We start from the raw sequence: 57,671 nt of genomic DNA, 5'->3' as shown, positions 1-57,671 counted from the left end.
GAGACCTGGTTGATCACGACCAGCGGCGTGCCTGCGTCGTTGGCCTTGACCGTGTTGCCGACGGTTGCCGTGATCGATCCGACGCGCCCGTCGATCGCCGCCGTGATCTTGGTGTAGCCGAGCAGCACGTGCAGACGCTCGATCTCGGCACGGGTTGCGCCGGCGCGCGCTTCGTTCGACTCGAAATCTGCGCGCGCCTTGTCGAGCTCGGCGGTCGATTCGAAGCCGCCGGCCGCAAGCTTGCGCGCGCGGTCGTACTGGCGGCGGGCGTTCTCGAGCTCGGCCTGCGCGGTAGCGAGCGTGGCTTCCTGGCGGCGAAGATCGGCCATCATCGTACGGTCGTCGAGCGTGAACAGGAGCTGGCCGGCGTGCACCATGTCGCCTTCGCGAAAGTGCACTGCCATGACCTGCGAATCGACGCGCGCGTGAACCTCGACGGTCTCGCTCGCGACCACGAGCCCCGGGGCGCGAACGATGAACGGCACGTCGCGCCGCTCGGCGGGAGCGACCTTGACGAGCACCGGCGGCCGCACCGGAGCTTCCGGCGCCGACGAGCGCGAGCATCCCGCTTCGGCAAGAAGCGGAATGAGCAGCCCGGCGGCTAGGAGTCTTCGCAAGCTCGACATGTGGGGTTCTGCTTCAGGTCGAAGGATCGCGCTCGGGCCAACGATCGCGCTCAACTGTTCACCACGCGCAGCCCTTCGGGCTCGGAGTCGACGAGATAGCCGAACTGCTGCCGGAACTCGGCCGGGCTCAGGCTGGCGACTGCGGCCAGCGACGCGACGCTGGCTTCGTCGCTGAAATCGTCTGCGCGCAGCCGGATCATGTATCGCCGCGCGATCGCGTATCGCGTGGAAGAAATGTTCACAAGGCGCACCCTCGCGCGCCCTGTCTTCGCATCGAGCATCGACTCGAACGGCACCGCAACGAAGTTGCCTCCCTGCATCGAGACCATCGCCGCGTTGCCGCCGTCGAGCAGAAATTTGGCGCCGCAGTAGCCGAGGTCGCGCGTGTATTCCATGTCGTACGGCACCGGATCCGCGCAGCGCAGCTCGTAGCCGATGTCCTTCGAGACGATCGTCGTCTTGACGCCGAGCTTCGTCAGCCGCTCGCGCACCGCGACCTTCAGCAGATCGCCGATGTCGACTTCCGCGATGCGCACGTGCCCGTGCTCGTCGCGCTCGACATCGTCGAGATCGGCCAGATCCTGAGGCCGTACGCTGAGCACGACGCCTTCGGCGATCACCGCAACGCCGTGCTGGCGCCCGGCCGCGCTTCGCTTGATGATCGCACCGGCGAGCGTGTCGACGAGCATCGACAGCGGGAACGTACCGGCGCCGAATTCTTCGGGGACCAGCGTCAGCGTCGCGCCGGCGGCCTTGCCGATGCCGAGCGCGAGGTGGCCGGCCTTGCGCCCCATGGCGATCACGAAGTACCAGCGATGCGTCGTGTACGCGTCGACCATCAGGTTCTTGACGAGCTCGGCGCCGACGGCGCGCGCGGTCTGGAATCCGAACGTGTCGATGTCGGGCGGAAGGTCGAGATCGTTGTCGATGGTCTTCGGCACGTGCGCGACGCGCAGGCGGCCGGCCGCGGCCGCTTCGATGCGCAGCGCCGAGAACGCGGTGTCGTCGCCGCCGATCGTCAGCAGCTTGTCGACGCCGAGGCTGAGAAGAGAACGGACCGTGGTCTCGAGCAGCGCCGGGTCCTTGGTGGGATTGGCCCTGGCGATGCCGAGGATCGAGCCGCCGCGAAAATGAATGCGGCTGACTTCCTCGATCTCGAGCGGCACCACCATCGACGTATCGCCCGCCATGATGTGCTCGAAACCATCGCGGATGCCGAGAACCTCGACCCCGGAGAGGCGTGCGCGGATCGTCGCCGCGCCGATCACGCAGTTGATGCCCGGTGCGGGCCCGCCGCCGACCAGTATTGCCAGTTTGCCGCTCATTGCTTCGAGATTCCGCGCATTATTGCCGAATCGGTCACAGGTACAATTTTGCCCCGCGAATCACGCCGAAATCGGGGACAGACACTGATTTCGTGTAATCGGGGACAGACACCGATTTCGGGCGGTCGCGCCGCCGGTCCCGCCATTCGTTGCGCCGGCGGCTAGCGGCCGTGGAAGACGGGCTTTCGCTTCTCGCGAAGCGCGGCGAGCGCTTCGGCGTGATCCTCGCTCTGGAACGTGACGATCTCGAGTGCGGTCGACGTGTCAAATGAGATGTTTAGCGCGTCCTTGATGAGCTTGTTCACTGCGATCTTGGTGTAACGGACGGCGAGCGGCGCGCCGGCTGCAAGCCTTCGGGCAAACGCCATCGCTCCGTCGAGCAGCTCCGCCGCAGGAAGCACGCGGTTGACGAGGCCCATGCGCTGCGCGTCCTCGGCGCTGACCGGATCACCCGTGAGCAGATACTGCTTGGCGAGCGCCGGTCCGACCGCGAGCGGCCAGATCGCCGTGCCGCCGTCGCCGGCCACGATGCCGACGCGCACGTGCGGATCGCCGATGGTCGCCGTGTCGGCCATGAAGATCACGTCGCAAAGCAGTGCGATCGACGCGCCGAGCCCCATCGCGTGGCCGTTGACCGCCGCAACGATCGGGATCTCCACGTCGAGCAGGTCCCAGATGAGCTGCTTTGCATCGCGCCGCAGCGCATCCATGCGCCCGGGCTCCTGCAACTGCGGAAACCATGCGAAGTCGCCGCCGGCGCTGAATGCCTTTCCGCGTCCGGTCAGCAGCACGGCGCGCGCGATCGTTTCCTGCCGGAGCTCGCGGAAGAGCCTGGTCAGGTCTTCGTGAAGAACGTCATTGACGGCATTGAGGTCGCTGTCCTTGCGGTCGATGGTCGCGACCAGCACGTCGCCGTTGCGCTCGAAGCGAATCGTCTCGAAGTGGGACCTGGTGATGTCGTGCAACGGAGCGCCTCCGGCAAAAGAATCGGGGTATGACCCCGATTTTCACAGCTGCCACGCGTCGGTTTCGAGGCCGGCGAAAACGCGGCCGGCAAGCTCGAGGGTCGACGACGAGATGATCATGTGCTGCGATGCGGTGTGCACGTCGCGGAAGCAGCGCTGCAGCGGCGACGAGCGGTAGATCGACGAGCCGCCGCCGGCGTCGTACATCGCGTCGACCGCGCGCTTGGAGAGCGTCACGGTATGCGTCGCCGCCAGCCGCAGGAGCGCGCGCTGCCGGAGCTCGATGTCGTTGCCGCGCGAGGCGTGCTCGTAAATCTCACCGATCGTATCCAGCAGGAACGCGCGTGCGCTTCGCTGCGCAGCCTCGGCCTCGGCGATCTGCATCTGCACGTAGCCGCGCTCGGCGAGGGTCCTTCGGCTCGCGGCAGGAGTCTTGCCGCCGGCAAGCTCGACGAGCTCGTCGATCGCGCGGCGCGCGAGCCCGAGCGAAACCGCCGCAATGCCGATCGCCAGGCAGCCGAATACCGGGAACTTGTACAGTGCCGATTCGATCCGCGGACGGTCGGACATCAGCGAAACCGAGCGCGTCCGCGGCACGAGCACGTCGCTCACTTCCATGTCGTGACTTCCGGTCCCGCAGAGACCGGAGACCGACCAGGTGTCGTGCACGACGGCTTCGGCCGCCGGATAGACGACGAGGCGCGAATCGGGAAGACCGCCGGGCAGCGTCAGCGGCTTGCCGTCTTCGAACACGACGCAGCCGCCCATCAGCCACGAACAGTGCTGGATCCCGCTCGCAAACGCCCAGCGGCCGCGCACGCGGTACGATTCGCCTTCCGCGACGGCTTTTCCTTTCGGCGCGAACACGCCGCCGGCGACGCTGTCGGGATCGCTCGCATAGACTTCTTTCGCATCGGCATCGGGAAGGTAGCCGCCGAGCAGCCCGCTGGTCGCGCCGATGGCAACGCACCATCCGGCCGATCCGTCGGCGCGCGCGAGCTCGGCAACGCACTCGACCAGCGTGGCCGGCGATGCTTCGAGCCCGGCGTAACGCTCGGGCACGCACAGCCGGAACAGCCGCGACGCCTTGAGCGCAGCGACGATGTCGGGCGGAAGTCGCCGCTCGGCTTCGATGCGCGGAGATGCGTCCGACAAAGTCGTGTAGAGCGAGCGCGCCGCATCGAGCGGCGACGAAGGGACCGGGGCGCTTGTCATCTCGGAGTGGTGTCGCGCGGCGCGCGAGCGGCGGAGCATAGAGGAAAGCGAGGCAGCGAGCGAAGCGTTACTGGCCGGCGGGCCACGAGCGAAGCGAAGAATCAGCGGCGGTCGGTCGCCTCGACGGCAACGTCGCGGTTGCTGCTCCAGATGCCGACCTGGTAGTGCCAGCTTCCGTCCGGAAGCCCTTTCCAGATCGCGAAGTAGCGACCTGCATCGGCTGCGGCACTCGACCCGAAGCGGAAGCCGTAGGTTCCGACTTCGTAGGCGACGTCGCCCACGCAGACGACGTCGAGTGTTTTCAGGGTCGCATCGCCCATGCCCGCCTTCCGCTGCGCCTGGAAGTACTCGACGATGCTGTCGCGGCCTTCGAGGCCGACGTTGGAAGGCGGAAACAGCGTGGCGTCGTCGGCGTAGATCCGGGCAAGTGCGGTCGCGTCATTCTGCTGGAAGGCGGCCAGCCACTGGGCGTTGGCCTTCTCGATGGCGAACCGGACCTTGGCGGCGTCCGCGGCCGAGGCCGCCGGGCCGTTGACCAGTGCGGGCGCAGGCATCGACAGCGCGACCTTTTCGGGGTCGGACTCGGCGCTGACTGCTCCGACGACGAGCAGTGCCAACGCTGCCGCGCTGAGACACCAGGTTCTGAGCATTGCGTTCGGACTCCCACTTGTCGCCCGACGGCCTCCGCCCCCGAAGACCGTGCGTCGTGCGATTCGCTAACAGGATGGTAACCGGCACCGGCACTGCCAGAAAGGGGATCCGGGGACTCTGCGGGGCATCTGCGCCGCCATCCGGCAGGATTCGGCGCTTTGTGCAGCGGCTTGCTGCCACGCAGGCCCCGGCTCTGACCGCGCGGCCAAATTGAAGACTTCCACAGCGTAGATTCGATGTGCAGAACCGTCCGAAAAACGCTGGATTTTCCGCCGTAGTCGCGTCGTCGCGGCACGCGATCGAAGTGCCTGTCCCCCGTCTTCGCGGACCGGTTTTTTGCCCGCGCGCACAGGAAGGGCTAACCAAGCCGGCTCCGGAGAACATGTGGCCCTCAGTATTGGAATCGTCGGTCTGCCCAACGTCGGAAAATCCACGCTGTTCAACGCGCTGACCAAGGCGCAGAACGCGGAGGCGGCGAATTATCCGTTCTGTACCATCGAGCCGAACAAGGCCGTGGTACCCGTCCCCGACTCCCGGCTTGCCGAGCTCGCCCGGATCGTCGATCCGGAGCGCGTGCTGGCGGCGACCGTCGAGTTCGTCGACATCGCCGGGCTGGTGCGTGGCGCGAGCACCGGCGAAGGGCTCGGCAACCAGTTCCTCGCGCACATCCGCGAGACCTCGGCCATCGTTCACGTGGTGCGCTGCTTCGACGACCCCGACGTCGTGCACGTCGACGGCGTCATCGATCCGGTCCGCGACGTCGAGGTGATCGAGACCGAGCTCGCGCTTGCCGATATCCAGGCCGTCGAGAACCGCATCGAGCGCCTTACGCGCAAGGCCAAAGGCGACAAGGAAGCCGCCGCGCAGCTCGAGTGCGCGAAGCGCCTCCTCGAGCACATCAGCGGCGGCAAGCCGGCCGTCGCATTTGCCGAGCGCGAAACGCCGGTCGGCGCCGAGGTTTTCACCGAGGTCCACCTGATCACTGCCAAGCCGATCATCTACTGCGCCAACGTCGACGAGGATTCGCTCGCCGAGGACAACGCCCACGTGACGGCGCTTCGAGCCTGGGCCGCGCCGCGCAAGGCACACGTGATCAAGATTTCCGCCAAGGTCGAAGCCGAGCTCGTCGGCATGGACGACGCCGAGCGCGCCGAGTTCCTCGCGTCGTACGGCGTCAGCGAAAGCGGAATCGAGCAGGTGATCCGCGAAGGCTACTCGATCCTCGGGCTCGTCAGTTACTTCACGGCCGGGCCGAAGGAAGTCCGCGCGTGGACGATCGAGAAAGGATGGAAGGCGCCGAAAGCGGCGTCGGTCATTCACACCGACTTCGAGAAAGGGTTCATCCGCGCGGAAGTGATCGCGTTTCGCGACTATGTTGCGAACAAGGGCGAAGCGGGTTGCCGGTCAGCGGGGGTGTTTCGCGTCGAAGGCAAGGACTACGTGGTTGCGGATGGGGACGTGATGCATTTCCGGTTCAACGTCTGAGCCTGAGCCGCGTGCAAGGCGCCATGGTGTGTGACGCTTACAAGATATTTCATCGAACTTCGGTGGGAACGAATCTATTGCGTCAACTGTGGAACGGCGGTAGCCGTCTGTCATGGCATTTTTCGCTACCATTCGGCAGACGCGCTCATTCCGTTACCCGATTTTCATCTGCATAATCGCAGCGAACTCAATATGTACGGCCTTCGCAGAGGATCAACCGTTGGCGCCAACGGCATTCAATGAGCCGGATTCTCTACCGGAACGCGTCGGGGTGAACGGTCAGAGTCCATTAGTCGGAATGACCTTTGTCGACGACCTTGAATCCAACGTCCGGATTCATGAACTGACGTTGCGTCTTCCATCCGGCAACTGGGAGATGACTTGCGTGCACGTACGCTCAAGTGACGGTCGATACAACGCTCAACTCGAGTACGATCTGACGGGCGTTACTTCCCGCGAGGTCACCCTGAGCTTCCCGACGAAACACTCCGCATGGCTGGCAACGCTTCGCGCCTCGGAGTTGGCTTTGCTTGCGGAGCTAAACTGCCATTCCGGCAGTACCGGTGAGCCATCGCGACGCTTAGCAACTATAGGTTGGCAGAGGCCGAGAGAAGAACCGAAAACACTGCTTCTGTTGATCAATCCGGGGCAGGCTGATGATGTGAAAGTAACAAACCTCGCCGATGCGTCGCGCGATTACCGCTGCACGCGCCTTCAGAATGGTACTTTCGTCTCATACAACACTCTCTGCCAACTGCCGATGCTGCCCAAAACATCTTCGATCCGCGTCAAGGTTCAACCGTATTCATTCGGCAAGAAGCTTGTCCCTACGGTTGCGGAGGTGGTTATCCCCTAGATGGTGAAGCGACGTCAGAAATACTCGCGATGGTGGAATCTGACGTTCGTAGGATGCGTCTTGGCTGCCATGCTTGCGACTCTCTGGCCAATTCCATTGACGTTCAAAATCAAAGCGGAAACAGAGAGCCTGACGATTCAAACGGCTCAGACGCTCTTCCCGTTATGGAACTTTTCGAACGCCGTAATTTCCGACTATGAGGGAAATGAGGAAATTTTCACCGGCCCTATCCAGTTTCGTCCTGATGTAGAAATACTCGTAAACCGGATCGGTCACGGACCGCTGATGATTCGGGCGCGGTGTACCGGAACGGAAAGTAGCGTTGGAGAGAAGTTTGACGAAAACTCGACCGTCGATCGGCTGCCACCTGAAATCGTAGTGCGCGTCGATGAAGCGATCCTAACTCGATCGAATGAGAGCTTCGTTTTCCCAGTCGTCGGACAAATCAAATTGGGTTCTCAAACCTCCTACGGAGGCTCATCCCCTCTGCTAAAAGAAGGAAAGCTTTCACTTCTTTGCCCGACACTTGTCGGTCGCTCTCGGTTCGAGTCCACCAGCGTAGACTTGGATCCGGGCGAGGATGTCGAGATCGACGACGCGAGTGGACCAAGTTTCGGCCTCATATTCGTTGACGAGCGTCCAGGATTGAATGCGTCTTACAGTACGGCCGGTGGAGAAGCGCGAATCAAGCGCTTCGGCTCGCAGGGCTACGCGGTACAGGGGTCCCTACTCGACCGAATTGCCAACGATCCTGTCCTGAGAAGTTTCTGGGCCGCGACAGTTGCGCTCCTGGGATGGGCGACTTGGTGGAAAAAAGATAGCAACTCATGATCCGTAAGCATGTATTTTCCATACTGGGGCTACTGCTGCTGTCTCGCGGCGCGCTCGCTTCCGATGTTTTCATTCAGCGAGTCGACGACGAAATTGGCCAAGTCTATGGTCAGGGAATCAGCCGCCCCGTCGGTAACGTTTGCTACGTGATTTCTGCCGGACACGTTGTCGGGCCGATCGGCGGAAAAGTGAAACTTACCACGCCATCCGGTGTCGTTGAGGGTACGGTATTGAAAAGCGAGCCGCCTCCTTATGACATAGGAGTCGTCTCAGCCACGAACTCAACTCCGTGTTCCGACTCAAGTTGGCAAGACGGCAGCTCGGTACCGCAGACCCTTCGTCAGGACAGCGGAACCCTGCGTACTATGGGCTCGGATGGTACGGTTACCAATATTCCGGTTCTCGTAAAGCGCGTAGGAGACCTCGAGATTGAGATCGTTCCGGCCCACGCAGGCACACAGCTGTTAGAAGGCCAAAGCGGAAGCCCGTTGTGGATTAAAGATTCGCTCGCCGGGTTATTGGTCACAGTAGCGGCTCACGACGGCGAGTACGTCGGGACTGTTCTTAGACAGGATTTTGTAAACAGGTTTCTGGGACGCCTGTGGGATTCCCTGAAGACGAACAATAACGCGGCAGATTCTCTTGCGAAACAACAACAAGTCGCGGAGCAGATGCGGGCCCGGTACGATGAGCTAACAACGACGATCGATAAGGCATCGGATCTCACTACAGCTGGTGAAGCCGCATTGTGGAAGGAGTTTCTCGAGCAGTACTCATTGGACCTACCGTACGTTTCGACGGACGATGAAGTCCGAAAGCTGGCAACATCTCGTCTCCGAATACTCGAACTCAAGAACGGCGAGAGAGGCGTTCTACGTCTATCGGGGAGACCGAATGGCGTTCGCTTGAAGATAGGAACGCTGACAGCGACGTTGGATAGTTCCGAAACGGACTTCGAGTTGCCGGCGGGATCTCATTCGATCGTTTCGCTCGAAAAAGATTTTGCCGTTCCGGAGCGTTCTAAGGACTTCACTATCGTCGCCGGGGAGGTCACTAAACTTCCGATCTCACTGATATGCCGCAAAGGGCATTGGACCACCAAGAAAGAAAAGCAGAAGAAGGAATATTCCGACACGGAATACATCCACGACGCTTACAGCGAGGGATATTGCGAGATTCATGCAAAGACTGAAAAGCTGAAAAGCCTTGGCGCATCCTGCCGTAGCGACCTCGGTACACCAAACTATACGACCTTAAGAACAAAAATCGTCGATTCGCATCACTATAACTACGACGATCACTGGAACTGCGAAGTTGAAGTTACTCTCGATTGTTTAGTTTGGGAGGATACCAACGTCTGGACACCGGATTGTCCTGCGGGACTTGCCTGGGAACAGCCAGATGCCGAGTAAACACGCGCCTAATGACGGACCACCTGCTGAATCCAATAGAACGAGATCCCAATCAAGAAAATGTTCCGAGTGTGCACTTTCGGGACAAGCTACATTGCTAAGGAGGTCGGAAAGTTTTTCACGCTGATTCGGGTACAAACCTCAATATTCGCTGAGCCGTCGCGTCATGGGATATTGAGCTTGCAGAATAACCCCGGCGATTCGTTTTCAACTCTAGCAATCCCGGCGATGCGGCGCGAAGACGCTGCCCTCGTCACATACGTAGTCCGCCCGACGCAACGACCGTCTCTCCGCTGATGAAATCCGATTCCGGCAGACAGAACAGATAGATCGCCCCGGCGGCTTCCTCGACGGTCCCGGAGCGCCCGAGAGGCGTAATCGCTTTCATCACTTCCGCCTGCGCGGCGCCTACTCCCACCTTAACGCTGCGCTCGCCGATCGCGATCTGCGGGATGTCCTTCTCGAACGTCTGCGTGAGGCGCGTCTCGATGAATCCGAACGCGACGCAGTTGACCGTCACGTTGTAACGCCCCCAGTCCTTCGCGAGCGATCTTGTCATTCCGACCAGCGCCGACTTGGCCGCCGAATAGCTGAACTGCGTCGCCTCACCGAACAGACCGGAGATCGACGATACGTTCACCACCTTGCGCGCCTGGACGGACTGCCCGCTCATGGACATCTCGCGAAAGTGACGGCCGGCGGCACGCAGCAGCCGGAACGGCGCCGTCGCGTGCACGTCGATCATCGCGTACCACTGCTCGTCGGTGTGACTCGCGATGCGCGAGTTCCAGATGTACCCGGCATTGTTGACGACGATGTGCAGCTCGCCGAAACACTCGAGGCAGCTTGCGACGGCGCGATCGCCGAAGTCGGTCGCTGTCACGTCTCCCGGAAATACTTCGCAGCGTCCTCCGGCCTGCTCGACGTCGGACTTCAGCCCGGCAAGTCGCTCGGCGTCCAGATCGTTGGCCAGAACCGCCGCTCCGCTGGATGCCAGCTTGAGCACGGTGGCTCGGCCGATGCCCTGCGCAGCGCCGGTAACGATCGCGACGCGGCCGTCGAGACTTCGGGTACTCACAAGCCTTTCTCCTTCCATTCCTCGATGCCCTCGACCATCACGCCGCTTGCCGCCTTGGGATTGATCAGCCAACGCGCTTGCTCCGCATTGCCCACCGGCGGCCGCTCGAGAATCGCAAGACCGGTCTCGCGCAGCGCCTGCCCGCTTGCGGCAACGTCGTCCGTGACCAGCGCGAGGTGATAGAAGCCCTCGCCGCTTCTGGCGAGACGACGCGCCACGGGATTGGTCATGTCGGACTGGTCGACGGGCTCCATGAGCTCGATGCTCATTTCGCCGAGATTGCCGGACAACGAGAGGAAGACGCTGCGGATCCCCTCCTCCTTGAAGTGCGCCTCGGCGCACTGCCGGAAGCCGAGCCTGTCACGCCAGACAAGCAGCGCCTGCTCGATACTCGCCACGACGATTCCGATGTGACTGATACGGTTGAACATGGCCGACTCCTTGCGCGGGATGCTCCCTGCTCTCGCGGATGCCGGTGGGCTGCCGGATCCCGGGTCAGCCACCGAACGTCTCATCGCAGTCCAGGCAGTGATAGAAGGTGGTGCCGCCGACCTCAGTGATGGTATCGACGTTGGTGCTTGCGCAAACTCGACACGTTGGCATCTTCGTAGCCCTCCATGGCTGCTGCTTCTTCAGGATGCGCTGCGATCAGCCTTCGAGCGCATACGTGACCACCGGCTCGCGAAATCCCCGCACCTCGGTCGCCGGCATCTCGCGCAGGACGAAGCGCGGATCGAGGCAGTCGCGCATCTCCGCAGTCACGAGAATGTCGACGCCGTGCTGCCTTGTCAGGTGCTCGACCCTCGCCGCAAGATTGACGGCCGAGCCGATCACGGTGAACTCCGTCAGATAATCGTTGCCGATCACTCCCGCGATGACCGGGCCGCGATGAATCCCGATCCCGACGGCAAGCGGAGTAAAGCCGCGGGAAGCCAGTTCGCGATTCAGGCTCGCCAGCTCGGCGCGCATCGCAAGCGCAGCATCGGCGGCGTCGTTGGCCTGCCACGGGTTGCCTTCGTGTGCGCCGAACAGCGCGAGCAGACCGTCACCGATGAACTTGGAGACGTGGCCGTGATGGGCCACGAGTACCCGGCTCGCGCGTGCGAAATAATCGTTGAGCACGTCGACGAGGACCGCGGGGTCGGTTCGTTCGGCCAGTGCGCTCGAGCCGACCAGGTCGGCGAACAGAATCGTCACGTCCTTGCGCGCGGCGTCCGGTGCTTTGTCTCCGGCGGCGATGCGATCGACGACGGCACTCGGCGCGAAGCGAGAGAATGCAGCCTGCAGCCGCTCGAGCTCGCGTGTCGCCGTGTCGAGCGCGCCGCGCAGTCGCCTGCGAAGGCGCCGTTCGCGCGCCCACGCGACGCCGACAGCAACCAAAAGGAGTATCGCCGCAGCGACGACGACGCTCACGCCAGCACGACCTCGAGCCGGCACACGGCGTTCGCCAGCGAAGTCACCCCGATGACGTCGATGTACTGCTCCGGCGCCAGCACCTCGCACAGAGCGCGCGCGCTGCGCTGCACGAGGGCGGGCTTGTACCGGATCGTATCGCGCGCGAAGCGTGCGACGGCGACTTCGGCATCGCTCATGCCGGGCGCCGTCAGATTCGCCAGCGCCGACTGCACCTGCGCGTCGTCCATACCGGCCCGGACCAGCAGCGCGTGCGCTTCGCGTTCGGCGACGGATGCTCCGAGACCGTGAGCAATGACCGCAAAGCACAGCGCGCGCGTGCGTTCGCTGAGTGCCGGCGACTGCCATGCTTCGGACAGCACCGCGGCAAACGGCCTCGCGATCGAAAGATCACGAAGGGCATCGATCAGGTAGGGGAACGGCGTCGAGCCCAGGTCGAGCGCCGAATCGTCGACGCGGCTGGTCGACGGACGTCGCATCTTCCATGCGATCGCCGGCCGCAGCAGTCGCATCCACCACGCGTCGAGCAGGTGTTCGACTTCGACCAGCGGGAGCGCAGGGAGCGTCGCGAGCCGGTTGTAATAGGTATGGCAGGCCGCGACGAACGCGATTTCCTGGATGCGGCCGCGAGCGCGCCCGGCGGAGACGAGTCTCCGGCACTCGTCCGCGGGAATCGGATCCGCTCGCGACACGCTGCGCGCGAACGCGAGGTCGTCCTTGAGGTCGGGGTCGGATGCAACGAGCAGCTCCTGCTCGAGGCCGCTGACGACGTTGTCGGGCACGCCGATGAACTTGAGCACGCTCCGGTTGGCGGCGTAACAGAACCGGCACGAGTTGTCCTGGCTGACGACGAGCGCGATGAAGCGCGCGGTCTGCAGGTCGATGTGCTGGAGCGGCAGAAGGCTTTCGTCGAAGCGCACGAACGCGCGCATGATCCACGGGCAGCGGCTGAAGTAGCGCGTCGGGGGCGGAGTGATGCCGAGCATCCTGCGGACCCAGCGTTCGAGCTCGGGATCGACGTGCGGCTCGAGGGTGCAACTCTCCCATTCGACGTCTGTCAGCGTGTCCATCGCCGCGATCAGGCCGCCCGCTCGCGGATCGACCACTTCATCGGCGCGCGCTTGATGCCGCCGACGAACGACGAGCGTGCGCGATCGACCGGTCCCGTCAGCTCGGCATGCTCGAGCCGCTCGGCCAGATGCCGGAAGGCGGTACGCAACTCGAGGCGCGCGAGGTGCGCGCCGAGGCAGACGTGCTCGCCGCGGCCGAAGCCGACATGGTCGTTCGGATGGCGGTCGATGCGGAACACGTCGCCGTCGGGAAACACTTCCTCGTCGCGATTGGCGGACGGATACACGAGGCAGCACGGCTGGCCCGCGCGAATCGTCTTGCCGCGCAGCACGTAGTCCTGGGTCGGAGTGCGCGCGAACTGGATGACCGGCGTCGTCCAGCGCACGATTTCCTCGACGGCCGAGTCGAGAAGCTCGGGGTTCTTGCGCAGCTTCTCCCATTCATGCGGGTTCTCGAGAAACGCGATCATGCCTCCGGTCATCGCGTTGCGCGTGGTTTCGTTGCCGGCGGCGACCAGAAGGAAGTAGTACGACAGCAGCTCGAAGTCGGGCAGCGGGTCACCCTGCACGGTGCCGTTGGCGACCGTGCTGACGATGTCGCTGGTGGGAGTTTTCCGGCGCTCGTCCGACATCGTCTTGAAGTACGTGAACAGCTCGACGCGTGCCTTCTCGAACGTCTCGCCCGGACGGCCCGTCTGGAACTCCGGATCCTCGGGCGCGATCACCTCGTTGGTCCAACGAAACAGCAGCGGCCGGTCGGCCGGCGGAACTCCGAGCATGTCGGCGATCACGCCGATCGTGATCGGCGCGGAGATGTCAGCAACGAAATCGCCAGACCCCTTCGCGGCGGCGGCGTCGAGAGTCTCGCAGGTAAGCTCGTCGACGTGCGGCGCGAGCCCCGTCACGGTACGCGGCGTGAACTGCTTGGCCGACACGCGCCGGTACTCGCCGTGGTCGGGCGGATCCATGTTGAGCAGCGAGCGCGGCCTCGTGGGCGGATCCTCGCGGCGCGGAAACATCGCAAGGCGCGGCTCGATCTTGAAAATCTCGGGCTGCTTCGAAAGCTCGATCACGTCGCGATGCTTCGTGATGACCCAGAACGGATCGACGTCGGAACGCACGTCGTACCAGTGCACGGGAGAATGCCTGCGCAGGTACTTCCACTCGCGGTGCGGATAGCCGTTGGCCACGTAGTGGTCGGCGCCGAAGATATCGATCGTGGACAGGTCGAACTCGGATTCGGACATCGCTCGGGTACCTCGTCCGCGTGCGGGGCCTGTTGGTCAGCGCCGCACCGCCCGGGGACGATAGCGACCGGCCTTCGCCAACGCGAAACGACGATCGCAAACCGGATTCTTCTCGGCTTCTCATCGAACTCTAATCCCATCACGCGAAACTGTCGTCGACGCGAGGTTTGAGACGTGGCTGCCTGCAGGGCAGCGCAGGCAAGGGAGCATGGTGAACGCGATGGAGACTGGGCGGTCGCGGGCATCGACTATCGCTCGCCGGCCGCAAGCGGATGCATCTTGTCGCGCGAAGCGTCCTCGCCCCACATCACCTTGACGAGAAGGCGTCGAAGCTCGCGCAGCTCTTTAGCGCTGAGCGCCTTCCACTGCTCGCGGTGGAGCGCGCGGATCCGGCGCGTGAGCCGCAGGAAGACGTCGCGGCCGGCGTCGGTCACTCGCACCAGGACGACGCGGCGGTCGGCAGGCGACGCAAGGCGCTCGATATAGCCGAGAGACGTCAATCGATCGGCCAGGCGCGTGGCATCCGAAGCGCGGTTCAGATGGCCGTCGATCACCGTTCCCATCGGTACACCTTCCGGCTCCTCGCGCTGCGAAAGGAACCACAGCACGGTGAAATGCGACATCGTGATCTGCTCTTCACGGCACAGCTGCTCGACTTCGGCAGTCAGCCGGCCCGACGCGAGGAACAGATTGATGAACGCCTCGCGCGCGAGCTTGTCGGCAGGCGATTCGAGCAGGCGTTTCGCCTTAGCCGGCATGGCGCATCTCCGTCACGAGCTCGCTGTATGCCCGCGGCGCGATGGCATGGTCGAGCGTGCGATCGAGCACCCCGGCAAACGCGGCGCGCAGCTCGGCGAGCGCGTCATTCGCAGCACCGAGCGAGCGCCACGCCACGAAACGATCGGGGCGCACGAGCACTGCGCCTCCCGCTGCGATCTCGCGCCGGCGCAGCCAGTGGCAGCAGACATCGAGCAGGTCGCCGTCGAGATGGCCGATGCGCACCACGTCGAGCGGAAGTCCGTGCGCATCGCCAAGTGCCTCGCCGGCTTCGCACCACTCCGCACCTTCTTCGCCGGCAATGAGCAGGAACCGGCCGGGACGCACGAGATCGAGCGTGGACAACCGCCTCCCCTCGTCGTCCTCGATCCATGCATGCGGAAGCGGATGCCCGGGGCACGTGCTCGGCTCGTAGAGACGCACGTCGTCCAGCGCTGCGCGCGCGGCAGTGCCGTCCGGCACGACGGCAGTCGAATCGTACGTGTAGCCGTATTCGACGACGTGCTCGCGGAACTCCATCGACTGCGAGGCGATCGCATTTCGAACCGCGCGGCGGTGCGCAGCGTCCTCGGGACGGCCGCTCCACAGGCGACGGAGCCGCGCCCAGTTTTCTTCCGCGGAAGCAGAGGCCATCAGGCCGAGTTTTTCACCGATCACCATGTGGTTGTACGCGTTCTCGAGCGAGCGCTGCACGTTGCGCGCGTCGACCGGTTTGCGCTCGGCTTCGTAGCTTTCGAGCAGCCGCGGGCCGGCGTGACCGCGCAGCACGGCAGCCAGTTTCCAGCAAAGATTGTGCGCGTCGTGCATGCCGCTCGTAAGGCCGAGACCTCCGGTCGGCGGATGGCGATGCGCCGCGTCGCCGACCATGAACACGCGGCCGACCTGGAAGCTCGACGCCACGACGCCTTCCATGGACCAGCGCGAAACCTTGTGCACGTCGACCGGGTGATCGCCGATGCCGAGGGCTTCGCGCATGTCGGCGATGACTTTTGCATCATCGAGCGCGCGCGGATCGTCGGTGGCGTAGTTGATGTGGAAGACCCACTCTTCGGATTCGGGTCCCCAGTGATCGGGCCCCATGGGCACAAGTACGGCCAGCGCGCCGCGCTCGGGAACCCAGATCCAGCGGATGAGCACGTCGTCGTCGCGGGCCCACTTCGACAGATCGGCGGACAGATGAATCGAAACTTCGTTCTGGATGCCGCGCGCGCCTTCGAACTCGACGCCGCACATCGGACCGATCGTGCGGCCCGCATCGCATGCGAGCACGTACTGCGCGCGCACGCGGTACTCGCTGCCGGCATTCCTGTCGAGGATCGTCGCGGTAGCGCCGCGTTCGTCCTGCACGAGGCTCGTCACTTCGTGGTGGAAATGAACGCGCCCGGGGGCAAGCTCTTCCGCGCGACGCTTGAGGATCGGCTCGAGACGGATCTGCGGAAGATTCGACTGCCGGCGCGGACTTGCGGCCATCCAGTCGATGTCGGTGTAGCCGGCACCCCAGCAGTCCATCTTCATCAGCATGCGGCCATGATCGGCGCCGGGGCCGGCGAAGCCTGCGTAGAACGCGGTGGCCTTCATGTTGGCGGGCGGCGTACCACGTTCGTAGATCTCTTCGGCCAGCCCGACATCGCCCATGATTTCCATGGCGCGCTGGTTGAGCACGTGCGCTTTCGGAAGGCTCGACGTGGTCGGCAGGGAGCTTGCGAGCCAGGTTTCCACGCCGAGTTGCGAAAGGAGCATCGACGCAGTCAGGCCGGCTCCGCCGCCGCCGACGATGAGGACGGGAACTTCGAGGTCACGGGCCATGGAAGATACCTCCGGGCCGCCGGTCGCGGCAGCCGGGGGACGGTGTACACCCGGGAATATATTCGTGTCAACAAATATCGGCGCGCCGGATAATTCCGTTCGACTATCGGGGCATACGGGCCGCCCGCCGGATTGTCCCGGACGAGCGCTCGGGCTCAGTGGATGGAGACGGAATCGACGTGAAACGCGGCGTTCCGCCGCGGGACGCGCGACTCCTTTCCCGAATTCCAGTGATACGCGTTGTGCCAGAGGTTGAAGAGCAGCGGCGCGGCAATCGACGGGATCGTCTCGTTCGCTGCGCCCGTCAGCGTCCACAGCGTGCGGAAGCCTGCACCGTCGCCGAGGTCGATCGAATATTCGACCGCGCCCGCCGACCACGCGAAGCGATACGTTGCGAACGCGCGCCACGCGCGAAACCTGCGCGCGCTCCACGCGAGCGGCTGGGCCTCGACGAGATCGTAGCTGCCCTCGCCTCCCGGCGGCGTCTCCCACACGCGGCCGCTTCGCAGATCAACCTTGCGCGTCGTCTTGCGGAACGTCTCGACGCCGCCTTCGTACTGGTACTCGGTCCAGACGCTCATGTAGATCGTGCTCGGCTCGGCGGCGAGAAGCTCGATGTCGATTTCGTGGTTGTCGATGATGCCGTCGAAGTCGTGATCGGCGCCGTCGTTGAAGTACGTGAAGAACGCCGAGACGAGGCCGGTTGCATGGCTCGCCTTCGGCGTGCGAAGGCGGGCTTCGTATGTGCCGTATCCGGCAGGCGTGGCGGTTTCGATTTCGGTCGCGAAGGCCGGCCCGCTGTCTTCCGGTGCGGTCTCGCCCGGGAACACGAGCTCGAGGACGTTGCCGTCGACCGCATCCTCGTCGGCAACCGGAGCCGATACTGACGAGCCCGGCTCTTCGGTCCTCGGCGCGCTCCAGGTCGCCGACAGCGGCGCGGAGAAATCGTCGTCGAGAGCGAACGCGGCTGCCGGAAGCGCCATCGGCGTGAGCGCCAGGAGCGCCAGCGTCGGCGCCAAACCGCACAGTCGGCAGAGGATGCTGATTCGTCGCGCCGTTGTCATGGCCCGGCATCTTGTGCTGTCGCGCGCGTCGTTGCGAGGGGCGAAAATAACATTTCGAGGGAAATCACCTGGTTACGAAAATGTACCTGTCCCCTTTTTCTGCTACGGATCCGGGATGAATTACGAACGGATCCTTTACGAGACCCGCGGCGACGTTGCGCTCATCACGCTGAACCGTCCCGACAAGCTGAACGCGTGGACGCCGGCGATGGCCGAGGAACAGGCCGATGCGATCGCGTGCGCGAACGCCGACCGTTCGATCGGCGCGATCGTGATGACCGGCGCGGGGCGCGGCTTCTGCGCAGGCGCCGACATGGCCGAGACGTTTCAGAAACGCATCAGCGGCCAGGATCCGGGAGCAAACACGCAGGCCGGACAGGGCGGCATGCCGGCAGGCATCGACTGGGTGCGGCTGTGCCGCGAGTCGAAGCCGCTCGTCGCCGCCGTCAACGGCGCGGCCGTCGGCATAGGCATGACGATGATCCTTCCGTTCGACGTCATCGTTGCGTGCGAGAAGGCGAAGTTCGGCATGCTGTTCATCAAGGTCGGGCTTGTGCCGGAGCTTGCGAGCACTCGCCTTCTGGTCGCCCGTGTCGGGCTCGGTAAGGCGAGCGAGCTCTGTCTTTCCGGCCGACTTTGCGCAGGAGCGGAGGCGGCGGAGATCGGGCTTGCCGATCGCCTCGCCTCGCCGGGGACCGTGGTCGACGAAGCGCTCGAGCTCGCGCGCCAGATCGCGTCCAACCCCGACCCTCAGCTTCGCATGACGAAAGCGCTGCTGACGCGCAACGCTTCGGAGACCGATCTCGATCTCGTGCAGGCGCTCGAGAGCGCGATGCTGCGCGAGTGCTGGAAAAGTGCCGAGCACGCGGAGGCCGTTTCCGCATTTCTCGAAAAGCGGCCTCCGCGATTTCGTTAGCAGCCGGCTCAGCCCTGCTGGATCGGCATCGAGCCGATGTAGTCCATCTTGCCGAGCGTGACGCCGTTATGGCGCAGAATCGCGTACGCCATCGTCACGTGGAAGAAGAAATTCGGAATCGCCATGTGCGCGAAGTAATCGTCGCCGCGCATCCATGCGCCGCCGAGCCACGGCGGCGCGACCTTGCGCTCTTCGGCGCCCTCATAGTTCTTCTCCGCGACGGCTTCGACGGTCTTGATGCAGCTGGCAATGCGCTGCTTCAGCTCGCCGAACGTGCGCTCGGTATCGGGATGCGGCACCAGCGGCTGACCGCCGAGGTAAAGCGCAGTGTATTTCGCCTGGTCGCACGCGGCCTGGACCTGCTTGACGAACGTGAACTGGTCCGGCGCAAGCCGTGCATCGATGAGGACATCCACGTCGAAGGATTTTTCCTTCGCGTGCGCCTCGGCCTTCTCCATCCACCGTACGAGATTGTTCAGGGTCTTCGTGAAAATCTGGATCCCGTCGAAATGCGTCATTGCTCGCTCCTCTGCCGCTGATGCGGCGGCGGGGCACTCTGGCACGACGCAGGGACGTCACAAATCCGCAGCGCGCGCCGGAACGCGCCGGCGCGAGCGCCCGGACTCCGCGCAATCGATCTGGCAGGAAGTGACGCTCGACTGGCAGAAATGGCGGAGCCGGTCGAAGGTCCCGGCTCCGCGATTCCAGCAATGACGAACGTGCGCGCTTAAGGCGACGGCGGCAACGTCGTGCTCGTGGTGCCCGTCGTCGACAGATCCGACAGGTCCACGAACGCACTTCCGACGAGCGCTTCGATGCTGTCGGCGTTGTCGACCGGCGTGCACGTCATCACGCTTTCGATCTTGGTGAACGCCGCCGAGAACTTGCCGGACGCATCCGCGAGGCAGCCTGCAGCCGGTGTGACGTCCGCCGATTCCTTCGCGGAAGCGGCGTAGCACTTGCCGAACGACTGGCACACCTTGGCCACCGCCTTCAGCTTCTTGGCCGCGCAGACCCCACCGGTCCGGAAAACGAGCTCTCCGTTGGCGACGTCATCGGCAAGACCACCGAGGCGCTCCCAGATCGAAGCACTGAGGCGAGTGTGCTCGCAGCCGCCGGCCGCCTCGGCCTTGTCGAGGTCGGCGAGCAGCGTCACGAGCGTGTCGCTCATGCAGATCATGTCGACCGGCATGCCGCCCTTGGCGCTGGGCCCGTAGCACTTCTTGAAAATCGTCGAGCAGGCCTTGCCGGCCGCCCCGAGCTCTGCTGCCCGGCACTTCTCCGCATCGCCTGCGGACGCGCCGGTTGCGAGACTTCCGAGAAACCCAAGACAAACTGCCAGGAAAAATACGCGTTTCGCGTACGAATGAACCATTTGGCTATCACCTCCCCTGATGATGGCCAAGAACTAGCAAAAGCGAGGCGGGATGGTCAATAGTTTTAGGGGATACAAAGTGTCTTTTATGTGTAGTACGTCACGCTCGGGAAACGGGGACAGACACGGATCCGAAAGACCCGTGCCCGTCCCCGGTGCGGAAAGAGCTTATTGTCCGCGGGCTTTGAACCGCCGCCCGTCGTTGCGCGAAGCGTCTGTGAAGCGGCTCTCCCAGCATCCGCCGCCGCTCGCCTGCAGCTGGACAGTCAACGGCAGCGCAGTCAGCGGGAGCTCCGGGATCGCCAGCAATGCGCCGCGAGCACCGGCGGCAATGCCTGCCTCGGAGTCTTCACCGGGCTCGAGCCGGAGACTGGTCAGGCCGGACGGCCCGGAGGTCGAGCTTCGGTAGGACAGGCCGCGGCGACCCTGCTCCCAGCACGATTCGCCGATCTCGAGGCAGATCGGCTCGGACAGCGCCGAAGCTTCGACGATCTGCTGGCCGGTGCTGTCGTACACACAGACAGCGTAGCTCGTGCTCGCCATCGGATCTCCGAAGTCGTTCGCGCTCGTCGCGGCGCCGTCGCCCCAGCTCCACGTCAGCCTGTTTCCGTCTTCGCGCGCGCCGCGAACCATCGTCATGCGGGAAGCGCCGGAGCGAAGGCTCCCGCGGCAGCCGCTGCGAGGCGCGCTCGAGCACGCCTGTCCGGCGCTGATCACATACGTGTGCTCTCCCGCGGCGACCGGAAGTACCGCACCGTCCGCGTCGACCGATGCGCCGCTTACCGCGACATCGTCCTCGCGTACCTGGCTGCCGGCCGCGAACACGCCGTCGAGCGAAACCGACGACGCGCCGTCGGCGTTGGTATGCACGACGAGAGCGCGCGATCCGTTGAGGCCCGCGCGTGCGACGTCGATGTGCACCGATGCGAGATTGGTCAGCGTCAGGTCGAGCCGGTTCTCGGTCGCGATCGCCGGTGCATCGTTCCACGAACGGTTGAGCTCGACGTACGAAATCGGTCCGACCGTGCCTGCGCCGCTGCCCGCAACGCTTTCCGGATCGCCGACACCGAACGCATGGCTGAACGCGTCGACGACGCCCTTGGATGTCAGGCCCGCACTCGTGTCCGCAAGAGTGAGCGCCGAGACCCAGTACGCATGATCGTGCACGAGACCGAGCGCGGCATCGTCGCTTGCCGGAACGTAGGCGAACGTGACGTGCACCGGGTTGCGATCGACCGCAGCGTCGCCGAGAAATTCGGCCGCCATCGGGAAGTCGTCGAGCACCGCCAGCGCGAGGTGGTCGCACGGAGCGAAGACGAGGAAGCGGAAGCGGTAGCCGAGCTGGTCGAAACCGCGCACACCGCTTGCCGGATCGCCGATGTTCTGTGCGCGCGGGCCGACGAGCGGAACGAGCTCGTCGGTGCTGGCGGCAAGATTCAGGTACGGAACGTTGCGTGCATTCTCGAGCCACAGATTGGTCAGCGTCGCATCGGCGGGCTCGGGGTTGCTCGTGAAATCGTCGCCGCGATAGCTGCCCGTCGGCGGTGCGGGCGGCAGCCAGATGCCTTCGGCCGGAGGGCCGACCTGCGAGAACGCCTTCGCGAACAGGTCCGGATACAGCGTGCCGAGCCGGTATGTCGCGTAGCCGCCCATCGAGTAGCCGCTGATCGCCATGCGGTCGGGATCGAGATTGAAGCGGCGCGCAACGTCGTTCCACATTTCGAAGACGTCGTACTCGGCTTCGTGCTGGTACCAGCCGTCGTCGCCGCGCGACAGCGACGTCGCCACCAGGCTGCCGCGCTGCTCGCCGATCTGCTGCGTCATGTTGAGGCCGTTGTACTGCCAGTAGTGCTCGCCCAGCGAATGCAGGTTGAGCATGAACGGTGACGGCGTACCGGCGACATACGTCGTCGGAACGTAGAGCGAGTACGGCTGCAGCTGTCCGCGATAGCCGGGGAAGTCGTTGAGGTCCCGCCCTTCGCCGACCACGAGTCGGCTCGGGAACATGCGCACCTGTGTCCCGCTGGCCGGTACGCTCGACCAGCTCGCGTGCGCGTCGAGCATCGAGAAGTCGATGTCGTGCGCATACGTCGTCGGCGCGTGGCTTCGGATGGCGACCGCCTGATCACTGTCCGGCGGAGTGTCTGCGCTGAGCACGGCTTCATCGAAGCGGAAGCCGAGATTGAAGATGCCCGACGGTAGCGGGTCGAGCGGACCCGCGCCGCCTGGCGTCGTCGCACTGGCCTCGACGAACGGCTTCAGCCAGCCGCCGGTTGCCGGATCGTAAAGTCCTGTTGCAATCGTCGCGCGCCAGATGCCGTGCGGATCGGAGACCGAGCGCGGAACGACGACCGTAATCTGGTTGGCTTCGAGATCCACGCTCGCTGCAAGTGGAGTCGTCGTCCAGCCGAGCATTGTCTGGCGCGAGTATTCGGCACCGGCGCCCCAGATCGTCAGCACTTCGTCGGTTCCGGGAAACGACGCGCCGGGGTCGCGAGGAAGCGTTGCCGCACCGGTCAGTGCATTGCGATCCGAATCGAACGCGAGCGTGACGATGGTGCTGTCGGCGACCAGCAGCGTGTTGAGGGTAATGCGGTATGCGACGTCGGTTTCGGTCGCGGCGATGCGCAGCTCGACGAGATCGGCCGAATTGTTTCCGTAACGGGCAACATCGGTCGGATAGCTGATGTCGCCGGTCTGCTCGGACAACGGGTGTGCGCCTTTGCCGTCGGTATCGCTGCCGTAGTCGTCGTACAGGAAGTCCTGGTAGAGGTACTCGCCGTCGGCGTAGGCCTCGTTGCCGGAAACCAGAAGCGGCGCCGCCTTGAAGCGCGGATCGCGGTTTTCGAGCTGCGGGGCCGCCGGCGCCGCGGAATAGAGGACGTCGGGTCCCGGCCGTGCGCCGCTCGCGACCGCCGGCAGCGAATCCTCGGGCAGGCCGCCCCGGGCGACCGCCGGCACAATGGCCAGAGCCGCGGCCGCCAGCACCGCACGAGCTGCGCGAGGCTCGCGAAAACACTGAAGAAACCGGACGGAGGACTGACGGAAGGCGCCTCTCCAGGCCATGACTCGCTCCTTTTCAGCGACCGGACCGGCCGTGACAGCCGATCGGCGGGGACCGCTACCTACAAAGCTGTATGCAACTGAATCTACCGGTCGGTCCGGAGGCCAGCAACGGGGTTTGCCGGCCCGGCCGCATGGGCAGAAATCGGGGTCAGACACCGATTTCGGGAAATCGGTGTCTGACCCCGATTTTCCGGTTCCGAGTACTACGAGAGGGCGGCCAGCCGCTTCACGAACGTCACGACGTTGCGGCCGCCGATGCGATGGTACTCGAGCACGTCGACGACGCTGCGCACGAGATGCCATCCGAGCCCGCCGACCGGCCGCTCATCGATCGCTCCGCCGGTCACTGCTTCCGGTGCGGTCACGGGATCGAACGGCCGGCCGTCGTCGGCGACCTCCACGCGCACTTCGTCGCGGGAGGCCGCAAGCCGGATCACGATGTCATGCGGCCCGTCGTCGTCGTACGCGTACGAGATGATGTTGGTGACGATCTCGTCGAGCGCGAGCTCGACATGTTGCGCGATGCCATCGGGCCACTCGCACTCGCGTCCGAGCGAAGCCACCAGCGCCCCGAGTCGCTCGAGCTCGACGAGATCGTTCTGGAGAACAATGGTCGTGTCGGCGCGCGCGCCCGCGTCCGTATGCTGCGGCGGTTCGCTTGCCATGACGATGCCGCTCCGTTCTAACACGCGGCTCCCTCCCCACCAATGTGGAACGCGATCCAACGTCTGTCGCTCGGAGTCGGCCTCATCGTGCTCGCGGCCGCCATCCTGCTGCTGTCGGACCTCGACCGGCGAAAGACTTCGGCCGACTCTGCAACGAAGGCATCCGGAATTCCGCGGATCGCCATCATGCAGCAGACCTCGCAGGCTCTGCTCGATCAGGGCGTAACCGGCATACTCGAAGCGCTCGCGAGCGCGGGTTTCGAGGACGGAAGATCAATCTCGATCCGTCGCTACAACGCCGAGGGCGACGCGGCAACGTCGAGCACGATCGCCCGAGACATCACGTCCGGCCAGTACGACCTGGTCGTCACGGTTTCCACGCTGAGCCTCCAGGCGGTGGCCAACGCGAACCGCGAGGGAAAAACGCGTCACGTGTTCGCGCTCGTTTCCGATCCGTACGGCGCCGGAGTCGGCATCAGCCGCGAGAACCACCTCGAACATCCGCCGTACATGACCGGCTACGGCAGCATGAACCCGGTCGCAAAGACGTTCGATGTTGCAAAGCGAAGCTTTCCCGGGCTCGCACGCGTCGGCGTCGTCTGGAATCCGGGAGAGAGCAACTCGGAGGCGAACGTAAAGCTTGCGCGCGAGGTCTGCCGCAATCTTCACATCGAGCTTCTCGAGGCCAACGCCGAAAATTCGTCGGCGGTTGCCGAAGGGATCCGGTCGCTGATCGGACGCAACGTCGACGCGCTGTGGGTCGGCGGTGACGTGGCCGCGATGACGGCGATCGACGTCATCATCGAGGCGGCGCACAACGCGCACATTCCGGTCTTCACCAGCATGTCGGGCGCCGCCGAGCGCGGCGGGCTGTTCGACATCGGGCCGGACTTCCGCGAAGTCGGCCATCTTGCCGGACAGCTTGCGGCGCGCGTGCTGCGCGGCGCCGATCCGCGGGAGATTCCGGTCGAGAACGTGATGCCGGAAAGAGTCGCGATCAACGAGTCTGCGCTCGCCGGACTTCGCGATCCGTGGAAGCTTCCCGAGGATGTGGTTGCGAGCGCACGCAGCGATGCTGCCTCGAAGCGGACGGCAGAGGCTTCCGTCAAGGCCGCAGGACCGCCCTCTTCCCGACCGGCCGGCCCGCTCGCGCGCAAATGGAACGTCGACCTGCTCGCCTACATCACGTCGCTCGACGTCGAAGACTCCGAGCGCGGCGTCCGCCAGGGCCTCGCCGACTCGGGCCTCGTCGAAGGCCGCGACTACGCGGTCAGGAGCCGCAACGCCAACGGCGACATGCCGACGCTCAGCGCGCTCGTCGATGCGGCAATCACCGACGGCACCGACATGCTCGTGACGTTCTCGAGCCCGACGCTTCAGGCGGCCCTGCAACGTGCGCGAAAGAGCCCGATCGTCTTCACGTACGTCGCGAATCCGATGGCGGCCGGCGCCGGCACGAGCGCGACCGATCACCTGCCGAACGTGACCGGCGTTTCGACGCTCGGCCCGTACGACGAGCTGCTGCGCCTCGTCCACGAAGTCGTTCCGAATGCGCACCGCCTCGGGACGCTGTTCGTGCCGGCCGAAGTCAACTCGGTCTTCAACAAGGATCGGCTTCTCGAGCTCGCAAAGGCGCAGGGATTCGAGCTCGTCACGCTGCCCGTCAATTCGTCGTCCGAAGTCAGCGATGCAACGCTTTCGCTGCTGTCGCAGAAAGTCGACGCGATCTGCCAGGTGGGATCGAACATGACCAACACCGCATTCACGAGCGTCGCGCTGCCGGCGCGGCAGGCGCGCGTGCCGGTGTTCGGCGTATCGACGAGCAATCTGCAGGAAGGTGCAGTGGTCGTCGCTGCCAGGGATTACTTCGACGGCGGGCATCAGGCCGGACTGATCGCGGCGCGCGTCATGCGCGGTGAGCATCCGTCGACGATTCCGTTCCAGTCGCTGGAAACCGTACACGTCATGGTCAATCTCGATGCGGCGCGCTCGGCGGGCATCCGCATCCCGCGCTCGCTCGTCGAGCGTGCAACCAAAGTGATCGGCAAGCCATGACCATGTTCTGCAGTCACGTTTGGGCAATGCCGGAGCAGCCGCGATGGACATAACCACCGAGCAGCAGGGCGAATACCTCGACGTGCGCATCGACGGACGACTCGACGCGTACTGGGCCGACCATCTGTCGCGAAGCCTCGAAGACGCCGTCACGGGCGGCGGCCATCGCATCCGCATCCGGATGTCGGGCGTCTCGTACATGAGCTCGGTCGGTCTTCGGGTTCTCGTCAAGTTCTACAAGCAGCTCGGCTCGCTCGGCGGCTCCCTTCAGGTGATCGATCCTGCCGAGCCGGTGCGAAGCGTGATCCGCATGGCCGGCCTGGAGACGCTGCTGGCGACCTCCACCGGCGAGTCTTCCCAGCGAAGCGCACCGGACATCGTCGAGCGACTCGAGACGGAGGACGGGCGATACGAAGTCTACGAGCTCGCAGCTGGCGCTGCGCTGACCTGCGAGGTCGTCGGCTCACCGCTGCGGCTCGAGCAATCCTTCAGCGAGACCGATTGCCGCACGCTCGCGCTTCCGGCGACGACGTTCGCGATCGGCCTCGGCGCTTTCGGAAGCTTCGCCGACAGCTGCGGCAGGTTCGGCGAGCTCGTCGCGGTGGCCGGCGCGGCGGCGTGGCTGCCGACCGACGGCACCAATGTGCCCGACTATCTCCTGTCGACCGGATCGTTCGTCTCCGGCATCAGCGTTCTTTACGCGCTCGTCTGCGACGGCGGATTCCGCAAGCTCATGCGCTTCGAGGAACGCACCAAAGGCGATCCGCTCGCGCTGTCGAGCATCGTCCGGCAGGCGCTCGCGGCCGGCGGCGGCGAGCACGTCGGCATCGTGATGCTCGCCGAGACGGCGGGGCTCGTCGGTGCAACGCTGCGCCGGTCGCCGGCGCTCGGTGAATCTTCGTCATCGATGTTCGCCTATCCGCAGATCCGCGACTGGCTTTCCTATTCGAGCGAGCCGTCGCACCGCCGCCAGCTCGCGCTCATTGCCGGCGTCGCATCGACGAGCCCGCATGCACTGCTCGATCCGTTCCTGCGGCCGCTGGCGAGCTCGCCGCAGAAGACCACAGGACACTTTCACGCGGCGATCTTTCCGAGCCGGCCGCTCGCCAAAGGCCGGATCAACCTGCACGACACCGTCGCGTCGCTGTTCGAAAACGAGAGCCTTCAGAGCGTGATCCATCTTCTGGCCGACGATCGCGCGGGCGTCGGCGCCGGCCAGAGCGAGCTCATCCGCGGCGCATGCTGGGTTGCCCCGATCGGAGACGTTCGCTCATGACGCTTCTCCTCGGCGCAATGACGATGGGCCTCATTCTGTCGCTGCTCGGGCTCGGCGTGTTCCTGAGCTTCCGCGTGTTCAACTTCCCCGACATCACCGTCGATGGTTCGATTACGCTCGGCGCCGCGACGGCCGCCGTGCTGCTGGTCGGCGGAACCAATCCGTTTCTCGCAAGCCTTGCCGCACTCGGCGCCGGAATGATCGCCGGCGCAACCACCGGCGTTCTTCACGCGCGCTTCCGGATCAACGGCCTGCTTTCGGGAATCCTCGTGATGACCGCGCTCTACTCGATCAACCTGCACGTGATGGGGAAGAGCAACGTTCCGCTGCTTGCGGCCGATACGCTGGCAACCCGCGCCGAGCATCTCGGCATTGCGCTTCTCGGCGGCCGCGACAGTCTCGTGCTTCTCGGATGGGAGGTCGCAGCGCGCGACGCGGCCGTGCTCGTGCTCTCGGCGATCGTCGTGGCCGTGGTCGGCAGCATTCTCTATGCGTTTCTTCGCACCAACCTCGGAACCGCGATGCGCGCGACCGGCAACAACAGCCAGATGATCCGTGCGCTCGGCGTCGACGTCGGCAACATGATGATTCTCGGACTCGCGGTCTCGAACGGGCTTGCGGCACTGGCCGGTGCGCTGCTCGCGCAGTACCAGGGTTTTGCCGACGTGCAGATGGGAATCGGCATGGTCGTCTGGGGCCTGGCCAGCGTGATTCTCGGCGAGGCGCTGGTCGGCAGCACGAAGCTCGGGTTCCTGATCGTCGGCGCCGCGATGGGATCGATCCTGTTCCGGCTGCTGATCGCGATCGCACTGCGCGCCGGGCTCAACCCGAACGATCTCAAGCTGCTGACGGCTTTTTTCGTGTTCGCAGCGCTGGTGCTCCCCGATTACTTCGCGCGCATCCGCCGGCGGTGGTCGCATGCTTGACGTGAGCCGGGTCGTAAAGACGTTCCACGCCGGCACGCCCAACGAAGTGCGTGCGCTGCGCGGCGTGAGCGTGTCGATCGACGACGGATCGTTCCTGATGGTGATCGGAACCAACGGCTCCGGAAAGTCGACGCTGCTCAACGCCGTTGCCGGCAGTTTCGAAGTCGACGACGGCTCAATCCGCATCGCTGGCCAGGACGTCACCACGTGGCCTGAGCACCGGCGTGCGAGCCTCGTGGGCCGCGTGTTCCAGAATCCGTTCGCGGGCACCGCTCCGGATATGTCGATCGCCGAGAACATCGCGCTGGCGACCCGCCGTGGACTTGCGCGCGGGCTCGGCTGGGCGCTGTCGCCAAGGCTTCGCCGCGACATGCAGGAGCGCGTGCGCACGCTCGGCATGGGCCTCGAGCATCGCCTCGAGAATCCGATCGGCACGCTTTCCGGCGGCCAGCGCCAGGCGCTGACGCTGCTGATGGCAACGTGGCGGCGCCCGTCGCTGCTGCTGCTCGACGAGCACACGGCAGCGCTCGACCCGAAAAGCGCCGACCAGGTGATCCGGCTGACCGGTGAGATCGTCGCGCGAGATCGCCTGACGACGCTGATGGTCACGCATTCGATGCAGCAGGCCGTCAATCTCGGCGACCGGCTGATCATGATGAACCAGGGCGAAATCCTTCATGACTTCCGCGGCGCCGAAAAGAAGCGGCTGCGCGTGCCGGAGCTGCTCGCGCGATTCGAAGAAGTCCGCCGCAGCGAGCAGCTCGACGAGAGCGCAGCAGAAGTCCTTCGCGGCGCCTACGTCTGACGGGCGCTACCGCGCTGCGGTGGTCCTGCTCAAGGCTGCGCCGGATCCGCCGCGCGCCGTCGCGCGCCATGCCATGTGACCGACAGCGCGGTGATGTCGTCGCTTTGCGCCTCGCCCGCGGCCCACGTCTCGACGTCGGCGACGGCGCGTTCGACCAGCGCCCGCGGATCGCCGCTCCCCACGCGTGCGAGCGATGCGGTGAGCCGCGATTCTCCGAAGCACTCTCCGCCGGCGTTCATCGCCTCGGTGATGCCGTCGCTGTAGAGAAACATCGTCTCGCCGTCGGCAAGACGCGCGCTTCCCGAGCGATACCTGAGCCCCGGAAGAATGCCGAGCACCGTTCCACCGGTACCGGCGAGCGATTCGATCGTGCCGCCGCGACGCAGCACGAGGGGCGGATTGTGGCCGCCGTTGCTGTACTCGACGTCGCCGGTGCGAACGTCGAGCACGCCGTAGAAGACGCTCACGAACATCTCGAGCCGGTTTTCGAAGTAGAGGAGCTCGTTGACGCGCTCGAGGCATTCGCGCGGAGCGAGGCCGTGCGTGGCGATCGACTTGAGGAACGTACGGCTGACGGCCATGAACAGCGCCGCCGGCATCCCTTTTCCCGAGACGTCGCCGACCACGAAGCCGAGCCGGTGATCGTCGACGAAGAAGAAATCGTAGAAATCCCCGCCGACTTCCTTCGCGGGCAGCATCGCCGCGAAGACGTCGATCTCGCGGCGATCGGGAAACGGCGGGAACGTGCCGGGAAGGATCGACTGCTGGATGCCGGCCGCGATGTCGAGCTCGTGATGCAGCGCGGTGAGCTGCTTGTGCTCCACGACCGCAAGCTCGAGCGCCGCAACCTGGCTCTTCAGCTGTGCATAAAGCCGCGCATTCTCGAGCGCGACGGCGATGCTGCCGGCGAGCGCATCGAGGAACTCGAGGTCGTCCGGCGAGAACGCGCCGCCGCCGCGCCGGTTGCGAACCTGCACGACGCCGATCGCACCGCGCGCGGCCGCGAGCGGAGAGCACAGCAGGCTTCGCGTCGTCGTGTGCGAATGTCGGTCGACGGCCGGATAGAACGACGGATCGGCCGCCACGTCGTCGACGAGCGCCGACTCTCCGCTGCGCAGCACCCGTCCCGCGATGCCTTGCTCCGCGGGGAAGCGCATGGACAGAAGCCGCTCGACGACTTCGGGCGACGAGTCGGAAACGTATGGAAAGAACAGCTCGCCGCGCTCGGCATCGAGCAGCAGGATCGAGGCGCTCTCGGCGTCGAGCACGTCGCGACAGCTCGCCAGCACGAACGCGCACAGCTCGGCGAGCTCGACGCGCTCGGCGAACGCCGAGCCGAGCTCGTAGAGCAGCCGCAGCCGTGCGGCGTCGCCGCGCAGCAGCTCGCTCATGCGATGCGGCGGTGCCCGAGTTGCCGAGATTGCCGAGGTTGCGTCACGCTTTGCGAGATTCGGCGTCGGCGGAGCCATCGGCCGACGTCGTCGTGTCCGACGACGAATCGAGCGCGCCTTCGGTGCCGACGAATACTTCGGCGGCCAGCATCGAGCCGTCGAGCGCAGCGTCGGTCGATTCCATCGCGGGAGAATCCGGCGACGAGTCCATCGCAGCGGCGGACGGCGCTTTCATCGCAGCAGCCGGCGAGGGGTCCATCGAGGGAGCCGGCGACGGCTCCATCGACGCACCCGGCGACGACGGTTCTGATGCCGTTTCGATCACAGGCGAAGCCAGCATTCCCGGAGACGGCCCGAATGGAAGCGTCATCTCAGAGGCGGCTTCGGCGGCAAAGCTGCGCGCGCCGGTTGCGAGGTGGTCGTAGACGGCAGCATAGCTGCGCGTCATCTCGCCGACCAGCTCGCCGGTCTTGCGGAAGTGCGCGCTGACCGACTTCTTGTACGTCTCGTGCTCTGCGAGAATTCCGTCGAGCTGGATGCGCAGGCGCTTGGCCTCGCGGATCGCCGGGAACGTGAGGTAGCCGGCGACAAGGCCGATGCCGACCCCGACCACGAGCGCAACGATGAGCTGTACAGAAATCGCCATGACCACTTCTCCATTCTCCACTTGCTCGCGCGCCTCGACGCGCTCGCCATCCCCGACTTGCCGCTCGGTCGGCTCGCTGACGCCGCCGCCCGACGCAACTATACGAATCCGCGTCGGTGCGCGACATGTCGCCGCGCATTCCGTGCAGCGGAAAGCGCGCACGCGCATTTTCCACGAGTTGGCACGGTGCGATCTCCTGCCGGAGCATGCTTCGCCCGTGCATCGCGCTAGGATGCGGCTGTGAACGATGACGCTCGATCGAGCCTCTCGCCACCGCCGGATGCAGCGGCCGCGAGCCCACGCGGACGCTATGCGCCGTCGCCCACCGGTCCGATGCACGTCGGCAATGCGCGCACTGCGCTGGTCGCGTGGTTGAGCATCCGTTCGCGCGGCGGAAGCTTCGTGTGGCGCATCGAAGACCTCGACCCGCCCCGTATCGTCGCCGGCAGCGCTGAAGAGCACATCTCGGATCTGGCGTGGCTTGGGCTCGACTGGGACGAGGATCCGCAATCCGGCGGACCGTTCGCACCGTACGTGCAGTCCGAGCGCGGCGAGGTCTACGAGGCCGCGCTGCGCGTGCTTCACGATGCGGGCCGCCTGTTCCCGTGCACGCTGTCGCGCAAGGATCTGGCATCGATGTCGTCCGCACCGCACGGACCGGACGAGGAAGCTCCGTACCCCGTCTCCGCGCGGCCGTCACAGCTCGAAGATGGCTGGTACGAAAGACTGCGCAGCGATCCTGCACCGGCGGCTGCGCTGCGCTTTCGCGTAAGCGACGAGCCCGTCGCGTTCGTCGATCGCGTGTACGGCCCGATCGCGGACCCGGTCGCCGGCGACTTCGTGCTCAAGCGGCGAGACGGGCTCTATGCGTATCAGCTCGCCGTCGTCGTCGACGACTGGCTGATGCGGATCGACGAGGTCGTGCGCGGCGCGGACCTGATCGGATCGACCGGTCGCCAGATCCAGCTTCTCGAAGCGCTCGGCGCGCGGCGGCCGGTGCATGCGCATGTGCCGGTGGTCCGTAACGCCGCGGGTGAAAAGCTTTCCAAGCGCGACCGCGCCATCACGCTCGCGTCGCTGCGCGAGGCCGGTGTGCGCGCCGAACAGCTCGTCGGCTACCTCGCGTGGTCGCTCGGGCTCATCGACCGTCCGGTCGCTGCGAGTGCGCAGGAGCTCATCGAAGCGTTCGCATGGAGCCGCATTCGGCGTGAGGATACGCGGCTTCCGGAGGATTTCGTCGAGCGCGTGCGATTGATCAAGTGACTGATGTTCGGCGTGACATGGATGTGTGTACGCCCCTGATCAGTTCTCGAACATCGATCCGAGAATGGAATGAACGATTCCCCCTGCCGGACCAGTCAGCGGCTTTTCTTTCTGCAGGAGTGCAATCTTGTCCTTGAACTCGAGAACGACGTCGGGACGCAGCTTTTGAAGTTGAAGGAGCGTGTGCACGAGCAGCAGGCGCGGCGTGGGATTTGAGGGTTGATTCGAACAGAGCTGCAGATTCCCCGCGACGATCTCACGTTCACCGTTGAGAAAGCCTGGCTCCGGTCTGCAGGTGGCTGTCAACGACACGGCCAACGCCTGTTCGAGGCGGAGCTGGTATGCAGCAAAATCGGCACCCGCAGGAACCTGATAAAAATCCGGCGCGGTCGCGCGACGAACACCTGCGTTTGAGGCGATGAGTTCCATGAGCGCAGTCGCCAGGCGATCGAAGCCAGGCTGCGGGCTCTGAGCAGTAAATGTAGCGACAGCTGTACCGAGAAGAGAGCCATCCGAGATTCGCACAAGTCGCAGTGTGGCGGACCATGGGTTCGCGACACCGTCTAGGTGAAGCACGACGACGTAGTCCGCCGACTGGTTCCCGCCTCGGGCCTGAGCCACGGCTCGTTCGTCACTCCAAGGGTCTCCACAGAGCACAAAACCGCAGTGACCTTCCTGAATCCAAGGTTGAAGAACACGACCGACAGCATCGGTTCGCAGATGAAGCTGCTCGGCAAGATAGAGCGGCAATGCACGGCTCGTCCGACCGGGAACGTCGCTCAGCTGCATCCGGACGCTGCCACTGGATACATCCGGAGCGGTGAAACTGCTGCCAAGGCAAGCAACGATGACGGCGCCGGGCCGCTTTGCCGGTACCAGACCGGCAGCACCAGTTGATGCTCGGAGCCAGAGTGGACCATCGACCACGACAGTCGTGATCTTGGGCACAGCAGGCAGATCGGCTCCGGCCTTCGCCGCCCGATTCCTTGCGATTTCCGTGTCCCAGAACGCCAGGGTTTCGTGCCAGTCTGGACGTTTGAACGAGAACAACCGATCGAGCATCCGTTGGGCCGCGTCGAGCTGACCGAGATCCAGATGAGCTTTGATCAGATTGTTCCCTATCGCGACTCCGTGAACATTCGGGTCGAAGTGCGGCTCGGCCAACGCGAGGATCTGCTCCAGATAACCTTGGGTACCAAGATCGCCGCTGATCTGCTGCAGCAGATCGATCGGCTTCGGAGTGGGGGCGAGACTCAGCGCTTCGTCGTAGAGCCGAAGAGCTGCCGATAGATCGCGACGAGCAAGGGCATCGCGAGCCAGCCATAGTCGCGCGCGCCATGCACCGGGTAGGGCAGCGACCCGTCGGAATGCCTCGAGACCAGCGGTGGCTCCGTCCTTTTCGCGATGGATGGCTTCGTACCAGCCCAGGCCGTTTTCTTGATTCGGATCGAGTTGCAAGCCGCGCCAGAGAGTTTGCAGCACCTCGTCATGCTCTCCGCGATCCGCGTGAACTTTTGCGAGATTGGTCAGAATGACCCCGGACTCGCCATGGCGTGCGATATGTCGCCGTAGAATCTCATCCGATTCGTTGAGCCGCTTCTGCATTCGGTAAACTGTTGCGAGCACAACAATGGCACGTTGCGCGTCATGGTCGATCTCTCCCAGACGTTCCGCTGGCTGGATCATCTCAGCCGCAAAACCGTCTTTGAGAGATTGAACGATCGTCGAGTACAGGGAGTCGGGATCATCCCAGACTTTCTTCATCTGGCCTGGCAGTATCGAGTCGCGCCACACCTGTCTCGTGATGAAAAGCTCCCGATCATAGGAGTCATAGACGCGAACCATGTTGGGATCGCTCGCGGGATCGGCGGGCGCACCACCCGCGTCGATGCCCGCTTCCGCAGGCTTGTCAGCATGGGGCTTCTGGCCGAACAGTTTTTTGAAGAGACTCATATCCGGAAGGTGGAGCGCCGCGTGAAGGCGATGTTGCGCGGGACCATATCCGTCTGCGCGCCGCAGTCACAAGCGCGTGGCCGCGACGTTGATACAGCGGCAGGCGTTCGTCGCTGAATCCCGCTATCGCAATGACTGTCCAGGACTTCGGTCCCAGCTACGGCATTCCTTGTCGAAATCCGCTAACGCAACGTGAAGTCACCACGCACCCACCGACGGTTCTAAACGGCACCGGACGATGAACAGCGATCTATGACACGAATGGAATATTCGCGTGACGCACGGCTCGCCCTGCGTGAAAACATCGAAAAAAGCCTTGCAGGTTGCGTTTAGTTTCGTTATTTATTCGCTATGGATCTGGGCCGGTCTGGATGCATTTTTTTCAGGCTCCGGCGGCGTCTCCGGTGGCGCGATCATCGGAGGCGTCTTCGATGCGATTTCACTCGAACAGCAGCAACGAACCGAAGGCCTTTCTTTCCTCGACATCGTCGACCCCGCACTGATGCATCCGCCGGACGCAGCGATCCGCGGCGGCTGGCGCACAGATGCCGCCGTCGTGCTCGACCGCGAGCTGACGTCGCTCGCGTCGATGGACGCGCACTGCCGCGTGCTTCAGGCACGTCTGTCGCGCAGGTTTCTGCAGCAGCGCGCGTGGCGGCCGCTCGGGTTCGTGCGGCTGCCGGACTACACGCGCGAAAGACTCGGCATCGCTCCCCGCACACTCGAAGACGATGCTCGCGTGATGACGCTGCTCGACGCGTTGCCCGCTTTGCGCGCTGCGCTCGAACACGGCGAGATCGGATGGACGACGGTTCGAACTCTCGTGCGCGTCGCCACTCGTGAGAATGACGCGTCTCTTCTCGAGTACGCCGGGACAATGACTACGCGAAAACTCGAGGCATTCGTTCGCGAGCTCGAAACAACGGGCACGCCATCTGCGGATCAAGCGGATTCTTCGGCGGGCGCCGTGGAGACGGGCAATGCCGAGAACACTGACCCGGAGGTCAGACTGCGTATTGTAGTTTCGCGTACCGGCCGCCGGCTGTTTCGCGTGGCGCACGAGCTCGCAAGCCGGAGCGCCGGCGCACCGCTGAATGCCGCGCAGTCGCTCGAGCTCGTACTGGCGGAGGCGATGGCTGCAGCTCCGGCGCACGATGCGGCCGGAGGGCGTTGGCTTCCACCGCTCGACGGCATGGCGCAGCGATTTCTCGCGAACCATCAAAACCGCGAAACGCGCGGTGAAGCTGCCATCCGCGGATTTCTGGCGGAGGCCGGTGTCTGCGAGGGCTTTGACTGGCTCGCCTGCCCGCGACGCGGGGCGGGACCGGCCGCGCAGCTCGATGCGCTCGGCCGCGACGTCGACGCACTCGATGCGGTCGAGCTCGATCGACGTCTGCGCGTGATTCAGCGCGCCGCGCAGCGGATCGACTCCCAGATGGCGGCGCTGCTTCGCATCGGCATCGACCGCAGGCTCTTTCGCGAGATCGGCTTTGCCACGGTCAGGCTGTACGTCGCGTCACGACTGGGCTTCTGTCCGAGCAAGGCGTGGAGTCTGATCGCGATCGAGCGCGCATGCTGGCGCGTCAATTCGGTTTTTCGCGAGGCGTGGCGGGACGGGCGCATCTCGCATCTGGCTGCGGTCGTTCTCATGCCGGTGCTGAACGACCGTCACGTCCGCGCATGGATCGAGCGCGCTCGTAGTGTGACGCTTCGCAGGCTCAAGGATGAAGTCGCCGCCGCGCTTGCCGCGGCAGACGAAAACAATGATCTTCCCGCGCCGCCTGTCGCCGGTGCACGAATCCCGGTCGACGACAGCCCGAGCGCCGATCTCGAAGAAGTCCAAATGCGTGCGGATGGCGCGGTGCGACTGACCGACCTCCACCCGCACGGTGCGGTGCATCTCACATTTCGTGTTCCGGTTTCCGTGGCCGTGCTGGCCGAGACTGCTTTCGTCGTGCATCGGCGCCATCCGGAAGCTCGCTGGCGCACGTTCGAGCGGATTCTCGCGATGGCGATCCGCGAATGGACCAGCGTCCCGCGACATCGCGACCCGATATTCGAGCGCGACGGATGGCGCTGCACGGTTCCCGCCTGCAGCTCGCGGCGCAACCTGCACGATCATCACGTCACGTTCCGATCACACGGCGGCGGCAACGCGCAGGACAACCGCACGACGGTGTGTGCGGCGCACCATCTGCACGGGATTCATGCGGGGATCGTAAAGGCCAGTGGACCCGCGCCCGACGGAATCGTCTGGGAGCTCGGGTGCCGGCCGGGCGGGCTCACGCTCATGCGCCTCGTGGGCGACGTCTACGCTACTTGCCGGTAAACTTCGGCTCGCGCTTTTCCATGAAATGCGCAACGCCCTCGCGGAAATCCTCCGAGCGCAGGCTTTCGTGCATTTCGCGCAGCGCGACGTCGACCGATTCGGCAAGCGTGTTGGTCTGGTCCTCGTACACCTGCCGTTTCATCACGCGAATGGAGCGCGGCGACGAGCGGCGCACGAGATCGTTGGCATACTCGCGCACCTCGGCGGCAAAGTCGGCGTCGTCGATCACGCGGCTGACGAGGCCCATGCGCTCGGCTTCGCTCGCGGTGACGAGGCGTCCGGAGAACAGGATGTCATTGGCATTGGCCAGGCCGACGAGGCGCGGAAGAATCCAGCTGATCCCGTACTCGGCGATGAGCCCGCGCCGCGAGAAGATCGCGCCCATTCTTGCCGACGCCGCGGCAAGCCGGATGTCGCAGAACAACGCGAAGACGAATCCGACGCCGGCAGCCGGCCCGTTGATCGCCGCGATGATCGGCTTCGGGATCGACATCAGGTAGCTGTACTCGGTCTTGAAGTCGGGGCGCACCGGGCCCGGCGGCTCGGGATGCGTGATCGCCGGCAGATCGCCCTGCCCCGTCATGCGGCCGGCGCCGCTGAACGCGCCGAGCAGCTTCATGTCGGCGCCGGCACAGAATCCGCGCCCGGCCCCGGTCAGGATGATGACGCGCACGCTGTCGTCGGCGGCGGCGGCATACATGGCATCACGCAGCTCGATGCCCATGCGCGGCGTGTAGGCGTTGAGCTGCTCCGGTCGCGACAGCGTACAGGTCGCAACGCCGCCGGAGACTTCGTAGGTGATGTGTTCGTAGGACGCTGCGGCCACGGGCGCATGATGGGCAGCACGGAAGGGATTGCAACCCCCCGGCTTCCCGGAGACTCGCCGGATTGCTACACTCGCTCGGCCTACCGGTGGCGGGCACAGGGGAAGCGGCGGACGAGGATGGCGGGCGCACAATCAATTCAGGGCTACGGTTTCGAGGGCAATGGCTTCATGCTGAGAGGCTGGCGTCTCGACGACGCCGAATCGCTTGCGGCAAACGCCGACAACCGAAACGTGTGGATCAACCTGCGCTCGCGCTTTCCGCGGCCGTACACCACGGCCGCGGCACGCTCGTGGATCTCGCGGACGATCGGCGGCCGCGAGCGCGGGCTGCAGCTTGCAATCGAAGTGGACGGTCTTGCCGTCGGCGGCATCAGCGTCGACGTCGTCACCGCGAACACGCCGCGCACCGGCGAAATCGGATACTGGATCGGAGAGGCGTACTGGGGCCGCGGGATCGCAGGACAGGCGGTCGCGACGGCGTATCCGGTCGCGTACGAAAAGCTCTCGCTCGATCGCCTTCGCGCGGTGGTGCGCTCGTCGAACGCCGCGTCGCTTCGCATCCTCGAGCGCTGCGGATTCCAGATGCAGAGCCGCATGCGGCGAAGCGATCGCCGTCCGGGAAGCGCCGTGGTCGAGATGGTCTACACGCGCGACCGCGAAGGGTTCGTCTCCCGGGATGCACTCGTGACGGCGACCGTCGCTTAGCGCGCAGCGCCGCGCCCTCGACGACGCTCAGCGATAGTGGCGCTGGTACTCGTCGATTCCCCAGCCCTTCTCGCCGGTTTCCTCGAGCTCATAGTCCGCAAAATTCTCGAAGATGATCGTCTTCTGGGCGGCGCGAAGCTCGCGCAGCGGCTCGAACAGATCCGAGAACCTCCGCGAGCGCAGATGCCACTGCTGCCCGCGCTCGTCGCGGAACGTGTAGCGCGTGGCGACGGGCGTGCGGCCGTCGGCTTCGGTCTCGAGCGTCTCGAAATCCACTTCGACGACACCCACGTTGCCGTCGGCACCGGACACGAACCCGTTGATGTTGTACGCGTCCCCGCTGAACGAGCGCGTGAGATTGATGGTCTTTTCGGGAAGCTGCACGGCGGCCCAGTTCCAGCCGTCGATCTTCGACTCGTCGCGCTTTCCCCAGCTGTGATCGCGATGGCCGAGGCAGTCAATCGCTGTCACGCGCGCGTCGTCCTTGCGCGTCAGCGTTCCGGAAACGCGCATGCCCTGCTCGTAGCGCTTCAGGCGAAGATGCGGAATCGACTGACGGTTGGCGGCAAGCTTCCTTGCCGAGTAGCTGAACGGCGCGAAGCGCGCGCGATAATCGAGGTCGAGCCGGTATTCGGACGTGTCGACGACGACGTGATGATGCTCGTGCGGACTGACGATCCTGACTGCGAGCGTTCCGTCGTCGAGCGCAGGCCCTGCGGCGATATCGATCTCGTTGCGGTGAAAGCGCACGCGACCGTCGACCATGAAACACGCCGCGAAGACCGCTTTGCCGTGCGAGCGCACGAACGACGCATGGCAGAAACCCCACACGCCGGCCGCACGGTCGGCAAGGTTCCAGTACCAGTTTTCCTTCCACGTGGTTCCCGGATCGGCGGGCCAGGCATGGAAGCCTTCGTCGGCGGCGTCGAGCACGAGGCGCAACGTAGCGTGAACGGTATCCGTCGCCAGCGCGGCGCTGAGCCCGACAGCCGGGATTGCCGGCCGGGATTCTCGGTGCTGCGGCCGGTCGCCGCCGGCCTGCGCGGGTTGGCGTGCATGCTAGACTGCCGCGGTGCTCGTGCGGAGACTCCTTGCGGCCGTCCTTCTGGCCGCCTCGCCCGCGGTACGCGGCGTTTGCGCAGCACAGGAACTGCCGTCCCTCGAGCCTCCGCCCGCCGCAGTCGCGCGGCAGCCCGGCACGGCGCTGCTCTACTTTTTCAGTCCCGACTGGCGCCCTCCCGACCTCGGCAAGCTGACGGCCGCGGTCGAAGCTTCGTTCGCTGCCGGCGGCGTGCCGGTGTCGTTCCAGGCGTTCACCAAATACGAAGACTTCGAACGACAGATGAAGGAGGCGCCGCCGGAATTCCTGATGGCTCCGGCCTGGCTCGCGGGCAGCCCCGCACCGCTGCCCGGGCTTTCGCTGACCGTCATCGCCGAGCCCTTGCATCACGGCAAGAGCACCTATCGAAAGGCGCTCATGACGAGGCCCGGCATCGATTCGATCGACGACCTTGCGCACGGCTCGATCGCTGCGACCGTGCACTCGATGAGCAACGGCTCGCCGGAGGCGGTGCTCGATGCGTTCCATCTGGCCGCCGATTCGGCAAGGATCGTCCCGGTGCCGAAGGACGTCGATGCGCTGCTCGCGCTCAGCTTCGGGCAGGTCGATGCCGCGTTGGTGACGAGTCAGGAGTACCAGCAGCTGGCGCGCACCAACGCCGCGGAAGCGGAGCGGCTGCGCGTTCTCGCATTCTCGCCGGAAGTCCGGCTTCCTCCTGTATTTGCGTCGAGTCAGGCCGAGCACCGCCAGGCCGAGCGGCTGCGCGATCTGCTGCTGCGGCTGCCCGACGTTCCCGGAGGGACCGACGTGCTTGCGATGCTCGGGTTCGACAGCTTCGTGGCCGTGCCATCCGCTGCAGCTCCGGCCGAAGCCCGCACACCGCCCGGCGGCGACGAAAAACATCACGCACAGCCGACACCCGCCGCTGCAGCAAAGAAGGAAGCGGCGAAGCCTGCGTCCTCGAGCCGTCCGCGACCGACGCGGTCGCACAGGAAGTAACCGGCAATGGCGGAACCGGCAGCAGTCACGACCTCGATGCCAGAACGCCGGCCAGGCATCCGCCGCGCGCTTGCCTGGCTGCGTCGCGGCTACGGGCTGCACCTGCGGCTCGCGTTCGCCGGTGCGGTCGCGCTGTTCCTGTGCATCGCCGTGCTGTCGGTCATCCTCATGCTGCGCCAGTCCGACGTGCTGACCAACGAGATCAACAAGGCGTCGGCCGAGCTCGAGCGCAGCATGGTCGAGCGCGGAAAGCTTCTTGCCGACGGCATGGCGGCGAGCATGGAGATCGCGATCGCCGGCTACGACTTCACGTTCCTGACCGACACGGTGCGCGGCCTGCAGGCGAAAAACGAAAACCTCGCCTACGCATATCTCGTCAACTCGAGCCGCGTGGTCATCGTGCACACGGACTCACGGCAGGTCGGCAGCCGCTCGACCGAAACTCCGACCGAGAAGCCGCGCTTCCTGCATGGCGACGACGGGCGTTCGGTCGTCGAGATCACGCGGCCGCTGACGGTCGGCGGACGGGAATGGGGATGGCTCGTTCTCGGTTTCGATCTCTCGCCGATCCAGCGACGTGCCGAAGCTGCGGTCGCGCACGGACGTCTCGTGCTCGCGCGCTCGGTGTCGCTCGCGATGCTGGTGGCCGGCCTCGTCGGCGTGATGGGACTCGTCGCTTCGATCTGGACGAGCCGCCGCCTGCTGAGCCCGCTCACGCAGCTCGCCGAGGAAGCCGCCGCGATCGCGACGGGCAATCTCGACCAGGAGATCCGGGCGGTGCAGTCGAGCGACGAGATCGGCATGCTCGCGCGCCAGTTCGAAGCAATGCGGCGCTCGATCCGCGCGAGCGTCGGCGAGCTGCTCGTCGCCAAGCAGCGCGCCGAAGCCGCGACCGACCAGGAGAAGAAGCTGCGCGCCGAGATCGAAGAGCATTCGCGCCTGCTCGAGTCGAAGGTCGGCGAACGCACGGCCGAGCTCCAGGCGACTGCGGAGCGGCTGACCGAGTTCGACCGGCTCAAGTCCGAGTTCCTCGGCAACGTCTCGCACGAGCTGCGCACGCCGATCGCCGCGATCTCGTCCGCCGCCAAGATCATCCAGCGCTACAGCGACCGCGACGCCAACAGCGCCAAGCGCTTCAGCAAGGTCATCATCGAGGAAAGCGAACGGCTCACGCGCCTGATCAACGATCTGCTCGACATTTCCAAGATCGAGTCCGGTGTCGGCGAGTGGCAGCTCAAACCGATCGCCGATCCGTACGAGCTGCTCGAACACGTGGAGATGACGTTCCGGCCGCTCTACCAGGAGAGCGGCGTCGAGCTTCTGCTTACCGGCGACGACGAGCTGCCGGTCATTTTCGGCGACCGCGACCGGCTGATCCAGGTGTTTGCCAACCTCTGCAGCAACTCGCTCAAGTTCACGCCGCGCGGCGGGCAGGTGCGGATCGACGCACGCGTTGCGCCGTACGGCGAAGCCACCGCGCTGCGCGTGACGGTCACCGACAGCGGCCCCGGAATTCCGGAGGACGAGCGCGAGATCGTCTTCGAACGCTTCCGGCAGGGAGGCGGCGGAGCGAAGCCGCGAGGCACGGGGCTCGGCCTCGCAATCTGCCGCGAAGTGATGCGCTATCACGCCGGTGCGATCTGGGCGGAAGGTCCGGAAGAAGGCGGGACGAGGATGGTGGTGGTGATTCCGTCGCTTGCGGCGCTGGGCGGAGAGTCGCTGGCTTAGCGCACGCGATGCCGCATCCGGCCGAACGAAAAAGGCCCGCTCGTTTCCGAGCGGGCCTTTTTCTTTGTCCGCAAGAGATGCGAACGACGAACGCTTACGGCGCCGGGCACCCCACGCCCGGAACGTACTCTCTCGTCATGGCCGCATCGCAGAACGTCCTGGCCTTCGCCTGGTTCACGACGCGCCCCGGGCCCGGGAGTCCGGCGGCGTTGTTGATGCCCGGGTTGGCCGTCGGCGGAATGCAGAACGTCGCTGCACCGATCGGCGCGGTCGTGCTCGGCGTACCCGTCGCGACGATCGGATCAGGCAGGCAGAGTCGCCGGTCACTGAGAGTGCATTGCCCGTAGTAGAACGCACCATCGGTGGGTTTGCCGCAGCCCCTGTTGTCAACATTCGGATCATCGGGGTTGCAGGGGATGAATCCCTTGCCGTTCGAGCGCAACAGCAGGTCGCAGAAGTGCTCGTCCGGCCCAGTCGTGCACACTCCGGTTCCGTCCGGCAACGCGGTACAGGCTCGGTTGTCGCACGCGTTCGGCTCAGGGAAGCCCCCCGCGCCTGACGATGTACATGCTCCGAAGCCGAGGGCCGCGCATTGCTCGTCGGTATTGCACGGGATGTCCTCGAGCGGATTGCCGTCGCATACGAGGCACGGGCACAGCGCGTCAATCCCGCCGCATGGCACATGCGAAGTGAGCGTCGACGTGCCGGTGGTCTGCGTCAGATCGATGACGAGACCCGTACCCGAGACGTTCTTTCCGGCACTCGGGAAACAGTCGAGACTGTACCCGCCGCCGGAATCGATACCGTCATTGTGAGCAGGGAACGTCGTGTTGGTGGCCGTTACGTCGCACGGAAGCTTGATGTTCTGTCCTGCCGTGCAAACCCCACCGCGCTGTCCGTCATTGGGAACCGGATCCATATGGGTACAGGTGCCGCCGCCTTTACAATCGAGGTCGCGATCGCAGGTCGCATCGGCATTGGTCGAACAGATCCCGCCGCACGTCGGACACGGATTGTTGTTGCCGGATTGTCCGAGGAACACCTGCGTTCTCAGACTCGCGGAAATCGACCCGGAACCAAGGTCGACGTTGGCTGTTCCGGAAACCGGTTTCGAGAAACGGTTGGACACGCACGCCGGCACTCCGCCCGACGAAAGCGGGAACGGTGCGCCGAAGTAGCACGCGCAATCGCCGAGCTCCGTGCAATCTCCTTGATGCCAGCAATCCTGGTTGGTCGAGCAGAAGATCGACTCGGTCCTGCACTGCGTCTTGCTCGGATTGCAGACGCCGGCCTGGCAATCGGCGTTCGAGGCGCAGACGTGCGTAGTGTCGTTTGAACATTTCTGCGACTGGCACTTTGCCGTCGCGTTGGCGCAGTCGGCGTTCGCTGTGCAACTTTTCGTCTGTTCGTTCGAGCATGACCTGAGCGGCAGGCACTTGCCGCCGGCGGAAATATTCGTGCAAACCGTGTCCGACGTGCAGACCGTAGTTGACGAGTTCGAGCAGACTCTGACCGTTTTGCCGCACTGCGGAGAGTCATCGAGACAGTCGGTCGTGGCGCTGCACGCCTGTGATTTCTTGTTACCGGAAGCTGCGTTGCACTCTTTGCATGCCGGTACGTTCTGCTGGAACGGCACGTCGCAGATCTGCTGGTTCCCGAGGCCCGGCAGGGTCTGGAATCCGAGGCTGCTGCAGCGGCAGTTGCCGGTCGAGGCGTCGACGTTGGTCACGTTGCAAAGACCGCAGGTCGGTCCGCTTCCGGGGCATGACAGGACGCCCGTTACGTGGACCTCGTTGTTGATGTCGGCATCGTACGCCGAACCGATCCATCCGCTGTCGAGCCGCGTGGCCGTTCTGCAACGGCCGAGCGACTGGTCGCAGGTGCCGACCGGGCAATCCGTATTCGTGGTGCAGTCGACTCCGATCTGCGAGTAGAGCACCAGCTCGCCCTTGACCGGGCAGACGCCGGCGCAGTCGCAATCGAGGCAGCCCTCACCCGCCGGGCAGAGTGCGTGATCGGTGCCGTCGCACTCTTCGCCTGGCTGCTTCTTGTTGTTTCCGCAGATGAAGCAGCTGTTCGGGCATGCGTCGGTGTCGACGGTATTGCCGTCGTCGCAATCCTCGCCGTTGGCGATGACGTCGGTGACGCCGTCGCCGCACTTCGGATTCTTGCAGGTCGTGCGGCACGCATTCGGCGTCGTGTCGGAGTTGTCGACGCCGTCGTCGCACTCTTCCGTGTTGGGGCAGCGGATGTTGTCGCCGCAGAACTCGGTGAGGCAGAGCGCGCTGCAGCCGTCGCAGTCGACGCTATTGTGGTCGTCGCACTCTTCGGCGCCCTCTTTGACACCATTGCCGCACGGACTGCCAAGTGTGCAATTGTTCTTGCAGTTGTCGGTATCGACGGTGTTCCCGTCGTCGCACGCTTCGGCACCGCCGGTCGAGCCGCTGGTGCATCCGGCGGCACTGCAGACGAATCCGTCTCCGCAGCGCGCGTTCATGCACGTTCCCACGCAGGTATCGGTATTGACCGTATTGCCGTCGTCACACTGTTCGGCGCCTTCTTTGGTGCCATTGTGGCACTCGGCGGGAATGTTGGTCGTGCACGTGTTCGAGCAGCTGTCGGTGTTGACGGAGTTCCCGTCATCACACTGTTCCACACCCGCGCGCACGAAGCCGTCGCCGCACCTGGCATTCTTGCAACCCGCCGTGCACGCGTCGGTGTTGACCGAGTTCGCGTCGTCGCACTCTTCGCTGCTGCTCTTGACGCCATCGCCGCAGACCGAGTTCTCAGGGAACGGAACGTTGACCCCGATGAGCGTCTGCGCGCGATTGGCAGCGAACAGGCATTTCTTGAGATCGAAGATCGTGAACTGGCCGCCGGTCGGATCGATGCAGCTCGACTGGTAGTCGAGATCGTCGATGTTGACGTCGGCGCACGCGGTCGGGATGGCGCCGAGAAGACGCACGTAGGCCTGGCCGATTTCGTTGTCGACGTCGGCGCTGCCGGTACCGGACCCGTACGGCTGGATCTCGTTGCGGCACTTGACGCTCTGGGCGATCACGCCGAAATCCTGCCCGAGAAGGCAGTCTTCGCGCGCGTCGACGCTTCCGATGAAACTGCGCATGGCGTTGCGCGCAGAGCCGTTGAGGCACTTGGCATCGCTTCCGCGGAAGAAGTGGTGAACCGGCGGGTAATAGAAATCGAGCAGCGACGTCAGCATCGCGTTGGTGCTGTCGACCACGCAGGTCTTGAAGTCTTCGGTATCGAACGTCCCGCCCGTCAGATCAGGACACGAGCCGGGAAACCCGAGCGCGGAAAGGTTGACGCCGCTGCAGTCGCGGCCGATGACGCTGAGCGCGTCTTCGGCCTTGCGCAGCCGCTTATCCATCGCGGTGTCGCCGCGGCCGGTCAGGCAGTTGGTGTCGGGCGGAAGCGATCCCAGGATGACGCGGGTCTCGCACTGGATGCGCGCCTTGAACAGCCGCTCGATGTAGCGGCGCTGGCCGGTGGAAAGATCCTCGCGGCAACGGTCGGAATCCGTGACGATCTGGGCGCTCGCCTCGGTGGCGGCCAGCGGCGAAAACATCGACAACATCGTCGCCACGGAGGCGACGAGTGCGAACGGGAGGCTTGCCACACGAGCACTTTTCGATTTCATAAGAAGGACCTTCCAGCCGGGGTCCGTACGAGCGAAGAAAGCATCGCTTCACCCCCTTGGCGATGTGGGACTATGCCCGGTTCGCGCGTGGCATGTCAACGCTACATATGCGGGAATGCAAGGGTTTCCGGAGCATAACGGTGCGCCGTCGCAACAGATATCGCGTTGACACCGGCGGCCTTGCATCGTAGGTCGTCGCGCGGATCGACTGACACGCAGCGTCGTCGCAGGCGCCGCTTTTCACACCTCAACGACGGTGCGAACACGCAGCGCCGCCGCTCGCGACGCGTTTTCGTTGCAAGGACAGGACCATGGGACCTCTTTCCGGAATCCGGGTGATCGAAATGGCGGGGCTCGCGCCCGCTCCGTATGCGGGAATGCTGCTCGCCGACTTCGGCGCGGACGTCGTCAGGGTCGACCGCAGCCCTACGATCGGGTCGCGGCCCGACGCCACCCGCGACTATCTGGCGCGCGGCAAGCGATCGATCGGGATCAACATGAAACACCCGCGCGGGGTCGAGACGCTGCTCGCGCTGCTCGACGCATCGGATGTCGTAATCGATCCGTTCCGGCCCGGCGTGATGGAGAAACTGGGGGCTGGACCCGATGTCGCCCTCGCCCGAAATCCCGGCCTGGTGTTCGCGCGGCTTACCGGCTGGGGACAGGACGGCCCGTATGCGTCGATGGCCGGACATGACATCGACTACATCGCAATCTCCGGCGCGCTCAGCCTGTTCGGCCGCCCGGGCGACAAGCCGCTGCCGCCGATCAACCTGCTCGGCGACTTTGCCGGCGGCGGCATGCTGTGCGCGCTCGGCATCGTGCTTGCGCTGTTCGAGCGCAGCCGTTCGGGCAAGGGCCAGGTCATCGATTCGGCGATGGTCGACGGCGCCGCACACCTGACGTCGTTCCTGTTCGGCTTCTTCCACGCGGGCTTCTGGTCGAAGGAGCGCGGAACCAACCTGCTCGATACCGGCGCGCCGTTTTACGACACGTACCGCACGGCCGACGGCGAGTTCATGGCGGTCGGCGCGATCGAGCCGCAGTTCTACGCGAAGCTTCTCGAAGGGCTCGGCCTCGATGCCGACTCGCTGCCTCATCAGATGGATCGCGGCGCGTGGGCCGCGACGCGCGAGCTGTTCACGAAGACGTTCGCGACCAGGACCCGCGCGGAGTGGTCGGCGATCTTCGACGGCACCGATGCGTGCGTGGCGCCGGTGCTCGGGCTCGACGAAGCGGCCGAGCATCCGGCCAACGTCGCGCGCAACGTGTTCGTCGACGGCATCGGCGGCAAGAAGATGCCGGCGCCGGCGCCGCGTCTTTCGCGTACGCCGGGCAGCGGTGCAACGCATGCGCCGCTGCCCGGCGCGCATACCGACGAAGTTCTGGCATCGGCCGGCCTTGCGACCGACACCATCGCCGAGCTGCGAGGCCTCGGCGCGGTCGGCTGAGGAGTAAGCAATGGTACGCATCGACGTGCGATATGAAGGCGGGCTTCACTGCAGCGCGGTTCACGAACCATCGGGCAGCACGCTCGCGACGGATGCGCCGGTCGACAACCAGGGACGCGGCGAGTCGTTCTCGCCGACGGACCTGGTCGCGACTGCGCTCGGCACCTGCATGGCAACGATCATGGGAATCGTCGCCGACCGTCACGGGTGGAACATCGACGGCACGAGCATGCGGATCGCCAAGGAGATGACGACCGACGGCCCGCGCCGCATCCGCCAGCTCGGCGTCGTCGTCGATTCTCCCGCGGCGCTCGATGATGAAGCGCGGCGCACGCTGGAGAACGCGGCGCACACCTGCCCGGTGCGGCTCAGCATCCTTCCGGCGATCGACGTGCCGGTCGAGTTTCACTGGGGGAAGCGCTGACGGCAGCGCCCCCGCGCAACCCGGCGGATGGCTTTCGCTACAGCCCGAGATCCTCGGGTTTTATCTCCGAATACGCGCCGATGACGAGATCCGCCGCGTCGTAGACCGCACGATCCATGGCGTCGTCCGGAATGGCAACGACCTGCATGCGCGCCGCATGCGCGGCGTCGAGCCCGGCGGGCGCATCCTCGAACACCACGCAGTCTTCTGCGCGTATGCCGAGATCTTCCGCCGCGACGAGGAAGACGTCGGGCGCAGGCTTGCCCTTCTTCACGCGCGGATCGTCGCCGACCACGACGGCGCCGAACAGCGAGAACCAGTCGCGATGCTGCGACGTCTTGAGCTCGAACAGATCGCGCTCGCTGCTGGTCGCGACCGCGATCGGTACGCGTCGCGCCGCGAGCGCGCGCGTGAATGCCTCGGCGCCGGGTTTTTCGAGAGACGTCGGAAAGAGCTCGGCCAGCCGCAGCGCACGCCTCGCGAGGTATTCCTCGGGCGTGATCGGCAGCGACAGTGCATCGACGAGGTAGCAGGCGGACTCGAACGACGGGCGCCCGATCATGTTGCGCTTGACCGACCAGTCGAACGTCTTGCCGTACTGGCTGCAGATCTCGACGCTGACTTCGGTGTAGAAGTGCTCGGTGTCGAGCAGGACGCCGTCGAGGTCGAAGATCACGCAGCGTGCAGGACGGGGCAGTTTCAACGCATCACCTCGGCAGACGGATTGGGGAATGACTTCGCTGGTCGGAACAGAAGAGCAGCCCGGCGGTCAGGAATCGCTCGGACGCGACGCATCGAGACCGAGCTCGGCTTCGATGGTCTTGAAGCGGAGGATCTCCGCAAGGCGCTGCTCGCGATCCTCGACGGTCGGGCATTCGAGCAGGCTCTGCTTTTCGAGAACGTCGAGCGGAAGGCTTGCCGACAGCGCGTTGGTCATGACCAGCAGGTCGATCTTCTCGAAAAGCTTTTCGACCGTGTCTTCTTCGCCCGACGCGGCCCGGACGAGATCGCGCACGCAATCGTGGAGCTCGTCGCGCCAGCCGCGAACCTTGTCCATCGGCGGCGGCCCTTCGTAAAGCGCCTGCGCTTCGACGACGCGATACGGCTCATCGACGTCGAGCTCGCGGCGGATGCGGAACTTGACCATGCCCTTGAGCACGACGAGCGAGCGTCCGTCGGCAAACGGCTTGTGCTCGACGATCGTTCCGGCGCATCCGATCGGATACACGCTCGGCCGCGGCTCGGCCTGGGGATCCTTGAGCAGCACCATCCCGATCAGGCGGTCGCTCGCGAGCGAATCGGCGAGCATCTTGCGGTAGCGAGGCTCGAAGATGTGCAGCGGCAGCAGCGTATCGGGGAACAGCACCACTTCGCTCAGTGGAAAGATGCGGATGTGCTGCGGCAGCGGGATCACGCGAGTTCCTCGCAGCCAACGTAGCAGCCTTGGCGGCTCGCTCAAACCAGCTTACGCAGCGAAGTGCGCAGAACCGGCGGGTTGAGCGAGTGTTCGCCCGGACGCGTCGCGCGCGAGATAACGAACGGAGTTCACACTTCTGAGGTGTGACAGAGACGCAGCATTCCGTCTCGGCGCGACCACTGCGACTCAGCGCGACCAGCCGGTGACGAGCCCGCAGAGCGCGATCGTCTCGAACAAGCGCGACACGTCGGCGGCGGAAAACTCCGGATCTACGGTAGCCGCCTCGTCAAGAGCTTCGTCGATCGAGACTCCGCGAGCGAGCGCTTCGAGCGTGACGAATGCGCTGCGGCCGATCTCCTCGAGCACGACATCCGTGCCGCGCTTGCACATCACGATCCACTGCGGCCGGTCGATGTCGAGCTGCGGCGGCTCCGCATCGTCCGGGTCGTGGCGATGGCCGAAAAGATCGCGCACCGCGTGCCCGCACGCCATCAGTCGGACGGCGCTGCCGAAATGAAGACGAACGCCGGTGAGATCGCCGATCGCCGCCAGCGCGGCGGCATCGAGCGGCTCGTGCGCGGGCGCGTGAAACAGGTCGTGAAACGCGAGCTCGAAGCGGGCGAGCTCCGGCAGGAACACGGCGTCGGCTGCCTCCGGCGTGGTTGCGAGGAACTCGGCAAATTCCCGGCCGTACTCGGACAGGTTGTACGACGTCGACGGATGCGTGCGGATGTATGCAGCGCACAGCAAGAAAAAAGTCTCGTCGCCGAGCGCGCGCCAGATCGTCCTGTACGTCTCGCCGAGCTGCTCGGTCAGGCGTGCAAAGTATCCGTTGCGATACACGGCAAGCGCAGCAGCCGCGTCGAGCGTTCCGCCGGGAATCACGCCGGCAAGAAGATCGTCGGGCCAGATGCCGTCGGCGGAGGAGACGGCGCGCGCGAACGCTGCCTGCCGGAGCGAGAGAGCGGGAATGTCGTCGCGCGAATGCATCGGCGGCTCAGGCTGCCGCGATTTCGGCGGCGGATCCTGGGGCGGCATCGCGGTGGGCAAGCCGTTTCGCATCGGATGCGCGCTTCGCCGCCTGTTGAGCTTCCGCTTCCAGCCGTTCGAACGGAGGAATTTCGGCGTCCCATTCGATCAGCACCGGAACGCCCGGAAGACGCACGATCGTTTCGGCGAACAGGTCCCAGACATCGTCGCAGACCGGCGCCGAATGCGTGTCGAACAGATGCGTGCCGCAATCGGTATGCCCGGCAAGATGGACCTGGGCAACGAGATCGGCGGGGATCGCTCCGAGATATTCGCGCGCATCGAAGCCGTGGTTGCGCGCGCTCACGTAGACGTTGTTGATGTCGAGCAGGATCCTGCAGCCCGACCTTCGCGCAACCTCGACGAGGAATTCCTGTTCGCTTCGCGTCGACGACGCCCAGGTCAGGTAGCTCGACACGTTCTCGAGCACGATCGAACGCCCGAGCGCCTGTTGCACCTCGTCGACCTGCGACGTGATCCAGTCGAGCGCCTCATCGGTAAACGGCGTCGGAAGAAGGTCGTGCACGTTGCCGCCCGGAACGCCGGTCCAGCACAGATGATCGGAGACGATCATCGGATCGATGCGGCGAACGAGCTCCCTCAGACGCGAAAGGTATCGCGTCCGCTGCTCGCCGAACGCTTCCTGCAGGACGGCATTGCCGTGCGGCGGCTTGTAGCCGATCGACAGCGAGACGCCGTGCAGCGCAACGGGAAAGCTCGAGCGGATTTTTTCGAGGACGGCGAGAGGGCGGCCGGCGGTGTCCATGTAGTTTTCCGAGATGGCCTCGAACCACTGGACCGTGGTTCGAGGCCTCTCGAGCAGATGCGGGTAGTGTTCGGACCGGAGCCCGACTCCCACCGCATTTTCTACAGTCTGCTGCACTGGGCGCGGTTACTCCGTGAACTTGCCGCCTTTCGCGTCGCACTCGGCCTTGGTCATCTTGACCCAGCCCTTGCCCTTGCACGAATTCTTGCCGGCGCAGCTGTTGTCGGCCGTGTTGCAGGCGCTGGTTCCCTTGCACGAATTGACGCCGTGACATTCGCCGGTCTTGCCGGTGGCCGCACCGGCGGCTGCCTTCTCTTCCGCCGAGGAAGCCGTGATCGTCGCCGCCAGCATCAGGCCGCCGAGCGCGGCGGTCATCAGGGTCTTGTTGGTCTTGGTCATGAGTGAGTCTCCTTCGGTCGGTTGCGGCGTCCGGCTGTGCCGGCCGCATGTTGTTTTTTTTGAGATCGGCACCGACGAGCCTTCCGACGCCGACCGGGGCCAGCGGTTACGCCGGCGCTTGCGAAAATCAACGCTAGGCGAAGGTGAACCGCGAAATGGCCGGGAAACGTCCGGCGACGTCCGGCGACGTCCGAAAGGAAGGATGGGGACGGGCCTGCGCCGCGCAGACCCGCTCCCCGGCAGGGGCCGCGCTGGGTCAACAGGCGGGACAGTCGAGCGGGGTTTCGATTCCGACTGCCGCACGCAGGATGCCCAGCGCATCGCTGGCCCCCACCGATCCGCTCGCGTTGATGTCACAGACGCAATCGTCGCACTGAAGCAGGCCGACCCCGGCCTTGAGAGCGGCCAGCGCATCCGATGCGGCGGGCACTTCGCCGTCGGTGATCGGAAATCCGCAGCGGTCTCCGCCGAGGATGAGCGTGGTCGTGGTGGTGTCGGGAAGCGTCGTCGTCGTCGTGATGGTCGGCAACTCGCCGGGACACTCGACATTGGTCACAGCGACGACTGGCAGCGGAGCGATCTGCGTATCGTCTCCGTCGCGGCCTGCGTTGGTGACCGTGACGAAGAAATCCGACGGCTCCGGCTTCGTGGTGTCGTAGAGGATCTGGCAGCCGGCCAGCGGTACCGGAGCCGAAAAATGCGTCAGCCGGATGAGCGCTACCTTGAGATGGCCGGCATCGTCATCGTGAAATACGGCGAAGGCCTGGCCCGGCAGCGCTCGCGCACAGACCGGATTGGTCTGCGTGCCCGAGACGTCGCCGCCGACGGCCGTGTAGTTGACGGTGAAATCGAGGTTGTTGACCTCGCTTCCGGACGTCATCGAGATCGTGAAAACGCAGGACTTATCCGGCGCGGCGATCGCATCGGGGGCTCCCACGTTGATTGTGGCAAGCGCGGCAACGGCAAGACCGGTCAGCAGAACACGCATTCGCAGGGCCTCCAGAGTGCCGGACTGTAACACGCACGGTCTGCGTAAACATCTGACTTTCTGCTGTCGCGTCGCATCACGGCTCACCAAAAACGTGCAATTTTTTTCGGATCGGCGAGGCGATGCGCAGCGTCGACCGGACACACGATTGCATCGCGCTTTCCCATAAGCCCGTGCGCCGGATCAACCCGACGCTTTCACGCGATCGAGGCAGCCCTGCGGTTTCGGGTTTTCCGCGGATAGCAGGGGCGTTATGCTCCGCGGGCAGGCTCCCGGAATGCTTCTGGCAATTGCACAACACGGCAACTTCCTGACGACCTGGCTCACGCTTACCGCCCTCACCTTCGTGCTGATGATGATCATGTCGGGCGCGCTGTTTGCCCGCTATTACTATCGGCCGTCGTTCGAGACGTGGCAGCGAAAGTCGAATCCGGTCTATCCCAGGCCAGCGATGGTGCGGCGCGAAGTGCTTCAGATGCTCAAGGGCGTCTACACGGCAGCGCTGTGCCCGGCGATCGCGCTGCACCTCGTCGATTCGGGATGGTCGAAGGCGTACGCGGGGCTCGGCGGCTACAGCGCAGGCTATCTCGCGTTCACGTTCTTTGTCGTGTGGATAGGATCCGACTTCTACGAATTCGCCTACCACCGCCTCGGCCATATGGCCGGCTTCTGGTGGAAGCAGCACAAGAGCCACCACGTGTTCTTCAATCCGTCGCCGTTTGCGGTGATCGCCGACGATCACGTCGACCAGTTCATTCGCGCGGCGCCGCTGCTGTTCCTGCCGATGCTCATGCCGGTGAACATGGACGTCCTGTTCCTTACATACGGCGCGTTCTTCTATGCCTACGGCGTCTACCTGCACTGGGGCTTCGAGAGCCGCTGGCCGGACGCTCATCACCGGTGGATCAACACGGCGTTTCAGCACTACGTGCATCACGCCAGGTCTACCCTGCACAAGCCGATCCATACCGGCTTCTTCCTCAAGGTGTGGGACCAGCTCTTCGGCAGCGTGTACGAGGCAGGGCCTGCGACCTGTCTTTGCTGCAAGTGCTCGACGGCGCGCGGCGAGCGCACTCGTGCTGCGTACGAAGCGATCGACAAGCCCGACTACTCGGTCCTGCTCCAGCCTTCGTTCTGGTGGCACGGCGAGAGCCGTACGGATAGCCGATCTGCCGGGATGGGAATGAAATGGCGGAGAGGGTGGGATTCGAACCCACGGTCCCTCTCGGGACACACGATTTCGAGTCGTGCGCCTTCAACCGGACTCGGCCACCTCTCCTCTGTTAGGCCTCTGGAAGACCGCGAGTTGTAGCGCGGCTGCCTTCCGGTGCAACCTCTGTCCATCTGGCGCCGCTGCAAGATGCCGGATCATTCCGACCGGCGGCGCTGAAAGAATGTGCGCAGCAACTCGGCGGATTCTCGGGCCAGAGGACCTTCGCTCGACGCGAAGCGATGATTCAGGCGCACGTCGCTTCCGATCGAATACAGCGAGACGGCCGCGCCGGCTTTCGGATCACGCGTCGCGAACACCAGGCGCTCGACACGGGCCTGGATCATCGCGCCCATGCACATCGAGCATGGTTCGAGAGTCACGTAGAGCGTTCCGCCTACTCGATGATCGCCAGTGGCCAGTGCGGCGGCACGCAGTGCGATGATCTCGGCGTGAGCGGTCGGGTCGGTATCGACGATGGTGCGGTTGTGGCCGCGCGCGAGCACCGCGCCGTCACGGACGAGGACCGCACCGACCGGAACTTCGTCCACGCCGTCGGCGCGGCGCGCTTCCAGCATTGCCTGCTGCATCCATCCTGCGTCGCTGCCGTCCCGGCAGTCCGCGCTCACGGTGTGTTCGCGCCCCTTGGCTGAGCATTGGTTCCCATGTGCGGCATGACCGGCGGACGAGGAGACAGAGGCGGCCGGCTGGCCATCGACCTCGGCGGCGCTGCGCCGATCGGATGCGGCGGCGCGCCGAACGTTTTCGGCGGCGGCGGAGTCACCGGCTTGTCTTCCGGCTTGGTGATCGGCACCTGCGGCTCGAGGCCGTTCTGCACGAGAGGACCGGCCCTTCGCGTCGTCGTGTTCGGCGCCGGCATTTTCTTGACCACCGGCGGCGGTGGCGGCTCGGCAGTCGCAGGCTTCGCTTTCGCCTGCGGACCTTTGGCTACCGGCTTCGCAGGCCGGGCCGGCGCCTCGGCGCGCGGCGCGCTGGCGGGCGCAACCGAAGCGATCTCTTCGATGGTCTGAACCTGCGGGCTTGGCCACACGAGCGCGACGATTCCCACGAGCGTCGCGAAAATCATCAGAATGTACGCCCAGCTTCGATACATCGTGCGGCGGAGGCTACTCCCGGACGGCCGAATTGCAACGCGCGAGCGCGCTCACATTCGGCCGCCGGGCGGTAGAGATGCGATCAGGGCGCGGCCGGACAGAGCAATGCCACGACCTGTCCGACTGCCACTTTCAGAATTCGCAGTGCGTCGCCGGCCGCAACCTTGCCGCTGCCGTCGACGTCGCAGACCTGAAGCGTGCACTTGAGCTGCGGATTGACGGCGGCCTTGAGCACATACAGCGCATCGCTCGACTTCAGCGCCGTGCTGGTGTCGGACATTTTGCCGCACGGGATCAGCGCGCACGCGACGCCGCAGTATTCACCCTGCACGTAGCTCGCGTTTCCGTCGTCGCATGCTTCATCCGACGTCCTCACGCCGTCGCCGCAAACCGCGCATCCCTGGACCGGAGTGCCCTGGCATTCCTTCGCGACACAGCCGTCGTTCTCGGTGCATGCGTCGTTGTCGTCGCAGGGTTCCGCGTTGGCCACGCCCGTACATCCGGTCCCCGGCGCGCAGACGTCGTTGGTGCACGGATTCTGGTCGTTGCACTGGTTGTCGTTGCCGATGTTGACACAGTTACCGGTCACCGGATTGCAGGAATCGGACGTGCACGCGATCGAGTCGTCGCAGGTCTTGGCCGAGTGCTGGCACGTGCCGCCGTTGAGCGCCGTGTTGCAGGTGTCCGTCGAGCAGTTGTCGTTGTCCGAGCACAGCGGAACGGTCGGATATCCGGGAGCGGCCGTCTGCTGCACGCACTTTGCGTTCTGGCACGTGCTCGTGCACGCGTCGCCATCGGCAGTATTGCCGTCATCGCAGGTCTCGCCCTGGTCGATCTCGTTGTTGCCGCAGATCGGGCAGCCGGTCAGCTGCTCGTTGACGATCTTGATCGGCGCCGGCGTGACCGTGCCCTGGATGACCGGCGGCTTCGCGGGCGAGCGGTATTCGAGCTCGTTCTTTCCGGATACGCCGGTCGTCATCTTGCTGCCGGCCAGCAGCTTCATGCTTTCGCGCGAGAGCAGCTTGTTCTCGCCGTTCGCGGCCGTGGACGTGATCTTGCCCGTACCTGTAAGCGTGACGCGGCAGGCGTCGACTTCGTGATTTCCTCCGTTCAGGCTCGTGATGACGAGCGAACCGGAGACCGACGTGTCGGCGCTCGAATAGAGGAACGTCGAGCCGCCGGCGCCGCCGTTGCTGCCGGTCACGTCGGCAATGCCGGCGAAGTCGGTGTTGCCGGTGCTCTCGAGCCCCATGTCTCCGCCGCCCGAATCGCCGCCGGTCAGGTCGATCGTCGCCGTCGAGGATACTTTCGCGGTGCCGTCGGCGAAGATGTCGAGCTGGCCGCCCTGGCCGTGCACGCCTTCGGCCTTCGCGATCATGCCGCCGTCGAGGACGAGGTTGCGTCCGACGTCGAACGAAAAGTCCGAGCCGTAGCCGTTCGGGCTCGCGCCGTTTCCGGTCATTCGCGTGTTCACGTTCATGGACAGATCGCGACCAGTCGAGAAGTCCTGGCTGCCGCCGTCGCCGGCGGAGTTGTCGGCGCTCGTATGGCCGCTCGTCTCGATCTTGGTCCTGCTGAGCGCGGAAGCGCCCGTGAAGAACATGTCGCGCTCGGCATGAAGCAGCAGCTCGCCGCCGTAGCCTTCGCCGGAATTCGCGTTGGCGAGCAGGCTCCTGTTGATGAATGCATCGCGGTCGGCGTTGATCTCGACCGAGCCGCCGTCGAAATCACCGCCGGTGACGTCGATGTCCGCGGCAACGGTGACGTCGGTCCCGCCATCGAGCTCGACCGAGCCGCCCTGACCGTCACCGCCGGAGTCGGCCACAATGTTGCCGGTCACGGTCACAGCGCCGGACATCGCTTCGACCGTGATGTCGCCGCCGTCGGAGTCGAACGCGCTGCCGGTAAGATTGACGCTCTTGGAAATCGAGATGTTGTCGGCCGCCCGCATCGTGATCGATGCCGGGAAGTCCGAGTTGCCGACGATCGCTCCGCCCATCGAAATCGATGCCGTGCCGATCGTGCAGTCGCCGAACTCGCAGTCGGTATTGGAGGAGCACGATACCGGATTGAAATCGCGGTTCCTGCACTGAAGCTGCGCAGGGCATGTTCCGAAATTGCAATCCGTGTTGCTCGTACAGCGCGTGAAGATCTTGGTGTTGTTGCAGCGCCGGTTGACGCACGCACCCACGCAATCGGTATCGCCGAGGCAATGCTGCGTCGCCCTTCCGGTGCAGCGCCGCGTATCGCACGCGCCGAGCTGGCAGTCCGCAAGGTTCACGCACGGAACCGGTCCGGCGTTGCAGAGCCGCCGCGCATCGATGTGAATCGATCCGCTGTCGCTGCCGCTGGTGCCGATTCCGTTCGCGTCGATGGCCGTGCCCGCCGTCGACACATTGAGTGGCCCCGAGAGAATCGAGCCGCTGTTGACGTCGAAATTGAACTGTCCGGCGCCGTTCACGTTGACCGTCGACGTCTTGAAGTCGAGGATCGCGCCGGGAGTAATGTCGTACTGCTGCGTCACGTTGCAGACGGCCGGCAGTGCGCACGTCGCGCCGCCCGTGCAGTCCGCGTCCTTGTGACAGACGGCGGCGTTGTTCGTGCACGTGCCGGGGCAGATGTCTCCGGCAAACGTCGCCGGCACGCCGGCGTGTGCCGATGCGGTCGCCATCAGTACGAAAGCCGCCGAGAGCCATCCTGAGAAAAGCGCGCCTGAAAGAACCGCCTTCATCGTCTTCTCCGATCCCTTTCTCTCGTGCATGCGCGGCATCATTTCGCTGCTCCCGCGCGGCCCGAGACTTCGCCGCTCGCATTTCCGGACGACGTCACGCCCGAAAGCTCGTGATCCGCCCCGTTGGCGCGCAGACCGACACCGCCGTTGCCCGACGACTCGACGCCGGCAAGCTCGTTGCCGCGGCCTCCGACCGTCGTACCGTTGCGGCGATTGCCGGACGTCTCGGCGCGGACTGCTGCGCCGGTGCCGCGCACCTGAAGACCGTCGCGGAGATTTCCCTTGGAGACGACTCCGGAGACTTCGTTGCCGTGTCCGGAGACGACAACGCCGTCGCGTCCGTTCGCGTGGCTGGTCACGTCGCGGACGACGACTCCGCTGGTGCGGATCTGAAGGCCGTCCCGGTGGTTGTCGTGAACATCGATGTTGCTGATCTCGGTGAGCAGGGTTCGACCCGAGGCCTTGATGCCGGTTCCGAAGCGCAGGATCTCGGCCCTTGCCCCGTGATCCTCGCCTCCGCCGACGATGGCCGAGCCGAGCTTGCCGCCGCGCAGCACCTTGATGCCCACGCCATTGCCGGTGCCAACGAGCGGAAGGCCACCCAGGTTGAGCGTGATTCCTTTCGAGTCGCTCGGCGGGAACAGAATCAGCGCGTCACCCGAGCAGGGCGCCGAGACT

Annotated in this window: 50 protein-coding genes and 1 tRNA gene (1 of these 51 running past the window's edge); 16 read left to right on the top strand and 35 right to left on the bottom strand. The window is 65.0% G+C overall.

All coding sequences use genetic code 11. The features are described 5' to 3' along the window. The 5 genes from VN634_10435 to VN634_10415 all read right to left on the bottom strand — a co-directional run. Positions 1–617: the 5' portion of an efflux RND transporter periplasmic adaptor subunit gene (locus VN634_10435; protein ID HXC51290.1), read on the bottom strand. It extends 565 nt beyond the left edge of the window; only the first 617 of its 1,182 coding nucleotides appear in the window; the start codon lies at positions 615–617; the stop codon falls past the left edge of the window. Positions 618–676: 59 nt separating this feature from the next. Further along, the gene (gene pfp, locus VN634_10430; GenBank protein ID HXC51289.1) at positions 677–1,951 is read right to left on the bottom strand and encodes a diphosphate--fructose-6-phosphate 1-phosphotransferase; all 1,275 of its coding nucleotides are present in this window, start codon (positions 1,949–1,951) and stop codon (positions 677–679) included. 161 nt (positions 1,952–2,112) lie between these two features. Next, on the bottom strand, positions 2,113–2,916 hold the full coding sequence (locus tag VN634_10425; GenBank protein ID HXC51288.1) for an enoyl-CoA hydratase-related protein: 804 nt from the start codon (positions 2,914–2,916) through the stop codon (positions 2,113–2,115). A gap of 42 nt (positions 2,917–2,958) precedes the next feature. Next, a complete protein-coding gene (locus VN634_10420; GenBank protein HXC51287.1) occupies positions 2,959–4,131 on the bottom strand; it encodes an acyl-CoA dehydrogenase family protein in 1,173 nt (390 codons plus the stop codon). A 101-nt stretch (positions 4,132–4,232) separates the two neighbouring features. After that, positions 4,233–4,781 (bottom strand): DUF4440 domain-containing protein, encoded by a 549-nt coding sequence (locus tag VN634_10415; protein ID HXC51286.1) that lies wholly within the window; start codon positions 4,779–4,781, stop codon positions 4,233–4,235. Between the two features lie 385 nt (positions 4,782–5,166). On the opposite strand from VN634_10415, the gene ychF reads away from it, so the two are divergent. The 4 genes from ychF to VN634_10395 all read left to right on the top strand — a co-directional run bounded on the left by ychF (position 5,167) and on the right by VN634_10395 (position 9,366). Next, positions 5,167–6,267 (top strand): redox-regulated ATPase YchF, encoded by a 1,101-nt coding sequence (ychF, locus tag VN634_10410; protein HXC51285.1) that lies wholly within the window; start codon positions 5,167–5,169, stop codon positions 6,265–6,267. A 220-nt stretch (positions 6,268–6,487) separates the two neighbouring features. Further along, positions 6,488–7,123 carry a hypothetical protein gene (locus VN634_10405; protein HXC51284.1) on the top strand — a complete coding sequence of 212 codons (636 nt, stop codon included), beginning with the start codon at positions 6,488–6,490 and terminating at the stop codon, positions 7,121–7,123. 60 nt (positions 7,124–7,183) lie between these two features. Next, the gene (locus tag VN634_10400) at positions 7,184–7,954 is read left to right on the top strand and encodes a hypothetical protein (protein HXC51283.1); all 771 of its coding nucleotides are present in this window, start codon (positions 7,184–7,186) and stop codon (positions 7,952–7,954) included. After that, a complete protein-coding gene (locus VN634_10395; protein ID HXC51282.1) occupies positions 7,951–9,366 on the top strand; it encodes a hypothetical protein in 1,416 nt (471 codons plus the stop codon). The genes VN634_10400 and VN634_10395 overlap by 4 nt, the downstream gene beginning before the upstream one ends. Positions 9,367–9,619: 253 nt before the next feature. Here the strand turns inward: VN634_10395 and VN634_10390 are convergent, their stop codons facing one another. From VN634_10390 to VN634_10355, 8 genes are all read right to left on the bottom strand, one after another. Continuing rightward, entirely contained in the window at positions 9,620–10,444 is an 825-nt protein-coding gene (locus VN634_10390; GenBank protein ID HXC51281.1) for an SDR family oxidoreductase, read from the bottom strand. Beyond that, positions 10,441–10,875 (bottom strand): VOC family protein, encoded by a 435-nt coding sequence (locus VN634_10385; GenBank protein ID HXC51280.1) that lies wholly within the window; start codon positions 10,873–10,875, stop codon positions 10,441–10,443. The genes VN634_10390 and VN634_10385 overlap by 4 nt, the downstream gene beginning before the upstream one ends. Before the next feature lie 217 nt (positions 10,876–11,092). Next, positions 11,093–11,857 carry an adenylate/guanylate cyclase domain-containing protein gene (locus tag VN634_10380; GenBank protein HXC51279.1) on the bottom strand — a complete coding sequence of 255 codons (765 nt, stop codon included), beginning with the start codon at positions 11,855–11,857 and terminating at the stop codon, positions 11,093–11,095. Next, the gene (locus VN634_10375) at positions 11,854–12,927 is read right to left on the bottom strand and encodes a hypothetical protein (GenBank protein HXC51278.1); all 1,074 of its coding nucleotides are present in this window, start codon (positions 12,925–12,927) and stop codon (positions 11,854–11,856) included. The genes VN634_10380 and VN634_10375 overlap by 4 nt, the downstream gene beginning before the upstream one ends. An 8-nt stretch (positions 12,928–12,935) precedes the next feature. Further along, positions 12,936–14,174: a cytochrome P450 gene (locus tag VN634_10370; GenBank protein ID HXC51277.1), complete on the bottom strand. Its 1,239-nt coding sequence runs from the start codon at positions 14,172–14,174 to the stop codon at positions 12,936–12,938. 248 nt (positions 14,175–14,422) lie between these two features. Then, positions 14,423–14,932, bottom strand: a complete 510-nt coding sequence (locus VN634_10365) for a MarR family transcriptional regulator (protein ID HXC51276.1) — start codon at positions 14,930–14,932, stop codon at positions 14,423–14,425. Further along, entirely contained in the window at positions 14,922–16,757 is a 1,836-nt protein-coding gene (locus tag VN634_10360) for an FAD-dependent monooxygenase (GenBank protein HXC51275.1), read from the bottom strand. Before VN634_10360 ends, VN634_10365 begins: the two co-directional genes overlap by 11 nt. A gap of 155 nt (positions 16,758–16,912) precedes the next feature. Further along, positions 16,913–17,821, bottom strand: a complete 909-nt coding sequence (locus VN634_10355) for a glycoside hydrolase family 16 protein (protein HXC51274.1) — start codon at positions 17,819–17,821, stop codon at positions 16,913–16,915. Positions 17,822–17,936: 115 nt separating this feature from the next. Here VN634_10355 and VN634_10350 point away from each other — a divergent pair, with 115 nt between their 5' ends. After that, entirely contained in the window at positions 17,937–18,737 is an 801-nt protein-coding gene (locus VN634_10350; GenBank protein HXC51273.1) for an enoyl-CoA hydratase-related protein, read from the top strand. Positions 18,738–18,745: 8 nt separating this feature from the next. Here VN634_10350 and VN634_10345 read toward each other — a convergent pair whose 3' ends face one another. The 4 genes from VN634_10345 to VN634_10330 form a co-directional block, all read right to left on the bottom strand. Then, positions 18,746–19,255 (bottom strand): DUF1993 domain-containing protein, encoded by a 510-nt coding sequence (locus tag VN634_10345; GenBank protein HXC51272.1) that lies wholly within the window; start codon positions 19,253–19,255, stop codon positions 18,746–18,748. 209 nt (positions 19,256–19,464) lie between these two features. Continuing rightward, entirely contained in the window at positions 19,465–20,112 is a 648-nt protein-coding gene (locus VN634_10340; protein HXC51271.1) for a hypothetical protein, read from the bottom strand. Between the two features lie 168 nt (positions 20,113–20,280). Further along, positions 20,281–23,178, bottom strand: coding sequence for a prolyl oligopeptidase family serine peptidase (locus VN634_10335; GenBank protein HXC51270.1), 2,898 nt, complete (start codon positions 23,176–23,178; stop codon positions 20,281–20,283). 203 nt (positions 23,179–23,381) lie between these two features. Further along, the gene (locus tag VN634_10330) at positions 23,382–23,843 is read right to left on the bottom strand and encodes an ATP-binding protein (GenBank protein ID HXC51269.1); all 462 of its coding nucleotides are present in this window, start codon (positions 23,841–23,843) and stop codon (positions 23,382–23,384) included. A 42-nt stretch (positions 23,844–23,885) separates the two neighbouring features. Here VN634_10330 and VN634_10325 point away from each other — a divergent pair, with 42 nt between their 5' ends. The 4 genes from VN634_10325 to VN634_10310 are packed head-to-tail and all read left to right on the top strand — an operon-like array spanning position 23,886 to position 28,905. Then, complete coding sequence (locus VN634_10325; GenBank protein ID HXC51268.1) at positions 23,886–25,898, top strand: ABC transporter substrate-binding protein; 2,013 nt, start codon at positions 23,886–23,888, stop codon at positions 25,896–25,898. 43 nt (positions 25,899–25,941) lie between these two features. Then, entirely contained in the window at positions 25,942–27,174 is a 1,233-nt protein-coding gene (locus VN634_10320; protein ID HXC51267.1) for an STAS domain-containing protein, read from the top strand. Continuing rightward, the gene (locus tag VN634_10315; protein HXC51266.1) at positions 27,171–28,100 is read left to right on the top strand and encodes a hypothetical protein; all 930 of its coding nucleotides are present in this window, start codon (positions 27,171–27,173) and stop codon (positions 28,098–28,100) included. Before VN634_10320 ends, VN634_10315 begins: the two co-directional genes overlap by 4 nt. Before the next feature lies 1 nt (position 28,101). Beyond that, the gene (locus VN634_10310) at positions 28,102–28,905 is read left to right on the top strand and encodes an ATP-binding cassette domain-containing protein (GenBank protein ID HXC51265.1); all 804 of its coding nucleotides are present in this window, start codon (positions 28,102–28,104) and stop codon (positions 28,903–28,905) included. Positions 28,906–28,934: 29 nt separating this feature from the next. Here the strand turns inward: VN634_10310 and VN634_10305 are convergent, their stop codons facing one another. Both VN634_10305 and VN634_10300 read right to left on the bottom strand, forming a co-directional pair. Beyond that, the gene (locus VN634_10305) at positions 28,935–30,296 is read right to left on the bottom strand and encodes a GAF domain-containing SpoIIE family protein phosphatase (protein ID HXC51264.1); all 1,362 of its coding nucleotides are present in this window, start codon (positions 30,294–30,296) and stop codon (positions 28,935–28,937) included. 43 nt (positions 30,297–30,339) lie between these two features. Further along, positions 30,340–30,942, bottom strand: coding sequence for a DUF1043 family protein (locus VN634_10300; GenBank protein HXC51263.1), 603 nt, complete (start codon positions 30,940–30,942; stop codon positions 30,340–30,342). A gap of 240 nt (positions 30,943–31,182) precedes the next feature. Here VN634_10300 and gluQRS point away from each other — a divergent pair, with 240 nt between their 5' ends. Then, positions 31,183–32,205: a tRNA glutamyl-Q(34) synthetase GluQRS gene (gene gluQRS, locus VN634_10295; GenBank protein HXC51262.1), complete on the top strand. Its 1,023-nt coding sequence runs from the start codon at positions 31,183–31,185 to the stop codon at positions 32,203–32,205. Positions 32,206–32,244: 39 nt separating this feature from the next. Here the strand turns inward: gluQRS and VN634_10290 are convergent, their stop codons facing one another. Then, the gene (locus VN634_10290) at positions 32,245–34,158 is read right to left on the bottom strand and encodes a tetratricopeptide repeat protein (GenBank protein HXC51261.1); all 1,914 of its coding nucleotides are present in this window, start codon (positions 34,156–34,158) and stop codon (positions 32,245–32,247) included. A 295-nt stretch (positions 34,159–34,453) separates the two neighbouring features. Here VN634_10290 and VN634_10285 point away from each other — a divergent pair, with 295 nt between their 5' ends. Next, entirely contained in the window at positions 34,454–36,487 is a 2,034-nt protein-coding gene (locus VN634_10285) for an HNH endonuclease signature motif containing protein (protein HXC51260.1), read from the top strand. Here VN634_10285 and VN634_10280 read toward each other — a convergent pair. Continuing rightward, positions 36,474–37,313 (bottom strand): enoyl-CoA hydratase, encoded by an 840-nt coding sequence (locus VN634_10280; protein ID HXC51259.1) that lies wholly within the window; start codon positions 37,311–37,313, stop codon positions 36,474–36,476. The two genes, VN634_10285 and VN634_10280, sit on opposite strands and share 14 nt — an antisense overlap. Positions 37,314–37,430: 117 nt before the next feature. On the opposite strand from VN634_10280, the gene VN634_10275 reads away from it, so the two are divergent. Beyond that, a complete protein-coding gene (locus tag VN634_10275) occupies positions 37,431–38,018 on the top strand; it encodes a GNAT family N-acetyltransferase (GenBank protein ID HXC51258.1) in 588 nt (195 codons plus the stop codon). A 27-nt stretch (positions 38,019–38,045) separates the two neighbouring features. Here the strand turns inward: VN634_10275 and VN634_10270 are convergent, their stop codons facing one another. Next, positions 38,046–38,951 carry a hypothetical protein gene (locus tag VN634_10270; protein ID HXC51257.1) on the bottom strand — a complete coding sequence of 302 codons (906 nt, stop codon included), beginning with the start codon at positions 38,949–38,951 and terminating at the stop codon, positions 38,046–38,048. A gap of 139 nt (positions 38,952–39,090) precedes the next feature. Between VN634_10270 and VN634_10265 the strand changes: the two genes are divergently transcribed. Next, complete coding sequence (locus VN634_10265) at positions 39,091–40,077, top strand: PhnD/SsuA/transferrin family substrate-binding protein (protein ID HXC51256.1); 987 nt, start codon at positions 39,091–39,093, stop codon at positions 40,075–40,077. 6 nt (positions 40,078–40,083) lie between these two features. Continuing rightward, on the top strand, positions 40,084–41,805 hold the full coding sequence (locus VN634_10260) for a HAMP domain-containing sensor histidine kinase (GenBank protein HXC51255.1): 1,722 nt from the start codon (positions 40,084–40,086) through the stop codon (positions 41,803–41,805). Positions 41,806–41,899: 94 nt separating this feature from the next. Here VN634_10260 and VN634_10255 read toward each other — a convergent pair whose 3' ends face one another. Continuing rightward, on the bottom strand, positions 41,900–45,391 hold the full coding sequence (locus tag VN634_10255; protein HXC51254.1) for a DUF4215 domain-containing protein: 3,492 nt from the start codon (positions 45,389–45,391) through the stop codon (positions 41,900–41,902). A 383-nt stretch (positions 45,392–45,774) separates the two neighbouring features. Here VN634_10255 and VN634_10250 point away from each other — a divergent pair, with 383 nt between their 5' ends. Beyond that, positions 45,775–46,914: a CaiB/BaiF CoA-transferase family protein gene (locus VN634_10250; protein ID HXC51253.1), complete on the top strand. Its 1,140-nt coding sequence runs from the start codon at positions 45,775–45,777 to the stop codon at positions 46,912–46,914. 10 nt (positions 46,915–46,924) lie between these two features. Then, positions 46,925–47,338: an OsmC family protein gene (locus VN634_10245; GenBank protein HXC51252.1), complete on the top strand. Its 414-nt coding sequence runs from the start codon at positions 46,925–46,927 to the stop codon at positions 47,336–47,338. A gap of 37 nt (positions 47,339–47,375) precedes the next feature. Here the strand turns inward: VN634_10245 and VN634_10240 are convergent, their stop codons facing one another. From VN634_10240 to VN634_10185, 12 genes are all read right to left on the bottom strand, one after another. Continuing rightward, complete coding sequence (locus VN634_10240; GenBank protein HXC51251.1) at positions 47,376–48,041, bottom strand: HAD-IA family hydrolase; 666 nt, start codon at positions 48,039–48,041, stop codon at positions 47,376–47,378. 66 nt (positions 48,042–48,107) lie between these two features. Then, positions 48,108–48,752: an LON peptidase substrate-binding domain-containing protein gene (locus tag VN634_10235; GenBank protein ID HXC51250.1), complete on the bottom strand. Its 645-nt coding sequence runs from the start codon at positions 48,750–48,752 to the stop codon at positions 48,108–48,110. Positions 48,753–48,941: 189 nt separating this feature from the next. Continuing rightward, positions 48,942–49,745, bottom strand: a complete 804-nt coding sequence (locus VN634_10230; GenBank protein ID HXC51249.1) for a DNA-binding domain-containing protein — start codon at positions 49,743–49,745, stop codon at positions 48,942–48,944. A 7-nt stretch (positions 49,746–49,752) separates the two neighbouring features. Then, positions 49,753–50,643, bottom strand: a complete 891-nt coding sequence (locus VN634_10225) for a DUF692 domain-containing protein (protein HXC51248.1) — start codon at positions 50,641–50,643, stop codon at positions 49,753–49,755. A gap of 33 nt (positions 50,644–50,676) precedes the next feature. After that, positions 50,677–50,949, bottom strand: a complete 273-nt coding sequence (locus tag VN634_10220) for a hypothetical protein (protein HXC51247.1) — start codon at positions 50,947–50,949, stop codon at positions 50,677–50,679. Between the two features lie 256 nt (positions 50,950–51,205). Then, entirely contained in the window at positions 51,206–51,937 is a 732-nt protein-coding gene (locus VN634_10215) for a hypothetical protein (GenBank protein HXC51246.1), read from the bottom strand. Positions 51,938–52,013: 76 nt separating this feature from the next. Further along, positions 52,014–52,904, bottom strand: coding sequence for a hypothetical protein (locus tag VN634_10210; GenBank protein HXC51245.1), 891 nt, complete (start codon positions 52,902–52,904; stop codon positions 52,014–52,016). A gap of 222 nt (positions 52,905–53,126) precedes the next feature. Continuing rightward, positions 53,127–53,216: transfer RNA gene (locus tag VN634_10205), tRNA-Ser, on the bottom strand. 89 nt (positions 53,217–53,305) lie between these two features. Further along, positions 53,306–53,776, bottom strand: a complete 471-nt coding sequence (tadA, locus tag VN634_10200; GenBank protein ID HXC51244.1) for a tRNA adenosine(34) deaminase TadA — start codon at positions 53,774–53,776, stop codon at positions 53,306–53,308. Beyond that, entirely contained in the window at positions 53,773–54,234 is a 462-nt protein-coding gene (locus VN634_10195) for a hypothetical protein (GenBank protein ID HXC51243.1), read from the bottom strand. The genes tadA and VN634_10195 overlap by 4 nt, the downstream gene beginning before the upstream one ends. A 110-nt stretch (positions 54,235–54,344) precedes the next feature. Further along, positions 54,345–57,023, bottom strand: coding sequence for a hypothetical protein (locus VN634_10190; protein HXC51242.1), 2,679 nt, complete (start codon positions 57,021–57,023; stop codon positions 54,345–54,347). A gap of 8 nt (positions 57,024–57,031) precedes the next feature. Next, positions 57,032–57,671: hypothetical protein (locus VN634_10185; protein HXC51241.1), on the bottom strand; the 640-nt coding region annotated here is incomplete at its 5' end.

The sequence above is a fragment of the Candidatus Limnocylindrales bacterium genome, assembly GCA_035571835.1.
Classification (GTDB): Bacteria; Desulfobacterota; Binatia; order UBA1149; family CAITLU01; genus DATNBU01.
This window is presented reverse-complemented; position numbering and strand designations above follow the sequence as displayed.

Bases quoted from the DNA above. Each gene is read 5' to 3' on its own strand.
- pfp (HXC51289.1), bottom strand. From the start codon at position 1,951: ATGAGCGGCAAACTGGCAATACTGGTCGGCGGCGGGCCCGCACCGGGC.
- VN634_10420 (HXC51287.1), bottom strand. From the start codon at position 4,131: ATGACAAGCGCCCCGGTCCCTTCGTCGCCGCTCGATGCGGCGCGCTCG.
- VN634_10415 (HXC51286.1), bottom strand. From the start codon at position 4,781: ATGCTCAGAACCTGGTGTCTCAGCGCGGCAGCGTTGGCACTGCTCGTC.
- VN634_10395 (HXC51282.1), top strand. From the start codon at position 7,951: ATGATCCGTAAGCATGTATTTTCCATACTGGGGCTACTGCTGCTGTCT.
- VN634_10385 (HXC51280.1), bottom strand. From the start codon at position 10,875: ATGTTCAACCGTATCAGTCACATCGGAATCGTCGTGGCGAGTATCGAG.
- VN634_10375 (HXC51278.1), bottom strand. From the start codon at position 12,927: ATGGACACGCTGACAGACGTCGAATGGGAGAGTTGCACCCTCGAGCCG.
- VN634_10370 (HXC51277.1), bottom strand. From the start codon at position 14,174: ATGTCCGAATCCGAGTTCGACCTGTCCACGATCGATATCTTCGGCGCC.
- VN634_10365 (HXC51276.1), bottom strand. From the start codon at position 14,932: ATGCCGGCTAAGGCGAAACGCCTGCTCGAATCGCCTGCCGACAAGCTC.
- VN634_10360 (HXC51275.1), bottom strand. From the start codon at position 16,757: ATGGCCCGTGACCTCGAAGTTCCCGTCCTCATCGTCGGCGGCGGCGGA.
- VN634_10355 (HXC51274.1), bottom strand. From the start codon at position 17,821: ATGACAACGGCGCGACGAATCAGCATCCTCTGCCGACTGTGCGGTTTG.
- VN634_10350 (HXC51273.1), top strand. From the start codon at position 17,937: ATGAATTACGAACGGATCCTTTACGAGACCCGCGGCGACGTTGCGCTC.
- VN634_10345 (HXC51272.1), bottom strand. From the start codon at position 19,255: ATGACGCATTTCGACGGGATCCAGATTTTCACGAAGACCCTGAACAAT.
- VN634_10340 (HXC51271.1), bottom strand. From the start codon at position 20,112: ATGGTTCATTCGTACGCGAAACGCGTATTTTTCCTGGCAGTTTGTCTT.
- VN634_10335 (HXC51270.1), bottom strand. From the start codon at position 23,178: ATGGCCTGGAGAGGCGCCTTCCGTCAGTCCTCCGTCCGGTTTCTTCAG.
- VN634_10330 (HXC51269.1), bottom strand. From the start codon at position 23,843: ATGGCAAGCGAACCGCCGCAGCATACGGACGCGGGCGCGCGCGCCGAC.
- VN634_10325 (HXC51268.1), top strand. From the start codon at position 23,886: ATGTGGAACGCGATCCAACGTCTGTCGCTCGGAGTCGGCCTCATCGTG.
- VN634_10320 (HXC51267.1), top strand. From the start codon at position 25,942: ATGGACATAACCACCGAGCAGCAGGGCGAATACCTCGACGTGCGCATC.
- VN634_10315 (HXC51266.1), top strand. From the start codon at position 27,171: ATGACGCTTCTCCTCGGCGCAATGACGATGGGCCTCATTCTGTCGCTG.
- VN634_10305 (HXC51264.1), bottom strand. From the start codon at position 30,296: ATGAGCGAGCTGCTGCGCGGCGACGCCGCACGGCTGCGGCTGCTCTAC.
- VN634_10300 (HXC51263.1), bottom strand. From the start codon at position 30,942: ATGGCGATTTCTGTACAGCTCATCGTTGCGCTCGTGGTCGGGGTCGGC.
- VN634_10290 (HXC51261.1), bottom strand. From the start codon at position 34,158: ATGAGTCTCTTCAAAAAACTGTTCGGCCAGAAGCCCCATGCTGACAAG.
- VN634_10275 (HXC51258.1), top strand. From the start codon at position 37,431: ATGGCGGGCGCACAATCAATTCAGGGCTACGGTTTCGAGGGCAATGGC.
- VN634_10260 (HXC51255.1), top strand. From the start codon at position 40,084: ATGGCGGAACCGGCAGCAGTCACGACCTCGATGCCAGAACGCCGGCCA.
- VN634_10255 (HXC51254.1), bottom strand. From the start codon at position 45,391: ATGTTTTCGCCGCTGGCCGCCACCGAGGCGAGCGCCCAGATCGTCACG.
- VN634_10250 (HXC51253.1), top strand. From the start codon at position 45,775: ATGGGACCTCTTTCCGGAATCCGGGTGATCGAAATGGCGGGGCTCGCG.
- VN634_10245 (HXC51252.1), top strand. From the start codon at position 46,925: ATGGTACGCATCGACGTGCGATATGAAGGCGGGCTTCACTGCAGCGCG.
- VN634_10230 (HXC51249.1), bottom strand. From the start codon at position 49,745: ATGCATTCGCGCGACGACATTCCCGCTCTCTCGCTCCGGCAGGCAGCG.
- VN634_10220 (HXC51247.1), bottom strand. From the start codon at position 50,949: ATGACCAAGACCAACAAGACCCTGATGACCGCCGCGCTCGGCGGCCTG.
- VN634_10215 (HXC51246.1), bottom strand. From the start codon at position 51,937: ATGCGTGTTCTGCTGACCGGTCTTGCCGTTGCCGCGCTTGCCACAATC.
- VN634_10210 (HXC51245.1), bottom strand. From the start codon at position 52,904: ATGGATCGGCTTGTGCAGGGTAGACCTGGCGTGATGCACGTAGTGCTG.
- VN634_10195 (HXC51243.1), bottom strand. From the start codon at position 54,234: ATGATTTTCGCGACGCTCGTGGGAATCGTCGCGCTCGTGTGGCCAAGC.
- VN634_10190 (HXC51242.1), bottom strand. From the start codon at position 57,023: ATGCACGAGAGAAAGGGATCGGAGAAGACGATGAAGGCGGTTCTTTCA.